At 73.8% G+C, this 57,671-nt stretch carries 44 protein-coding genes and 1 riboswitch (2 of these 45 cut by a window edge); of the genes, 20 read left to right on the top strand and 24 right to left on the bottom strand.

Going from position 1 to position 57,671, the window contains the following annotated elements; translation table 11 throughout:
• The 9 genes from LPA42_RS04545 to LPA42_RS04505 all read right to left on the bottom strand — a co-directional run.
• On the bottom strand, positions 1-453 hold the 5' portion of the coding sequence (locus LPA42_RS04545; protein WP_077937060.1) for an NTP transferase domain-containing protein. It extends 279 nt beyond the left edge of the window; 453 of the gene's 732 nt are visible here — the first part of the coding sequence; it begins with the start codon at positions 451-453; the stop codon falls past the left edge of the window.
• A complete protein-coding gene (locus tag LPA42_RS04540) occupies positions 450-2,357 on the bottom strand; it encodes a hypothetical protein (protein ID WP_077937061.1) in 1,908 nt (635 codons plus the stop codon). The genes LPA42_RS04545 and LPA42_RS04540 overlap by 4 nt, the downstream gene beginning before the upstream one ends.
• Complete coding sequence (locus tag LPA42_RS04535; protein ID WP_077937062.1) at positions 2,347-3,189, bottom strand: hypothetical protein; 843 nt, start codon at positions 3,187-3,189, stop codon at positions 2,347-2,349. The genes LPA42_RS04540 and LPA42_RS04535 overlap by 11 nt, the downstream gene beginning before the upstream one ends.
• A gap of 10 nt (positions 3,190-3,199) precedes the next feature.
• Positions 3,200-4,357, bottom strand: coding sequence for a DegT/DnrJ/EryC1/StrS aminotransferase family protein (locus tag LPA42_RS04530; protein WP_077937063.1), 1,158 nt, complete (start codon positions 4,355-4,357; stop codon positions 3,200-3,202).
• Positions 4,354-5,337: a UDP-N-acetylglucosamine 4,6-dehydratase (inverting) gene (gene pseB, locus LPA42_RS04525; RefSeq protein WP_077937064.1), complete on the bottom strand. Its 984-nt coding sequence runs from the start codon at positions 5,335-5,337 to the stop codon at positions 4,354-4,356. The genes LPA42_RS04530 and pseB overlap by 4 nt, the downstream gene beginning before the upstream one ends.
• Before the next feature lie 189 nt (positions 5,338-5,526).
• A complete protein-coding gene (pseI, locus tag LPA42_RS04520) occupies positions 5,527-6,576 on the bottom strand; it encodes a pseudaminic acid synthase (RefSeq protein ID WP_077937065.1) in 1,050 nt (349 codons plus the stop codon).
• Positions 6,573-7,115 (bottom strand): GNAT family N-acetyltransferase, encoded by a 543-nt coding sequence (locus tag LPA42_RS04515; protein WP_077937066.1) that lies wholly within the window; start codon positions 7,113-7,115, stop codon positions 6,573-6,575. The genes pseI and LPA42_RS04515 overlap by 4 nt, the downstream gene beginning before the upstream one ends.
• Positions 7,112-8,251 carry a glycosyltransferase gene (locus LPA42_RS04510; RefSeq protein ID WP_077937067.1) on the bottom strand — a complete coding sequence of 380 codons (1,140 nt, stop codon included), beginning with the start codon at positions 8,249-8,251 and terminating at the stop codon, positions 7,112-7,114. Before LPA42_RS04510 ends, LPA42_RS04515 begins: the two co-directional genes overlap by 4 nt.
• A gap of 90 nt (positions 8,252-8,341) precedes the next feature.
• Positions 8,342-9,664 (bottom strand): polysaccharide pyruvyl transferase family protein, encoded by a 1,323-nt coding sequence (locus tag LPA42_RS04505; protein WP_077937068.1) that lies wholly within the window; start codon positions 9,662-9,664, stop codon positions 8,342-8,344.
• Positions 9,665-9,862: 198 nt separating this feature from the next.
• Between LPA42_RS04505 and LPA42_RS04500 the strand changes: the two genes are divergently transcribed.
• The 4 genes from LPA42_RS04500 (at position 9,863) to LPA42_RS04485 (ending at position 14,175) form a co-directional block, all read left to right on the top strand.
• A complete protein-coding gene (locus LPA42_RS04500) occupies positions 9,863-11,017 on the top strand; it encodes an acyltransferase (RefSeq protein WP_228986337.1) in 1,155 nt (384 codons plus the stop codon).
• A 168-nt stretch (positions 11,018-11,185) separates the two neighbouring features.
• Entirely contained in the window at positions 11,186-11,605 is a 420-nt protein-coding gene (locus LPA42_RS04495) for a hypothetical protein (protein WP_228986352.1), read from the top strand.
• A 145-nt stretch (positions 11,606-11,750) separates the two neighbouring features.
• Positions 11,751-12,518 (top strand): hypothetical protein, encoded by a 768-nt coding sequence (locus LPA42_RS04490; protein WP_091282809.1) that lies wholly within the window; start codon positions 11,751-11,753, stop codon positions 12,516-12,518.
• A gap of 422 nt (positions 12,519-12,940) precedes the next feature.
• A riboswitch (cyclic di-AMP (ydaO/yuaA leader) is annotated at positions 12,941-13,083 on the top strand.
• 219 nt (positions 13,084-13,302) lie between these two features.
• Positions 13,303-14,175 carry a C39 family peptidase gene (locus LPA42_RS04485; RefSeq protein ID WP_077937075.1) on the top strand — a complete coding sequence of 291 codons (873 nt, stop codon included), beginning with the start codon at positions 13,303-13,305 and terminating at the stop codon, positions 14,173-14,175.
• Positions 14,176-14,320: 145 nt separating this feature from the next.
• Here the strand turns inward: LPA42_RS04485 and LPA42_RS04480 are convergent, their stop codons facing one another.
• The 4 genes from LPA42_RS04480 to LPA42_RS04465 all read right to left on the bottom strand — a co-directional run bounded on the left by LPA42_RS04480 (position 14,321) and on the right by LPA42_RS04465 (position 19,421).
• A complete protein-coding gene (locus LPA42_RS04480) occupies positions 14,321-16,021 on the bottom strand; it encodes a CDP-glycerol glycerophosphotransferase family protein (RefSeq protein WP_077937076.1) in 1,701 nt (566 codons plus the stop codon).
• Between the two features lie 42 nt (positions 16,022-16,063).
• Positions 16,064-17,569: a bifunctional cytidylyltransferase/SDR family oxidoreductase gene (locus tag LPA42_RS04475; RefSeq protein WP_077937077.1), complete on the bottom strand. Its 1,506-nt coding sequence runs from the start codon at positions 17,567-17,569 to the stop codon at positions 16,064-16,066.
• Between the two features lie 144 nt (positions 17,570-17,713).
• Positions 17,714-18,532 carry an ABC transporter ATP-binding protein gene (locus LPA42_RS04470; protein WP_043962767.1) on the bottom strand — a complete coding sequence of 273 codons (819 nt, stop codon included), beginning with the start codon at positions 18,530-18,532 and terminating at the stop codon, positions 17,714-17,716.
• On the bottom strand, positions 18,525-19,421 hold the full coding sequence (locus tag LPA42_RS04465; RefSeq protein WP_077937078.1) for an ABC transporter permease: 897 nt from the start codon (positions 19,419-19,421) through the stop codon (positions 18,525-18,527). Before LPA42_RS04465 ends, LPA42_RS04470 begins: the two co-directional genes overlap by 8 nt.
• Positions 19,422-19,646: 225 nt before the next feature.
• On the opposite strand from LPA42_RS04465, the gene LPA42_RS04460 reads away from it, so the two are divergent.
• Positions 19,647-20,282, top strand: a complete 636-nt coding sequence (locus tag LPA42_RS04460) for a TetR/AcrR family transcriptional regulator (RefSeq protein ID WP_077937079.1) — start codon at positions 19,647-19,649, stop codon at positions 20,280-20,282.
• 76 nt (positions 20,283-20,358) lie between these two features.
• On the opposite strand, the gene lhgO is transcribed toward LPA42_RS04460, so the two are convergent.
• On the bottom strand, positions 20,359-21,555 hold the full coding sequence (gene lhgO / locus LPA42_RS04455) for an L-2-hydroxyglutarate oxidase (RefSeq protein WP_077937080.1): 1,197 nt from the start codon (positions 21,553-21,555) through the stop codon (positions 20,359-20,361).
• 130 nt (positions 21,556-21,685) lie between these two features.
• Between lhgO and LPA42_RS04450 the strand changes: the two genes are divergently transcribed.
• The 3 genes from LPA42_RS04450 to LPA42_RS04440 are packed head-to-tail and all read left to right on the top strand — an operon-like array spanning position 21,686 to position 24,246.
• Positions 21,686-22,828, top strand: coding sequence for a DegT/DnrJ/EryC1/StrS aminotransferase family protein (locus tag LPA42_RS04450; protein WP_077937081.1), 1,143 nt, complete (start codon positions 21,686-21,688; stop codon positions 22,826-22,828).
• A gap of 27 nt (positions 22,829-22,855) precedes the next feature.
• A complete protein-coding gene (locus LPA42_RS04445; protein ID WP_077937082.1) occupies positions 22,856-23,788 on the top strand; it encodes an NAD(P)-dependent oxidoreductase in 933 nt (310 codons plus the stop codon).
• Between the two features lie 5 nt (positions 23,789-23,793).
• A complete protein-coding gene (locus tag LPA42_RS04440; RefSeq protein ID WP_077937083.1) occupies positions 23,794-24,246 on the top strand; it encodes a DapH/DapD/GlmU-related protein in 453 nt (150 codons plus the stop codon).
• Between the two features lie 27 nt (positions 24,247-24,273).
• Here the strand turns inward: LPA42_RS04440 and LPA42_RS04435 are convergent, their stop codons facing one another.
• Both LPA42_RS04435 and LPA42_RS04430 read right to left on the bottom strand, forming a co-directional pair.
• Positions 24,274-25,017 (bottom strand): SDR family NAD(P)-dependent oxidoreductase, encoded by a 744-nt coding sequence (locus LPA42_RS04435; protein ID WP_077937084.1) that lies wholly within the window; start codon positions 25,015-25,017, stop codon positions 24,274-24,276.
• Positions 25,010-25,249, bottom strand: a complete 240-nt coding sequence (locus tag LPA42_RS04430; RefSeq protein ID WP_077937085.1) for an acyl carrier protein — start codon at positions 25,247-25,249, stop codon at positions 25,010-25,012. The genes LPA42_RS04435 and LPA42_RS04430 overlap by 8 nt, the downstream gene beginning before the upstream one ends.
• 371 nt (positions 25,250-25,620) lie before the next feature.
• On the opposite strand from LPA42_RS04430, the gene LPA42_RS04425 reads away from it, so the two are divergent.
• From LPA42_RS04425 to LPA42_RS04410, 4 genes are read left to right on the top strand one after another with little or no spacing between them, the layout of a single operon-like run.
• Positions 25,621-26,850, top strand: coding sequence for a glycosyltransferase family 4 protein (locus tag LPA42_RS04425; protein ID WP_077937086.1), 1,230 nt, complete (start codon positions 25,621-25,623; stop codon positions 26,848-26,850).
• The gene (locus LPA42_RS04420) at positions 26,847-28,268 is read left to right on the top strand and encodes an AMP-binding protein (protein WP_077937087.1); all 1,422 of its coding nucleotides are present in this window, start codon (positions 26,847-26,849) and stop codon (positions 28,266-28,268) included. Before LPA42_RS04425 ends, LPA42_RS04420 begins: the two co-directional genes overlap by 4 nt.
• Positions 28,265-29,314, top strand: a complete 1,050-nt coding sequence (locus tag LPA42_RS04415; RefSeq protein WP_077937088.1) for an acyl-protein synthetase — start codon at positions 28,265-28,267, stop codon at positions 29,312-29,314. The genes LPA42_RS04420 and LPA42_RS04415 overlap by 4 nt, the downstream gene beginning before the upstream one ends.
• Positions 29,315-29,360: 46 nt before the next feature.
• Positions 29,361-30,599 carry an acyl-CoA reductase gene (locus LPA42_RS04410; RefSeq protein WP_077937089.1) on the top strand — a complete coding sequence of 413 codons (1,239 nt, stop codon included), beginning with the start codon at positions 29,361-29,363 and terminating at the stop codon, positions 30,597-30,599.
• Between the two features lie 17 nt (positions 30,600-30,616).
• Here LPA42_RS04410 and LPA42_RS04405 read toward each other — a convergent pair whose 3' ends face one another.
• Complete coding sequence (locus LPA42_RS04405; protein WP_077937090.1) at positions 30,617-31,690, bottom strand: lysylphosphatidylglycerol synthase domain-containing protein; 1,074 nt, start codon at positions 31,688-31,690, stop codon at positions 30,617-30,619.
• A gap of 204 nt (positions 31,691-31,894) precedes the next feature.
• Between LPA42_RS04405 and LPA42_RS04400 the strand changes: the two genes are divergently transcribed.
• The 4 genes from LPA42_RS04400 (at position 31,895) to LPA42_RS04385 (ending at position 38,477) form a co-directional block, all read left to right on the top strand.
• On the top strand, positions 31,895-32,995 hold the full coding sequence (locus LPA42_RS04400; protein WP_077937091.1) for a DegT/DnrJ/EryC1/StrS aminotransferase family protein: 1,101 nt from the start codon (positions 31,895-31,897) through the stop codon (positions 32,993-32,995).
• Positions 32,992-33,954, top strand: coding sequence for a Gfo/Idh/MocA family protein (locus LPA42_RS04395; RefSeq protein ID WP_077937092.1), 963 nt, complete (start codon positions 32,992-32,994; stop codon positions 33,952-33,954). Before LPA42_RS04400 ends, LPA42_RS04395 begins: the two co-directional genes overlap by 4 nt.
• A 168-nt stretch (positions 33,955-34,122) precedes the next feature.
• Complete coding sequence (locus LPA42_RS04390) at positions 34,123-36,489, top strand: DUF6077 domain-containing protein (protein ID WP_077937093.1); 2,367 nt, start codon at positions 34,123-34,125, stop codon at positions 36,487-36,489.
• A 245-nt stretch (positions 36,490-36,734) separates the two neighbouring features.
• On the top strand, positions 36,735-38,477 hold the full coding sequence (locus LPA42_RS04385) for a CDP-glycerol glycerophosphotransferase family protein (RefSeq protein ID WP_096761617.1): 1,743 nt from the start codon (positions 36,735-36,737) through the stop codon (positions 38,475-38,477).
• A 57-nt stretch (positions 38,478-38,534) separates the two neighbouring features.
• Here the strand turns inward: LPA42_RS04385 and LPA42_RS04380 are convergent, their stop codons facing one another.
• Both LPA42_RS04380 and LPA42_RS04375 read right to left on the bottom strand, forming a co-directional pair.
• Complete coding sequence (locus LPA42_RS04380) at positions 38,535-39,077, bottom strand: acyltransferase (protein WP_077937095.1); 543 nt, start codon at positions 39,075-39,077, stop codon at positions 38,535-38,537.
• 163 nt (positions 39,078-39,240) lie between these two features.
• On the bottom strand, positions 39,241-39,579 hold the full coding sequence (locus tag LPA42_RS04375; RefSeq protein WP_077937096.1) for a DUF952 domain-containing protein: 339 nt from the start codon (positions 39,577-39,579) through the stop codon (positions 39,241-39,243).
• A 163-nt stretch (positions 39,580-39,742) separates the two neighbouring features.
• Between LPA42_RS04375 and LPA42_RS04370 the strand changes: the two genes are divergently transcribed.
• Positions 39,743-40,399 carry a response regulator transcription factor gene (locus LPA42_RS04370; protein WP_043962785.1) on the top strand — a complete coding sequence of 219 codons (657 nt, stop codon included), beginning with the start codon at positions 39,743-39,745 and terminating at the stop codon, positions 40,397-40,399.
• Between the two features lie 10 nt (positions 40,400-40,409).
• Positions 40,410-41,828 carry an ATP-binding protein gene (locus LPA42_RS04365; protein ID WP_077937097.1) on the top strand — a complete coding sequence of 473 codons (1,419 nt, stop codon included), beginning with the start codon at positions 40,410-40,412 and terminating at the stop codon, positions 41,826-41,828.
• A gap of 4 nt (positions 41,829-41,832) precedes the next feature.
• Here the strand turns inward: LPA42_RS04365 and LPA42_RS04360 are convergent, their stop codons facing one another.
• The 4 genes from LPA42_RS04360 to LPA42_RS04345 all read right to left on the bottom strand — a co-directional run bounded on the left by LPA42_RS04360 (position 41,833) and on the right by LPA42_RS04345 (position 46,208).
• Positions 41,833-42,789 (bottom strand): TAXI family TRAP transporter solute-binding subunit, encoded by a 957-nt coding sequence (locus tag LPA42_RS04360; RefSeq protein WP_077937136.1) that lies wholly within the window; start codon positions 42,787-42,789, stop codon positions 41,833-41,835.
• Between the two features lie 108 nt (positions 42,790-42,897).
• On the bottom strand, positions 42,898-43,605 hold the full coding sequence (locus LPA42_RS04355) for a hypothetical protein (RefSeq protein WP_077937137.1): 708 nt from the start codon (positions 43,603-43,605) through the stop codon (positions 42,898-42,900).
• 106 nt (positions 43,606-43,711) lie between these two features.
• Positions 43,712-44,527: a peroxide stress protein YaaA gene (yaaA, locus tag LPA42_RS04350; protein ID WP_077937098.1), complete on the bottom strand. Its 816-nt coding sequence runs from the start codon at positions 44,525-44,527 to the stop codon at positions 43,712-43,714.
• 64 nt (positions 44,528-44,591) lie between these two features.
• Positions 44,592-46,208: a hypothetical protein gene (locus tag LPA42_RS04345; RefSeq protein ID WP_077937138.1), complete on the bottom strand. Its 1,617-nt coding sequence runs from the start codon at positions 46,206-46,208 to the stop codon at positions 44,592-44,594.
• Positions 46,209-46,370: 162 nt separating this feature from the next.
• Between LPA42_RS04345 and LPA42_RS04340 the strand changes: the two genes are divergently transcribed.
• Positions 46,371-47,411: an App1 family protein gene (locus LPA42_RS04340; protein WP_043964328.1), complete on the top strand. Its 1,041-nt coding sequence runs from the start codon at positions 46,371-46,373 to the stop codon at positions 47,409-47,411.
• Between the two features lie 61 nt (positions 47,412-47,472).
• On the opposite strand, the gene LPA42_RS34350 is transcribed toward LPA42_RS04340, so the two are convergent.
• Positions 47,473-51,882, bottom strand: a complete 4,410-nt coding sequence (locus tag LPA42_RS34350) for a LamG-like jellyroll fold domain-containing protein (RefSeq protein WP_077937099.1) — start codon at positions 51,880-51,882, stop codon at positions 47,473-47,475.
• A gap of 340 nt (positions 51,883-52,222) precedes the next feature.
• Here LPA42_RS34350 and LPA42_RS04325 point away from each other — a divergent pair, with 340 nt between their 5' ends.
• Positions 52,223-57,671, top strand: the 5' portion of a protein-coding gene (locus tag LPA42_RS04325; RefSeq protein WP_228986336.1) for an RHS repeat-associated core domain-containing protein. It continues 992 nt past the right edge of the window; only the first 5,449 of its 6,441 coding nucleotides appear in the window; its start codon is at positions 52,223-52,225; the stop codon falls past the right edge of the window.

Raw genomic sequence — 57,671 nt, 5'->3', positions numbered from 1 at the left:
CAGCGTACGCAGCGTGTCCGCCCGGATGATCTCCACGTCCAGCCCGCGCGGCAGCGTACGCGCGATCGACGTGCTCGCGTAGTCCAGCCCCGGCACGGCCCGGTACACGTCGGCGACCAGCCGGACGATGTCCGGGTCGAGCAGCGGGCAGTCGGCGGTGAACCGCATGACCGCGTCGCCGGGGTGCGCGTCGAGCGCGCCCACGAACCGGTCGAGCACGTCGTCGACGGGCCCCCGGTGGCAGGCCACGCCGAGCCGGGCGCACTCGGCGACCACCGCGTCGTCGGCGGCCTCGGTGCTGGTGGCGACCACCAGGTCGGCGAGCACCCCGCCGTCGGCGGCGGCCCGGACCACCCGGCCGAGCACCGAGCGCCCGGCCAGTGGCCGCAGCACCTTGCCGGGCAGCCGCGACGAGCCCATCCGGGCCTGCACGATCCCCACGATCCGCGTCACTGCTGCTCCTGTTCGTCGCGCCGGGGCGCGAGCGCGTCCTTGGCCCGCCGCTTCGCCGCGCGGGCGCCCCGCTTGGCCAGCCGGGCCGGGGTGATCGCCAGCCGGCCGACCCGGTAGCTGAGCGAGCCGCTGAGCAGGTTGATGGTCGCCTCGGCCCGGCGCAGCGCCCGCTCCCGGGAGGTGAGCAGCTCCTCTGTCCAGCGCAGCAGGGCCGTCACCCGGGTCAGCTCCGCCTTCTGCCGCAGCCACGCCTCGCGGAGCTGCTGGTGGCTGTCCAGGCCGGTCGGGGGCGCGGTGGGCTCCACCGCGCGCAGCTCGTCGGCGAGGGCGACGCGGTCGGCGTTGTCCAACCCGCGCAGCGCCGCGGTGACCGCGACCTCCGCGTCGACGGCGGCCGTCACCGTCGCCCGGTCCAGGTCGCGTCCGGCGGTGCCGGCCAGCACCACGGTCAGCCCGGCCACGTCGAGGGTGGACGACCAGGGGTGGGCGTACCCGCCGGTGGCCAGGGCGGCGGCGAACCGCCACAGGCCCCGGGCCAGCGTCACGTCCACCGGCCACGGGTCGCTGGCCCGCCAGCTCGGGTCGAGCACCGCGAACGCCGGGGCAGCACCGGTGGCGTCCCGGGCCGTGCAGGCCCCGCCGTCGGCGAGCACCACGTTGTCGAGGCTGGCCAGGGCCGTCGCGCCGGTGAGCCGGCCGATGTCGTCGGCGTGCGCGTCGAGCCAGGCCGCGTACCCGCGCAGCAGCCGGCGCAGGGCGGCCAGGTCGCGGCGCAGGCAGGCGTCGAGTAGGACGGTGCGCAGCAGCCGGCCCTCGGGCACCGCACCGGTGAGCACGGCCGGGTCCCGCCAGGCCGCCGCGCGGGTGGCGAACGGGGCGTCGGTGGCCGCCGCGACCGGGCCGGGCACCCGCCACCGCCAGCCGTCCGCCGCCGCCGTCACCTCCACCACGCCGATCCCGGGCGGCCCGGTCTGCACCCACAGCATCGGCAGCCCGCCGGGTCCGGCCTCTGCGGTCGGCGCGGGCGGGGCTGCGCCGGCCGGGTTCGGCGGGTCGCCCGCCGCGGGGACGGCCGGGGCCGCGCGGTGGGCCAGCACCAGCCAGCCCGGGGCGAGCGCAGCGCCCAGCCCCGCGTGCAGCGCGTCGACCGCCAGCCGGGCCGGGTCCTGGAGCACGGGACGGTCGCCGTGGCCCGGCGCGCACGCGCCGTGCAGCACCGCGTCCAACAACCCGCTGCCGGGGCGCGCGGCCAGCGCGCCGGCGTCGACCAGCGCGGTCGGCGCGGCCGGTTCGGGGTACGCGGCGAAGCAGCCGCCGGGGCGCAGCCCCGCCCCGGCCAGCCGCTCCCGCGCCTGCTCCAGGTTGACGGGACGGCCGGCGTCCAGCGCCCCGCCGACCGCCCAGTCGGCGTCGTCGCGGCCGGCGTACCAGGGCGCGGTGTCGACCATCCGGGTCAGCCCCACCGGGTTGTCCAGCCGCAGCAGCAGGGTCCCGCCCGGGGCGAGCACGGCGGCGAGCCGGCGCAGCAGCCCGTCCCAGCCGACCGGGGTCCCCTCCACCGACTCCACCGCGTCCAGCCCTGCCGCGGCGATCACCACGTCGAACGTCTCGTCGGCCGGCAGCCCGCCGGGGCCGCCGACGACCACCCGCACGGGCCGGTCCTCGGCCAGCGCCGACCCGTCCGGCCAGCTGCGCAGCAGGCAGGTGACGTCGGCGTGGGCCAGCCGGTCGACCAGCTCGGGGTCGTGCGGCCCGGCCAGCAGCACCCGCGCACCGGCCGGGGTGACCCGGGCGGCGAGCGCCGCGAGGGGCCCGCCGCCGGGCAGCCGCCGGCCGGTCAGGTCCGACCAGGCCAGCATCTCCCCGCCGGGCAGGGCGATGCGGGTCGAGGTGTCAGTGGTCAACGTGTTCCTCCTGGAGGGTCGCCCAACCCAGCAGCTCCCGCAGCTCGGCCGGCGTGCAGCGGTGGTCGGTGCCCAGTTCGGCGCGGGCGATCTCGACCGCCGTCGGCAGGTGCACCGACTCGCCGTGCAGGTCCGGCCACTGCCGGCGGATGCGGGCGGTGCCGCCGAACGTCGGGTCCTCGTCGGCGAGGATCATCGGGTCGCCGTAGACGGCGGGCTCGCAACCGGCCGCGATGCCGTAGAAGATGGCGCTGGTCAGCCGGTTGGACGCCACCCGGCGGTGCCGGCGCAGCTCGGTGAGCTGCTTGTCGAGGAAGAGCGGGTCCGTGTCCTTCCACCAGTGCCCCCGGTAGCCGTGGCAGATCACCCGGAACCCGGCCTGCTCGTAGAGGCGGCGGACCCGGCGCATGCCGTACTCGTGCCAGTAGAGGCACACGGTGACCGGGCCCGGCTCGGTGGCGCGGATGCGGGCGATCAGCTCCCGGTGGTCGCCGCGCACGTGCTGGCCCTCCCAGCCGTGGAACGGATACCAGATGGTGCCCTCCCGCTGCGCCTGGGGCGGGTCGTCGGCGCGCAACGCCAGCAGGTACGCGAACGGCGCGCCGGTCACCACGACGTTGCGCCGTCCCACCGACCAGGCCCGCCGCCGGGTCTGCTCCGACCACAGCAGGCTCGGCGTGCCCTCGACGTACGGGTGGCCGGGGGCGAGGCCGTCGCCGATGTTCCAGCCGTGCTGGACGTACCCGTTGATCCGGGGCGGGTGCCCGTCGCCCAGGCCGCAGTAGCGGGCCAGCACGTGCGCGTGGCCGTAGAAGTGGTTCGCGTGGTGCATCCCGGTCCCCTCAGGCGGCGGCGCGCGCCGGGGCGGCGTGCAGGGCGGCGGCCAGGGCGTCGACGACGCGGTCCTGGTCGGCGTCGGTGAGGTCGGGGAACAGCGGCAGGGAGAGCTGCTCGGCGTAGAACCCCTCGGCCACCGGGCAGGAGCCGCGCCGGTAGCCCAGCTCCGCGAACGCCGGATGCCAGTGCACGGGGACGTAGTTGACCTGCACGCCGATCCCGGCGGCCCGCATCGCGTCGTAGACGGCGCGGCGGCGGCCCTCGTGCACCCGGATCGGGTACAGGTGCCAGGCCGGCTCGGCCCAGGACCGCCGGCCGGGAACCGACACGCCGGGCAGGTCGGCCAGGGCCTCGTCGTAGCGGGCGACCAGCTCGGCGCGGCGGGCCAGGAACCGGGGCAGCCGGCGCAGCTGGCTGCGGCCCAGCGCGCAGAGCACGTCCGGCAGCCGGTAGTTGAGCCCGAACTCGTGGATCTCCTGGTGCCAGCCGCCCTCGTCCGGCCAGCGCTGCGCGGCGCGGTCCCGCACGAGGCCGTGGTTGCGGAACCGGCGGGCCCGCTCCAGCAGGGCCGGACTGACGGCGGCGACCGCGCCGCCCTCGGCGGTGGTGAGGTTCTTCGTCGGGAAGAACGAGAACGTGGTCAGGTCGGCGAGCGACCCGACCGGCCGGCCGTGGTAGGCCGCGCCGATCGAGTGGGCGGCGTCGGCGAGCAGCAGCGGGTCGCCGCCGCCGAGCACCGCGCGCAGCGCGTCGTAGTCGGCGGGGTGGCCGGCGTAGTCGACCGCCGCCACCACCTTCGTCCGGCCGGTCAGCGCCGCGCCGACCGCCGCCGGGTCCAGGGTGTACGTCTCCGGCTCGACGTCGGCGAAGACGACCCGCGCGCCGAGCGCGACGGCGGTGCTGGCGGTGGCCGCGAACGTCATCGGCGGCACGATCACCTCGTCGCCGGGGCCGACGCCGGCCGCCGCGTACGCCACGTGCAGGGCGGCCGTGCCGTTGGACACGGCCGCGCAGCCGACCCCGCCGGTCCAGCCGGCCAGGTCCGCCTCGAACGCGTCGACCTGCGGGCCGGTGGTGAGCCAGTCGCTGCGCAGCACGGCGACCACGGCGGCGACGTCGTCGTCGGTGACGGACTGCCGCCCGTACGGGAGCATCGCCATCACGCGGCGATGCCGAGCATGCCGCGCAGCTGCTCCACGCCGAGCCACTCGTCGTTGCTGTCCGACTGGTAGGCGAACCCGTCCGGCACCGGCTCGCAGTGCGCGGGCGGCTGGTAGCCCCAGGTGGCGATGGTCGGCTGCACGATGAACCGGTCGGGGGTACGCAGGGTCCGCCGGCTGTCGTCCGGGGCGATCATCTCCTCGTGCAGCTTCTCGCCGGGCCGGATGCCGATCTCGTGGGTGGTGGCGTCCGGGGCGACGGCCTCCACCAGGTCGAGGATGCGCATGCTCGGGATGCGCGGCACGAACAGCTCGCCGCCCTGCATCTGGTCGAACGAGTCCATGACGAACTGCACGGCCTGGTCCAGGGTGATCCAGAACCGGGTCATCCGCTTGTCGGTGACGGGCAGGCTCTTGCCCTCGGCGGCGAGCCGGCGGAACAGCGGCACCACCGAGCCCCGGCTGCCCACCACGTTGCCGTAGCGCACCACGGCGAACCGGGTCGGGTGGTGGGCGGCGTAGTGGTTCGCCGAGACGAACAGCTTGTCGCCGACCAGCTTCGTCGCCCCGTACAGGTTGATCGGGCTGGACGCCTTGTCGGTGGAGAGCGCGATGACCTTCTTCACCCCGGCCTCGATGGCCGCGTCGACGACGTGCTGCGAGCCGGTGATGTTGGTGGCGATGAACTCCGACGGGTTGTACTCGGCGGTGTCCACCTGCTTGAGCGCGGCGGCGTGCACGACGTGGTCGACGCCGTGCATGGCCCGGGTGAGCCGGTGGCGGTCCCGGATGTCGCCGATGAACCAGCGCAGCCGGGGGTCGTCGCCGAGCTGCTGGCGCAGCTCGTACTGCTTGAGCTCGTCGCGGGAGAACACCACCACCCGGGCCGGGTCGGCCTCGGCCAGGACGTGCCGCAGGAAGGTGCGGCCGAAGGACCCGGTGCCCCCGGTGATCAGAATGGAGGACCCATTCAACTCGCTCAACTGGTGCTCCCAAGGTCGGTTGATCTCCCGGCCGGGGACGGTGCCGGCCGGCGGACGGTTCGTGACGCTAAGCCGGCAGAGTTAACGGCCCCACGCCGGACGGTGAACGGGCGCGACGCGGGCGGTGAATGCGTCATGCCCGTCCCGCGTCGACAGCGGGCCGCCAGGTGAACGGGACGTGTCCGCCGGTCAGACCAGGTCCCAGCCCAGCGCGGTGCCCCGGGGCACGTCGCGGCGGAACGTGCGGCCGAGCACCCGGTCCAGGTCGGCCGGGGGCAGCCCGCCGGCCGGGCGGATCGAGCGCACGTTGTCCCGGGTCACCGGCTCGCCCGCGCGGACGTCGGCCACCACGTACAGCGACCGGCGGAACCGCAGCCCCTCCCGCTCGGTGGGGGTCGGGCCGATCGTGGTGACGCCCAGCGCCGCCCAGGCCCGCTCGGACTCGACGCGCAGGTCCGCCAGCTCCGTCGGCTCCAGCGAGAAGTCCGAGTCCACCCCGCCGTCGGCGCGGCGCAGCGTCACGTGCTTCTCGATCAGGCAGGCGCCCAGCGCCACCGCCGCCACCGGCACCCCGATGCCGGGGGTGTGGTCGGAGATCCCGACCGGCACGCCGAACGTGTCGGCCAGCACCGGCAGCCGGCGCAGGTTGCTGTCCTGCGGCGGGGCCGGGTAGGACGCGGTGCAGGCCAGCAGCACGATGCCGCCCGCCCCGCCCTCGCGGGCGGCGGTCACCGCGGCGTCGATCTCGCCGACCGTGGCCATGCCGGTGGAGATCACCATCGGCTTGCCGGTGGCGGCCACGAGCCGGATCAGCGGCAGGTCCACCAGCTCCGACGAGGCGATCTTGTACGCCGGGACGTCCAGCTCCTCCAGCAGCTCCACCGCCGTGGCGTCGAACGGCGACGAGAAGACCGTCAGGCCGTGCCGGCGGGCCCGCTCGAAGATCGGCCCGTGCCACTCGTACGGGGTGTGCGCCCGCTCGAAGAGCTGGTAGAGCCGCTCGCCGCCCCACAGCTCGTGGCCGCCGGAGATGCGGAACTCCGGCGTGTCCACGTCGATGGTCAGCGTGTCCGGGGTGTACGTCTGGAGCTTGAGCGCGTGCGCGCCGCTGGCCGCCACCGCGTCCACGATGGCCAGGGCCCGGTCGAGGCTGCCGTTGTGGTTGCCGGACATCTCGGCGACCACGAAGGGCCGCTCGCCGGTGCCCACCGCGTGCGGGCCGATCTTGACTGTCGTCATGTTCCCCTGCTCAGTTGCGTCCACACCACCTGGTGCGGCGTGCCGTCGACGTCCCGCTCGTAGCGCCGGACGATCGTGAAACCGAAGCGCCGGTGCAGCGCCAGCACCGGCCGGTTGGTGGCCAGCGTCTCGCCGCCGAGGGTGCGCGCGCCGAGGGTGTCGAACGCGTACGCGATCGCCGCCTGCTCCAGCGACAGCCAGGCCGGCATGAGCGCCCGCCGCGCGTCCAGCCCCTCGACGTCGAGATAGAAGCCCCAGGTCAGCGCCCTGTCCGGGCTGGTCACGCCGGAGAAGGTCACCACGCCGCAGGGCTGCCCGAGGTGCTCGTGCACCAGCACCCGCCGGTCCGGGTCGACGCGTACGCCCGCCCACCAGGCGGCGTGCTCGGCCGCGCCGATCTCGTGCCGGGTGAGGCTGACCTCGCGGACCTGCGGGTGGTTGCGCCAGCGCAGGATCGTCGCCAGGTCGCCGTCGCGGGCGGGCCGCAGCGCCCCGCCGGCCCGGGTGGCGGTCGTCCCGCTCGTCCCCGTCCCGGTCATCCGCGTCCCGCCATGGCGCTGCCCTGTTCCGCCCCCGCCGGCGTGCCCTCGGCGGCCAGCGGCCCGCTCCCGCCGGACGCCGCGTCGGGGGCCGCCGCCCCGGCGGGCGACGCCGGCCGCAGCGAGCCGGCCAGCCGGTGCGCCCGCCGCAACGTCTTGTACGCGAGGTAGCTGTCCCGGGCGACGAGGCGGTGCTTCAGCCCGGCCACGCCGCCCGGCCGGGCGTACCCGCCCGAGGGCAGGTAGCGGCGGTAGTGCTCGGCGACCCGGCGGAAGAACCCCCGCCGCAGCCTCGGGTGCACCCGGCCGTCGTTGCCCACCACCACCAGATAGTGGTTGATCATCAGGCCGAACAGGTCCGTGCGGATCCAGTCCTCGGTGACGTGCTCGGCCACCCACTGCTGGAGGCGCTCGTACTGGACGAACGCGTCGAAGTGCCGGCCGCTGCGCGTCGAGGTGATCGCGCCGAGCCGGCCCTGCCGGTAGTGGTAGCAGACGTGGTCCAGCACCCCGATCCGGTCCGCGGCGATGAGCAGCGGGTGGCTGAACGGGATGTCCTCGTACCAGCCGGGGTGGAAGCGCAGCTCCAACTCGTCGAGGAACGCCCGGCGGACCACCTTGTTCCAGGCGGTGTGCTGCACCCGCAGCAGCTCGGGCCGGTCGGCCAGCCGGACGCACCCGTCGACCCCGCGCAGCAGGTGGCTGCTCGCGTCGACCTCCAGCCGGCCGCCCTCGTGCACCCGCAGGTGGTCCACCAGCAGCACGTCCGGCTCGTCGCGGCGCAGCCGCGCCAGCACCACCGGCAGGGCGCCCGGGGGCAGCCAGTCGTCGCTGTCGACGAACCACACGTACCGGCCGGTCGCCTCCGCCAGCCCCGCGTTGCGGGCCAGCCCCAGCCCGACGTTGCGGGTCAGGGACACCACCCGCACCTGGGGCCGCCCGGCCGCGTACGAGCGCAGCATCTCCCCGCACCGGTCCGGGGAGGCGTCGTCGACGGCGACCAGCTCGACCTCGGCGGCCTCGGCGGCGGACAGGCCGCCGAGGATCGACTCCAGGCACTGGTACAGGTACGCCTCGACGCCGTGCACCGGGACGACGATGCTCAGCAGCGGGCTCCGCGTCGGCTCATTGACCACGCCCGACACCTTCGACCGCCCGGATGGACGGCCCCGGAACCTGACGTATCCGCCGGGGGTGGGCTCGCTGAACAGACCCCCTACGGAGGGTTAACGGTTGAGCATCCGCTTCATCCGGCCGCCGGCCGCCCGCATCCGGGCCCGCAGCCGGTGCGACTCGAACCCCGCGACGGTCTCCTTCAGCTCCTGGTTGCGGTCGTGCAGCCACTGGATGCGGGCGATCAGCTCGGCCGGGTCGGTGGCCGACTGCGCGCGTACCGCCGGGGGGAACGTCGTCTCGGCGACCTGCCGGTCGAACCGGGCGGCGCTGTCGCCGTCGGCGAAGGAGACCCCGAGGTCGTGCTTGGCCAGGAACGCCGTCATCGTCGCGTACCGGGCCTTGTGCCCGTTGTTGAGCGCGCTGTAGTCGGCCTCGTCGTAGAGCTCTATGGCGTCCACGTCCGGCGGGACGTCCTTCATCAGCCGGTGCGGGATGTCGAAGTACCGGGCCAGCTCCAGCGTCCGCGAGTCGTGCGCGAAGAGGTAGCCCGGCGTCCCCGCCACCAGCGCCGTGATGGTGCCGTGGATGCGGGTGCCGAAGTTGAAGTCGAACCGCGACAGGTAGTCCATCCACGTCCACGGGTCGACGAACATCCGCACCTTGTCCTCGGTGAACAGCGGGTGGGAGGTGTGGATCGGGATGGCCGCCTTCTTGCCCCGGTCCTCCGGGGCGTCGCCGAAGAGCAGGGTGCCCAGCGTCTTCAGGTCCTGCGGCAGGTAGCGCAGGTTCGGGTACCGCCGGTGGTGCGAGGCGATGACCTTCGCCATCGACTTCACGTACGGGGAGACGGTCAGCGCCACCCGGTCCTCGACGGTGAGCGTGGTCTTGCGCTTGTCGACCCGCAGGCTGTCGCCGTGCAGGAACATCGACGGGCAGCCGATCACGTCGACGGCGGAGAAGCCCAGGGTCCGCAGGTACCCCTCGGTGATCTCGCCCCGCACCCCGATGCTGTGCGACCGGTCCAGCACGGCCGAGACGAACGCCTTCACCGCGTCGTCGATCGGCCGCAGGTACTCCCGGTCGCCGTCGACGTTGGTCTGCGCGCCGACCCCGAACACCACCACCGGGATCTTCAGCCGCTCGATCAGCCGGGTCATGGCGACCAGGCGGTGGGCGTAGCTGCGCCGGAACGCGTTCGCCAGCGGCACCACGAACACGTCGTACCGCTCGTTGATCTCGTCGGCCTCGCGCGGGTTGACCCGGAACTCCGAGGAGGTGACCTCCGCCGTCGACGTCCGCAGCAGCTTGTGCGCCGCGTGGCTGAACACGAGGTTGCCAGCGTTCTCGCCGATCCAGTTGCGCTCAAACGTCTCCTCCGGCGACTTGACGTCGAACGGCCCCTTCTTGGCCCGCAGCAGGATCCGCTGGTGCATCCGTGTTGTCCCCTCGTCGTGGCCGAGACCGCGATATTAGGCCATCGCGCCCGTGCCGCCGCCAGGCGCGTCACGTGCCGGCCGACGGCGGGCGGCGCGCCCGGCCGCACCGGGTAGGGTGCCGGCGGGGCGGCACCGCGCGGCCCGCCGCCACCCGGGCGGCGGCCTCGACCCGGGGCGTCCGCGAGGAGGAGAGCGGTGCTGGTGACCCCCGCGGCCGGTCGGGCCGCCGGCCTCCCCGGCACCCCGACCGTCGTACGCCCCGACGCGCCGGCCCGTTCGGCCAGCCGGCTGCCCTCGCTGACCGGGCTGCGCTGGGTCGCCGCCCTGCTCGTCTTCGGCTACCACGTCGGCACCATGCGGATCGTCGGCCAGCCCGAGGCCAAGGCCGTCGTCGACTGGCTGTTCACGCTGGGCCTGTCCGGCGTCGAGTTCTTCTTCATCCTCAGCGGCTTCGTGCTGGTCTGGTCGGCCCGCGACGGGGACCGCCGACGCGACTTCCTGCGCCGCCGGCTCGCCAAGATCTACCCGAACCACCTGCTGATGTGGGCGGTGGTGCTGGTGACCGGGGTGTGGGTCTTCGCCGACCCGGTCAACGTCCGCGCCGCTGTGGAGAACCTGTTCCTGGTCCAGGCGTGGGACCCGACGCCCGGCTACTTCTACAGCGTCAACTCGGTGAGCTGGTCGCTCTCCTGCGAGCTGTTCTTCTACGTCTGCCTGCCGTTCGCGCTGCCGCTGGTGCGCCGGGCCCCGGTCGGGGCGCTGTGGGCGGTGGTGGCGGCCGTGCCGCTGCTGATCGTGGCGCTCTGGCCGGGGCAGCGCCTGGTGCCGCAGGAGAGCACCTGGTGGTTCACCCAGATCTTCCCGGTCGTGCGGTCCCTGGAGTTCTGGATGGGGGTGGCCGCCGCCGAGCTGCTGCGCCGGGGGCGCTGGCGCGGCCCGGGGCTCACCGCCGCCAGCGTCATGTTCGTCGTCACCTGGGTGGTCGCCGCCCAGTGGATCCGCGCCGAGCTGTGGGCGGCGCTGCTCGCGGCGGCGTACCTGCTGGTCATCGTGGCCGCCGCCGACGCGGACGTGCGCGGCGCGCGGACGCCGTGGCGGTCCCGGCCGATGGTCTGGCTCGGCGAGGTCTCCTTCGCCTTCTACCTGGTGCACGTCTTCGTCATGATCACCGTCCTGCGGCTGGCCGACCGGCTCGGCACGGGGCTGCCCGGCTGGTGGGGCCCGCTGGCGGCGCTCGGCTTCCTGCTGGTCAACCTCGGCCTGGCCGCGCTGTTGCACCGGTGGGTGGAGATGCCGCTGACCCGCCGGCTCGGGCCGCCGCGCCGACCCCGCGCCCCGGCCGCCGCCTGACCCGCCGCCCGCTCCGCCGCCGACCCGGCCCCTGACCCCGCCGCCGGTGGCGGGTGGCCGGCGGGCGCGTGGCCAGTGGTGCATCGCCCGTGGTGCGCCACGCCGCGTTCAGCAGGTGACACGCTCGCCGGCGGTGCGTGGCGCGGCCGGTGGCGGTAGCGTGGACGGGTGCTTCCCGTCGCGCTGACCTGTCCCCTGTGGTGGGTCGCGCGCTGGACGGCGCGGACGCTGGCGACCCTCGCCGTCGTGGTCGCGTTCTCCCTCGGTGCCGCGTCGCTGCCGCCGGGCACGATGCTCCCCGCCGGCGTCGACCCCGGCCAGGCCGGCTCCGGCCCTGCCGTCGCCGCCGCCTCCGTTGCGGGGTCCGCCGCCGTCGCGGAGGCCCGCACCGTCGCGGCATCCGCCGCCACCGGGTCCATCGCCGCCGGCTCCACCGCCGCAGCGGGTGCCGCCGGCCCGTGGCCGCCCGCCGACGCACCGCCGCCCGCCGAGGCCGGGCCCCCGCAGGTCGCCGCGCCGGCCCCGCAGCGGGTGCCGACCGGGCTCGTCCCCGCCGCCGTCGGCCCCCGCGCGCCGCCGGCCGCCTGAGCCACGCGGCGGGCCGCGCCCGCCACCACCGTCGCCGACGACCCTCACCCACCGCCGCCCCAGCCGCCGGGCCCGTACGCCGCAGGCGTCCCGCCCGGCGGCGGCCCGGATCCCTTTCCGCCTCCCTGCCCGCGAGGTGCCGACCATGGACATCGTTCTCTACCAGTTCCTGACCGAGGTGCCGCTGGCCGCCGCCATCTGGTCCGTGCTGCTCGTGCTGGCGCTCACCGTGCTCGCCGTGCTGGTCGCCCGCCCCGAGCGGGACCGCCCTGCCGCCGTCGAGCCCCCGGCCCGGCCCGCCGCCCCGCCCGCCCCGGCCGCCGCCGACCTGCGCCGGTACGCCGAGGAGGTGGCGGTGGCCGCCGCCGGGGCGGCGCAGAACGCCCGCCGCCGACGGGCCGCCTGGACGGCCGCCCAGGACGCCGCCGAGCGGGCCTGGCAGGCGTACGACGAGGCGGAGACCGCCGCCCGACGCTTCCGCGACGCGGGCGCGCTGCCGACGCCGCACACCCCGCGTACCCCCGCCGAGTACGCGGCCCGGGAGCGCTGGCTGCACCACGCCGCCACGGCGGCCCACCTGCGGGGCGAGTTGTCCATCGGGCAGCTCTGCGACGTCTTCGCCCGCCGGGGCGGCTGGGACCCCCGGCTGCACCCGGTGGAGCAGGAGGTCGTCCTGGCCCGGGCCGTCCGGGACGGCAGGCTGGCCCGCTACCGTGCCGCCGCCGCGCGCGAGCGGGCCGCGTGGGGCGATGCCGAACTGGCGGCCGAGGCCGCCCGGGCGCTGGCCGCCGAGGCGTACGCCGCCGCCGAGCGCGCCCGGCCCGCCCACGCGCCGACGACCAGCGCAACGGCCTCCGGCAGGGTCCTCGGGATCACCGGCTGGCGCCCACCCCGCCCCGCCCCGGCCCGGTAACCGCGGACACCGCGGTGGTGGTGATCGCGGCGACCACGGTGATCGCGGTGATCGCGGTGATCAAGAGGTTTGAGTCATCGCGGAGATCAACCCTGACGCTTTTTCTCTTGATCACCGAGGCGGGACGCGGCGGGGGCGGGTTGGGTGGGTGTGAGGCGGGTCATGGTGGGGTGGGATCGGGCAGGCGGGGCTATTCGGTTTGATCCGGGGCGGTATTCGCCGAGATTCGGGCCGCGTCGTCCCGTTGCGGGTTCGTTGGCGTCGGATGGGTCGGCAGTACCATTGAGTCACGTCAGTCTCCGAATGCCCCGTAAATAGGTCGGCCAGGGGACGTTTAAGCAGGTAGCGTGGGGTTGGCAGGGCTTTCGTCGGCCAGTAGTGTCGGCCCGTCCGGTGCGGTACCCGATCGCAAGAGGCGACGCCGCGCCGACCCGCTCAATCGTGACGATCACGAACCGGGGACCCATTGCACGTCCGGGGTGAATCCGCGGGCCACGGCCTGCGGTAGGGCGATCTTCCCGCCCGAATCCGTCAGCTAACCCGGTAGGCGGTGTCGGAAGGAGTTCCATCCTCGTGCAGTTTGACCCCACCCCCCGGGTTGTTCCTCCACCACGGAGCCCGGTGCCCGTGTCCGCCGCCGCCGAGCCGGCGCACTGACCGTCGCACCCCTGCGTACGCCCGCCTGAGCGGGCGCCCCAGAAAGCGGACCCCACCCGGCCGCGGACACGTCCGCGCTGCCGTGCGCCGACGCGCGCCCGGGTGCCTCCGCTTCCGCCCCCGTCCCGTGGAGGAACACGTGAACGATCAGCTCAAGCGGCACCTGCGGCGACTCGCCACAGAACGCCCGTACCAGGTCGTCGCCGGCTCCGCCGCGGCGCTGCTGCTGGCCTCCGGCACCGGCGCGCTGCTCGCCGCCGTCGACGACGACGCCCCCGCCCCGCAGCGGACCACCAACGCCGCCGTGGCCGAGGTGGCACCCCGCCTCGACGGCGCGGCCAGCCGCGCCCAGGCCCGGATCGCCGCGCCGCTCGCCTCCCCGAGCAGCGCCGCGCCGTCGCCGAGCGCCACCTCGGCCGCCCCGAACCCCGACCTGACGGCCTCGGCGACGCCGAAGAAGACCACGGCGAAGCCCGCGGCGCCGAAGCCGCCGTCGTCGAAGGTCCTCGACTACGACTACGAGGCCCAGACCACCTACTACTACTGCGGCCCGGCTGCGGTGCGCAACGCGCTCTCCGCCACCGGCGTCGACGGCACCCAGGACGACCTGGCCGCCCGCCTCGGCACCACCGAGATGGGCACCAACTCGGCCTACGACACCACCCGCGTGCTCAACGAGATGGTCAAGGGCGAGCCGTACCGGACCCGGCTGATCCCCGGCGGTGCCGCCACCTCGGCGGAGACGGAGCGGCTCCGGGCCGACGTGGTGAAGGCGGTCAGCGCCGGTCGCGGCGTCGTGGTCAACATCGCCGGCGACGCCACCGACGTCGACGGCGGCTGGCACTCGTTCCCCGGCGGCCACTACATCGCCGTCGTCGGCTACCGCGACTCCGGGCGGACCGTGCGCATCGCCGACTCGGCGGACCCGGCCGTCCCGGCGTACTGGATCAGCACCGCCGCGCTGGCCCACTGGGCGGCGACGCGGGGCTACTCGGCCTGACATCACCCTCCCCCCACCGGCCCCGGCTCTCCTGCGCAGAGAGCCGGGGCTGGTGCCGTCTCCGGGCAGGCGGGGGCGGCCTCGATTCTTGGACAGTTGCGGTTCAGGGCGAACAGCACCTGTCCAAGAATCGGAGGCGGGACGATCAGGCGGTGGGGGAGTGGCTCATCGCGTCGGCGGCGCGCGGGGCCGGGGGGTTCCAGCCCGGCTCCAGCTCCCGGCGGGCCGCCGAAAGGAACGCCTCGGCGTACGACTCGGCCGGGAAGTCGCCCAGGTAGTGGGCCCGGGTGCCCCAGCGGGCCGCCGCCTTCGGGTCGGTGTCCAGCAGCAGACCGAGCACCTCGTCGAGGTTGCCCGCGTCGCGCCGCAGCACGTAACCCGAGCCGGCCAGCGGGAACCGCTCGACGAACCGGTCGCCGTCGCCGACCATGTCCGTCACCGCGTACGGCTTGCCGGAGTAGAGGTAGTCGGAGATGACGCCGGAGACGTCCGAGACGAGCGCGTCGGAGCGGTTGACGCAGTCGACCAGGGACAGCTCCCTGCTGGCCGCCGCCCCGAAGACGTGCTGCCGCCCGGTGCGGGCCCGGTCCGCCGCCAGCAGCTCCGTGAGCCGGGCGAGCTGCCGCGCCGACGCCGGGTTCTGCCCCGTGTACGGGTGGGCGCGCAGGATCACCGTCGCGCCCCGGGCCAGCAGCCCCCGCACGATCGTCTCGCCCACCGGCAGCGAACAGTAGTTGGCGTCGGCGTGGTGCCCCGTCCAGGTCGGGGTGTACAGCACCGTCGGGTTCGCCAGGCCGGTGGCCGGCACGCGGCGTACCTCGATCGACTCGACCTGCGGGCGGCCGACCACGACGAACTTCTCCGCCGGGATGTCCACCCCGGCCCGGGCGTACCGGTCGATCGCCGCCCGCCCGGCCACGAAGTTGCGGTCGAACAGCGCCGTGACCGGGTTGGCGCTCGGGGCCTTGTCGCTGTCGCCGTGGTGGATCTGCACGTGGGTGAGCTGCGAGAACCGGATGCAGTGGCTGTTCTTCGCCCCGTGGTTGACGTAGAACGCCACCTTCAGGCTCGGCACCAGCGCCTCGTCCATCGCCTTCAGCGTCGGGCAGTAGACGACCGGGGCGCTGGTGGCCGCGGCGATCGGGGCGAGGAACTCCGGCTCGCGCACCATCACGAAGAACGGCCGGCCGATCCGCTCCAGGTACGGCAGCCACATGGTGACCTGGTATTCCGACCCGGGCGGGGCGGAGAAGTGCAGCAGGAACTCCGGCCGGTGCGCCCGCAGCGCCCGGGCCACCGCCGAGCCGCCCGCCCCGGGCCGGAACCGCCGTTTCGCCAGGTCGGCCGCGACCGCCCCGGCCCCCGCGCCGACGGCGAGGGCCACCAGCAGGGCGACCCAGGCCGGCAGCACCAGGGCGGCGGCCAGCGCCACCACGGCGAGCAGCACCAGCAGGGCGTCGCCCAGCCGGGCCGCGACCAGCGGGGTCCACGACCGCACGGGCAGGTTCGCCGCCCGGATCTCCAGGTCGCCGGCCTGCCGCAGCGGCCCCACCAGCAGCACCAGCCCCAGCAGCACCAGGGCCGTCGCCGCCAGCGCCGGGTCGAAGCCGGCGTCGAGCCGCCGCGCGTACCCGACGAGGATGCCGGCGGCGAGCAGCACCGCCTCGGCGGTGCTGTCGGCGGCGGGGCGGACCCGGCGCTCCCAGCCGGCGGCGACGAGGGCCGCCACCGCGAGCGCCAGGCCCCAGCCCGTCGCCCCGGTCAGGGCGAGGGTGAGGAACGCCAGCACCGCCAGGCCGGTGGCCGCCACCCGGGCGGCCAGCTTCCTGACCAGGTCACCACGCATGTCGCTTCGCTTCCTTCGCCCGTCGCGGTGGCCGTCGACCTGTCAGCCGGCCGGGGCCGGGGCCGGGGCGGACGCCCGGCTGGCCTGGGCGGGCACGCCCGCGGCGGGCAGCTCGCCCGGCGCCCGGCGCACGTCGATGACCTGCCCGGTCAGCTCGGAGATCAGCACGTCCAGCGACGACTGGGCGACGGTCTCGGCGGCCAGCAGGGTGTGCTCGGGCTCCTCGCCGAACGCCTTGGTGCGCATCGGCGTGGCGGTGCGCTCCGGGTTGATGCAGTTGACCCGTACGCCGAACTCGGCCCACTCGTCGGACAGCGCCTGGGTGAGGTTGACCAGGGCGGCCTTGGTGGCCGAGTAGAGCGCGTAGCGGGCCCGGCCCCGGGTGTACGAGCTGGAGGTGTAGAGCAGCAGCTGGCCCTTGGTCTGCTGCAGGTACGGCAGCGACTGCCGGGCGATGGTGACCGGGCCGACGAAGTTGACGTGCAGGACGCGGTCCATCGTCTCCTGGTCCATCTCGGCCAGCTCGCCCTTCTCCAGGATGCCGGCGGTGACGACCACGTGGTCGATCCGGCCGGTGGCCTCGAAGGCGGTCTTCAGCGCGGCCTCGACGTCCTCGGCGCGCTCGACGTGGGTGCCGGTGGTGGAGCGGCTGAACGGGAAGACCTGCGCGCCGTGGCGGCGGGCCAGCTCGGTCAGCTCGTGGCCGATGCCGTAGCTGCCCCCGAACACGACGATCGTGCGGCCGGTCAGCTCCTCGGTGTAGCCCCGGTCGGTCAGCCGGGGGGCCTGCGCGGCGGCGAGTTGGAACAGCTTGTCCGCCAGGTGCACGTCGACCGGGTGGGTGACCTTGATGTTCTCGTCCGAGCCGTCGATCACCTTGATCGGGGTGCCCGGCAGGTAGCGCAGCACGACGCCGCAGTCGTCGGTGGCGGCGAAGTCGGGGTCGCCGGCGGCGACCCGGTACGCCTCGCGGATCGTGCCGGACCGGAACGCCTGCGGGGTCTGCCCCCGGCGCAGCGTGGAGCGCACCGGGATGTCGGTGATGCAGTCGTTGTCGTCGACCTGGATGATCGTGTCGGCCGACGGGATCGCCACGTCGACCGCCGAGTACGTCCAGAGCGCGTTGACGCACTCCCGCACGATCCGGCCACTGAGCAGCGGGCGCACCGCGTCGTGGAAGAGGATGTTGACGTCGCCCTCGCCGACCGCGTCCAGCGCGATGCGGGTGGTGGCGTTGCGCGTGTCACCGCCGGCGATGACCTTGCTGACCTTGCGGAAGCCGGCCTTGTCGACGATCTGCTGGGCGTCGGGGACGTGCCCGTCGGCCATCAGCACGATGATCTCGTCGATCTCGGGGGCCGCCTCGAAGACCGCCAGGGTGTGCTCGATGATCGGCTTGCCGGCGATCTTCAGCAGCTGCTTGGGGATGCCGAGGCCGAGCCGGGTCCCGGTCCCGCCCGCCAGCACCACCGCCACCGTCCGCGAGGGCCGCCACGGCGCCGGGGTCTCCGGTGTGGCGTCCGGGCCAGTGGTGTGGTCCTGCGTCATTGCCGATCCTCACTCTCACGGTTTGCGAACAGGGGGTGACGGCCGCACGGCGGCCGGGTGAACCATAACGCAACCACCGCGCCGCCCCCCAGGGACGACGCGGTGGGGAAGACACCCGCACGACACCGTACGGACGCCGCAACCTTACTTCTTGTTGGAGAAGTCCTCGTACGCGCGCAGCACCTCGTCGGTCGGGCCGTCCATCCGCAGCACGCCCGATTCCAGCCAGATCGTCCGTTCGCAGGTGTCCCGCACCGAGGAGAGCTGGTGGCTGACCAGGAACACCGTTCCCGCGCCCTCCCGCAGCTCCCGCACCCGCTGCTCGCTGCGCTTGCGGAAGCCCTTGTCGCCGGTGGCCAGGGCCTCGTCGATCAGCAGCACGTCGTGCTTCTTCGCCGCCGCGATGGAGAAGCGCAGCCGGGCGGCCATGCCGGAGGAGTACGTCCGCATCGGCAGCGAGGCGAAGTCGCCGCGCTCGTTGATCCCGGAGAACTCGATGATCTCCGGGGCGAGCCGGGCCACGTCGGCCGGCTGCATGCCCATGGCGAGGCAGCCGAGGGTGACGTTGCGCTCACCGGGCAGGTCGTTGAGCAGGGCGGCGTTGACGCCGAGCAGCGACGGCTGCCCCTGCGTGTAGACGGCGCCCCGGTTGACCGGCAGCAGCCCGGCGATGGCCCGCAGCAGGGTGGACTTGCCGGAGCCGTTGCTGCCGATCAGCCCGATCGCCTCGCCCCGGTACGCGGTGAAGCTGACCCCCTTGACCGCGTGCACCTCCCGGATGTTCGGCGCGGACGTGCGGGACATGATCCGCTTCAGCGCGGCCACCGGGCTGGTGCCGCCGGCGGCGCCCTTGTGCACCCGGTAGATCACGTGCGCGTCGTCGACCACCACGGTCGGGATGCGCTCGACGATCCTCGGCAGTGTCACGGTGACGTCGTTGGACGCCTCGATGTGCTCAGCCACGGCCGTACTCCTGTTCGCCCCGCCAGAAGTAGATGAAACCACCCACGCCCATCACGACCGCCCAGGCCACCGCGTACGTCCACGCCTGGACCATGGAGGAGTTGAGCAGCGGCGCCCCCTCCAGCAGCGCGTGCCGGGCCAGCTCGATGTAGACCAGCATCGGGTTCGCCTCGACGATCCGGGTCGCCCAGCTCGGCAGGCTCTCCTCGAACAGCGCGACGTTGTAGAGCACGCCGGAGCCGTACATCCAGGTGCGCACCAGGAACGGCATCACCTGCTTGAGGTCGGCGACCTTCGAGCCCATCCGGGCCACGGCCATGGTGAGCCCGGCGTTGAACAGCGCCTGGAGCAGCACGACTGGCACGAGCAGCAGCCACTCGACGGTGAGCGGCTCGCCGGTGACCAGCACGATGCCCATCAGCACCACCAGCGAGGCCATCAGCTGCTGGAACTGGGTGAGCATGACGGCCAGCGGCAGGCAGGCCCGGGGGAAGTGCAGCGCCCGGATCAGCCCCAGGTTGCTGGTGATCGACTGGGTGCCGTTCTGCACCGCGGTCTGGGTGAAGTTGAAGATGAACAACCCGGCGGTCAGGTACGCGATGAAGTTCGGGATGCTGTTCTGTTTCAGCACCAGGCCGAAGATCAGGTAGTAGACCGCCGCGTTCGTCAGCGGGGTGAGCACCTGCCAGAGCTGCCCGAGCCGGGCGTTGCTGAACGAGGCGACCAGCTTGGCGTTCGAGTACGCGGCGATGAAGTGCCGGTACGCCCACAGGCGGCGGGTGTACTCCGCCAGGGACGGCCGCTCGCCGGCGACCCGCAGCCCGTACCGGGCGGCCAGTTGCGCCTGGGTCAGGCCTGCGTCGGGGTCGGCCAGCGCGGTGTTGGCCATGGGATGGGCGCTCCGATCTTGTCGTGCCAGCGGGGTGCGTCTGTTGTACCAACGGGGGGGGTGCGACGACGGGTTCGCCGGTGGCCGGTGCGTGGGAGCGCCGCCTCGTCGCTGCGTGGAAGGTAGTCCATAACCACGTCGGGACGCAACCGTAGCGTCGTTGCGGTACATTGTCCCACGTGACAGCCGAGGAGGGTCTGCCGTGACGCGCGAGAAGAGTCTGCCGTGACCACCGAGAAGAGGCGCGCGCCGGCCGGCGCGGCGGTGCTGCGGGGCGAGATCACCACGGCCATCCGCCGCGCGCTGATGCAGGAGCTGGCCGCCGTCGGCTACGGCCGGCTCTCCATCGAGGCCGTCGCCCGCCGGGCCGGGGTCAGCAAGACCGCGATCTACCGGCGCTGGAGTTCCAAGCTGGAGCTGGTCGTCGAGGTCGTCGGCGCCGCCGCCGGCAGCAAGCTGCCGAGCCTGGACACCGGCAGCCTGCGCGGCGACCTCGGCCTGCTGCTGCGGGTGGTCGCGCACGCCCTGAGCCACCCCCTGGCCGCGCAGATCGTGCCCGACCTGCTGGCCGAGGCCGCCCGCAACCCCGAGATCGACGCCACCCTCCAGGCGGCGCTGCGGGCCCAGCAGCAGGAGGTCGGCGGGTCGCTCGTCGCCCGCGCCGTCGCCCGGGGCGAACTGCCCGCCGACACCGAGCCCGGCGCCGCCGTGGACCTGATCGTCGGACCGCTGTACTGGCGGCTGGCGATCACCCGCACGATGCCGACCGAGGCGTACCTCGACGCGCTGGTGGAGGCCGTCGCCACCGGCCTCGGCGCGGCCGGCGCCGTGCCGAGGCAGCGCGACGCCGCCCCCGCCTGACGAGCCCGCCCACCCGAAGCTGACCGTGCGCCCGAAGCAGGCCGTCCCGCCGACCTGAGCCGTCCCGCCCGCCGCCTCAGCGGGCGGTGTCCACCGGCAGCCGGGACACGATGTGCCGGGCGATCTCCAGCGAACTGGTCGCGGCGGGGGAGGGTGCGTTCAGCACGTGCACCTGCCGGTCCGCCTCGACGATCAGGAAGTCGTCGACCAGGCCACCGTCGGGCAGGATCGCCTGCGCGCGCACCCCCGCGCCGGCCCGGACGATGTCGGCCGGCGTCAGCTCCGGCACCAGCCGGGCCAGGCTCGCCGCGAACCTCGCCTTCGACAGCGACCGGGCCACCTCGGTCAGCCCGTACCGGAAGTGCCGCCGGCCCAGCGCCCACAGCCCCCGGTACGTCAGCTCGTCCCACACGTCGCGCGGGCTGAACCGCCCCCACGAGTAGCCCTCCCGCGCGGTGGCCAGCACCGCGTTCGGGCCGGCGTGCACGCTGCCGTCGATCATCTTCGTCAGGTGCACCCCGAGGAACGGGAACTGCGGGTCCGGCACCGGGTAGATCAGCCCCCGTACCAGGCCGCGCCGCTGCGGGGTCAGCTCGTAGTATTCGCCCCGGAACGGCACGATCCGCACCGGCGTCGGCACCCCCGCCAGCCGGGCGACCCGGTCGGCGTGCAGCCCCGCGCAGTTGATCAGCACGTCCGCGACCACCTCGCCGGCCGTGGTGGTGACCACCACGCCCCCCGGCCGGTCGGCCACCCCCGTCACCTCGGCGCGGGTGCGCAGGTCCCCCCCGGCGGCGGCGAGCAGCTCCGCCAGCTTCCGGCAGACCGCGCCGTAGTCGACGATGCCCGTCGAAGCCACGTGCAGCGCGGCGACGGCCGCCACGTGCGGCTCGTGCTCGGCGGCCTCGGCCGCCCCGACCAGCCGCACCGGCAGGCCGTTGGCCTCGGCCCGCTCGTGCAACGCCCGCAGCCGGGGCAGTTCCGCCGCGTCGGTGGCGACGATCAGCTTGCCGCAGACCTCGTACGGCAGCCCGTGGTCGGCGCAGAACTCGACCATCGACGCGCTGCCGGCCCGGCACAGGGTGGCCTTGAGGCTGCCCGGCTTGTAGTAGACCCCGGCGTGGATCACGCCGGAGTTGTGCCCGGTCTGGTGCGCCGCCCAGCCGGCCTCCTTCTCCAGCACCGTGACGGAGTCGCCCGGCCGGTCGGTCACCAGCCGGTGGGCGACCGCCAGGCCGACGATGCCGCCGCCGACGACCACGAACCTCGTCATCACGCTCTCCCCTGCCCGGTCGTCGCCTCCGCCAGGCGACCACCGATGGTAACCAGCGCCCGGCGTGCCCGATTCGTCGCTGCCGGCCGGGGGTGCCTACACTCACCGGGTCCGTCTTCTAGGGAGCCTCATGTCAGACGACGTCATCGCGCTCGGCCAGCCCACCGTCGGTGAAGCGGAGCTCGCGGCGATCGCCGAGGTCTTCGCCTCCGGCTGGCTGGCCGGCGCCGGGCCCACCTGCCGCCGCTTCGAGGAGCGCTTCGCCGCCGCCACCGGCACCCGACACGCCCTGACCACCGCCAACTGCGGCTCGGCCCTGCACCTCGCGCTGCTCACCCTCGGGGTGCGACCCGGCGACGAGGTCGTCGTCGGCGACTACACCTTCCCGGCCACCGGCCACGCCGTGATGTGGGCCGGCGCGAAGCCCGTCTTCGCCGACGTGCGGCCCGACATCTGGACCGTGGACCCGGCCGCCGTCGAGGCCGCCATCACCCCCCGCACCGTCGGCATCATCGCCGTCGACGCCTTCGGCCAGCCGGCCGACTACGACGAGCTGCGGGCCATCGCCGACCGGCACGGGCTGTTCCTGGTCGAGGACGCCGCGTGCGCGGCGGGCGCCACCTACAAGGGCCGCCCCGCCGGCAGCCTGGCCGACGTCGCCACCTTCAGCTTCCACGGCCGCAAGGGCATCACCGCCGGCGAGGGCGGGGCCTACGTCACCGACCGCGACGACCTCGCCGCGCACGCCCGCAAGCTGCACACGTACGGGGTGGAGGGCGCGCTGACCCGGGCCGAGCTGTCCGACCTGCCGATTCCGGCCTTCACCGAGCTGGGCTACAACTACCGGCTCTCCGACGTGGCGGCGGCGATCATGCTCGCCCAGCTCGACCGGCTGCCGGACCTGCTCGCCGCCAAGCGGCGCACCGCCGCCCGCTACGGCGAGCTGCTCAAGGACCACGAGCTGATCGTCACCCCCCACGAGGCGCCGGACCGCGAGCACCCCTGGCAGTCGTACGTGGTGACCCTCGATCCCTCGATCGACCGCGGCGCGGTCGCCCTGGGGCTGCGCCGACGCGGCGTGCAGTGCACCTTCGGCACGTACGCCTCGCACGTGCAGCCGCTCTACGGCCAGTCGGCGCCGTGCCCGGTCTCGGCGGACCTGTTCGCCCGGCACCTGGCCATCCCGATGCACGCCAACCTCACCGACTCTCAGGTCGAGACCGTCGTCGCCACTCTGGTCGACGTCGTCGCCAGCGCCGCCACCGGCCGCTGATCTCCTTCAGGAAGGACATCGCACGACATGTCGAAGCAGACCGTCTTCATCACCGGGGGTGCGGGCTTCATCGGCCTGCACGTGGTGCCGCTCCTGCTGGACAAGGGCTACCGGGTCCGCATCTTCGACAACATGTTCCGCGGCGACCGGGAGCAGGTCGCCAAGCTGGCGGCCACCGGTGACGTCGAACTCGTCGACCAGGACGTGCGCTACGGCGGCGCGGTGCACGCGGCCATGAAGGGCTGCGACCTCGTCGTCCACCTCGCGGCGGTCTCCATCAACAAGAGCCAGGCCGACCCGTACGAGTCGATCGACATCAACATGGTCGGCAACCACAACGTCTTCGCGGCCGCCGCCGACCACGGCGTGAAGCGGCTCGTGTTCGCCTCCTCCGCCTCCGTGTACGGCGACCCGAAGAAGCTGCCGATGCACGAGGACGACCGGCTCGACCCGCTCACCCCGTACTGCATCTCCAAGCGGGCCGGCGAGGACCTGCTCGCCTTCTACCAGCGCAGCAAGGGCCTCAACTGGATCGCCCTGCGCTTCTTCAACGTGTACGGCCCCGGCCAGAAGCCGACCGCGTACTACACCTCCGTGATCAACCACTTCGTCAAGCGGTTGAAGACCGGCCAGCCGCCGATCATCGACGGCCGGGGCGAGCAGTCGATGGACTTCATCCACGTCCACGACATCGCCCGCTCGGTGGTCGCCGCGCTGGAGGCCGAGCAGGGCAACGTGCCGGTCAACATCGGCACCGGCATCGACACCTCGGTGGCCACGCTCGCCGAGATCCTCATCAAGGCCGTCGGGGTGGACGTGGAACCGCAGTTCAACCCGCGCGAGGTGCTGGTCAGCCGCCGCGCGGCGGACATCACCCGGGCCCGCGAGGTGCTGGGCTGGGAGCCGACCATCGCGGTCGAGGACGGGATGACCGACCTGATCAAGGTCGAGGTGGCCTGACGCGCGTGCCTGCCGCAGAACTGCCACCGAACCGGTGGCACGCACACGCCTGGATCGTTGGCGACCCGGTCATCGGCGAGGGAACCTGGATCGGCGCCTTCACCGTCGTGGACGGCTCCGGTGGGTTGACCATCGGGGCCGGCTGCGACATCTCCAGCGGGGCGCAGATCTACACCCACTCGTCGGCCAGGCGCTGCGTCTCGGGTCGGGCCTACGCCATGGTCGACCGTGCCCCGGTCACCATCGGCGACCGGGTGTTCATCGGGGCGAACGCCACCGTGATGATGGGCGTGACCATCGGCGAATCGGCCGTGGTCGCGGCTGGTGCCGTGGTCACCCGGGACGTGCCCGCCCGGACGGTGGTCGCCGGAGTTCCCGCCCGTCCGGTTGCCCGGGTCGAGTTCGCCGCCGACGGCACGCCCGACTTCGTGGCCATCGACGGCGCATCGGCCGGCTGACGACGGCCTGTGCACTGGCCGATCGGGTCAGAGCACCAGGCCGCCGTCGATGCCGATGACCTGTCCGGTGACGAACGCGGCATCGTCGCAGAGCAGGAACCGGATTACCCGGGCGACGTCCTCCGGGCTACCCAGTCGGCGCAGTGCGGTGTCGGCCACCCGCTGCTCGATCAGCTCAGCCGGCAGGTCGCGAATCAGGTCGGTCTCGATGAGCCCGGGCGCGACCGCGTTGACCCGGATGCCGCGCGGCCCGAGTTCCTTCGCCGCCGACCTGGCGATCGCGGTCACCGCCGCCTTCGACGCCGCGTACGCGGTCTGTCCGGCGCTGCCGCGTTCGCCCAGGATGGACGCGAGCAGGACGATCGAGCCGCCCTTCTTGCGCATCATCACCCGGGCTGCGGCCTGCACGGTGGAGATCGTGCCGGCCACGTTGGTGTCCAGCATCCGGGCGACCAGGTCCGGTCTGATCATGCCGATCGGTGCGTTCTCCAGCACGCCCGCGTTGGCCACCAGTGCGTCGATCCGGCCGTGCCCGGACGCGATCGTCCTGAACACCGCGCCGACCTGCCCGGGGTCGGTGACGTCGAGGGCAAGACCCTCGGCGGCGCCGACCTCCTTTGCCGCACGCTGCGCCACGTCGCCGTCGCGGCCGGTGACGATCACCGAGGCTCCGGCGGCGACAAGCGCCTCGGCCGTTGCCCGGCCGATCCCTCGGGTGGCACCCGTCACCACTGCCACCCGCCCGTCGAGGGCGCGCGCCGACTCAGGCACGAACGCCCATCCCGGACAGCATGTCCAGGGCAACCTTGAAACTGCTCATCTCGATGACCTGTTCGGTGTCGAGCTGGACGTCGAACTCTTCCTCGATCGCTGCGACGAGGGTCATGTGGCCCAGCGAGTCCCACTGTTCGATCTCGCGGTACTTGAGGTTCTCCACGTCCACCTCCCCGCCCAGTTCCAGAGCCTCGACGAAGACGGCGCGGAGCCGGTCGGACAGCGGCACGGGTTGCTCCTTCTCAGCAGCGGTTGATTCTGGCCCAGGCGTGGTCCGGCGGCTCGCCACCGCCTGGACCGGTCTGGTTACGGTCGGCCAGCCTACTGGAGGGATCAGCCGATCAGCGGCTGCCAGACGTGCTGCCCACAGGCGTTCGCCCAACGTTCGTTCGCACGTCATCGACGGTGCCGGCGGAGTCGTCCAATCTCGTTGCGGGGACAGTTCGGCCACGCCGGGGCGCCGGGTCGGTCCACGGTGACCCGCCCAGGGTTGCGGTAGCGTGGCGCGGTGCGCCGGAACCGTCCCGACCGATACCCACACGTGTCCAGGTCTTCCTCCGGTCACGCCGTCCCCCACCGGAGCTGACAGGAGTCACCACCGTGCGGATCGCTGTTGTCAACAACTTCTTCCCGCCCCGGCCGGGTGGCAGTTCCCACCTGTCCGCCTCACTCGCCGCGCGGTACGTGGCTGCCGGTCACGAGGTGCTGGTGCTGACAGCGGCGTACCAGGACGCGCCCGCCGAGGAGGAGCGCGACGGATACCGGGTGGTCCGGCTGCCCGCGATGCCGATGCCGCAGCTCGGCCTGTCGATCGACTTCGACATGGCCTTCGCGCTGGCGCGCCCGGCCAACCTGCGCCGGGTGCGCAGGCTGCTCGACGGCTTCCGACCGGACGTGATCCACCAGCACGGTCAGTTCTTCGACCTGACCTGGATCTCCGGCTGGTACGCCCGGCGGAACAAGATTCCCGTGCTGCTGTCGGTGCACACCCGGTTGGAGAGCCCCGACCCCAAGTACACGGCGTTGTTCAAGGGCCTCGACCGGTTCCTGGTGAAGCCGATCCTGCGCAGCTACCGCCCGCGCTACGTCATCATGGACGAGCTCTGCGGCGCGTACTGCGAGCAGCGCTACCTCGCCACCCGCGACGAGTTCGAGTACATTCCCGTCGCGGTGGAGCCGAGCCGGTTCGAGGCGCCCCCGACGCGCGACGTCCGGGCCGAGTTCGGCATCGGCGACCAGCCGCTGATCGTCTCGCTCGGGCACGTCATCCCGCTGCGTCACCGGTTGCCCCTGATCGAGGCGCTGCCGACGATCCTCGACAAGCACCCGCAGACCAAGGTGATGATCGTCGGCCGGATCTACTACGACGCCTTCGTGAAGCGGGCGGCCGAGCTGGGAGTGACCGACGCGATCGTCACCACGGGTGTGGTGCCACCGGCGGACGTGCCGTCCTTCTTCGCCGCCGCCGACATCGTCACCCACGACCTGCAGGGCAGCGGCTTCGGCACGGCCAGCCTGGAGGCGATGGCGGCCGGTCGGGCGACCATCGGCACCATCACCGAGACCAACTTCCCGGCCGTCGAGCTGCGCAACTGGGAGAACTTCGTGCTCGCCCGGCCGAACGACGGGCCGGACCTGGCCGAGGTGGTCATCCGGCTGCTCGACGATCCGCAGGAGCGGGAGTGGATCGCGAAGGCCCAGCGGGAGCTCGTGCACGCCAACTTCACCCTCGACGTGGTGGCCCGGCGGCACCTCGAGGCGTTCGCCCGGATGACCGGCTCTCCGCTGCCCCGACTCGACCCACCCAGGCCGGAGGAAAGGCCCGTATGAACCTGGTCGCCCCGAGCGCCCGGCTGATCGACGCCGCCACGGGTGCCGTCCTCGGCGGCGCGGGCCTCGCCGCCGAGGTGGGTCGGCACGCCGCCGCGTACGCCGGGTTCCCGCCCGGGGTGGTCTTCGCCCGCAGCGGCACGTCGGTGCCGGCGGTGCTGCGGTACGCGGGCGCGCTGCGCGCGCAGCGCCCGGTGGCGCTGCTCGACCCGGCGCTGGACCCGGCGGTGCTGGCCGACTTCGTCCGGCGTTTCTCCCCGGCCGTGGTGGTGGGCCTCGCCGAGGGCGGCGCGGGCGCGGACCCCGGCGAGCGGCCCGGGGACTACCGCGCGGTCGACGACGAGGTGCTCGGCCCGGTGTGGGTCCGCGAGCGGGCCTGCGCCGACCAGCCGCACCCGGACCTCGCGGTGCTGCTGGCCACGTCCGGCTCGACGGGGGACCCGAAGTTCGTCCGGCTCTCCCGCGCCGCCGTGGAGTCCAACGCGGCGGCCATCGCGCGGGTGCTGGCCATCGGCCCGGACGAGGTCGCCCCGACCAGCCTGCCGCTCTACTACAGCTTCGGCATGTCCGTGCTCAACAGCCACCTCGCCGTCGGCGCGACCGTCCTGGTGGTCGACGGCGGCGTGCTGGCCCGCGAGTTCTGGCAGGCCGTGTCGGCGTACGGCGCGACGTCGCTGGCCGGGGTGCCGCACAACTACGAGATGCTGCACCGGATCCGGTGGAGCCCCGCGAAGTATCCGACGCTGCGCACCCTCACCCAGGCCGGCGGCAAGCTGCGCGACGAGACGATCCTCGCCTTCCACGCCAGGATCGCCGAGACGGGCGGCCGGTTCCACGTCATGTGGGGCTGCACCGAGGCGGCGCCCCGGATGAGCACCCTGCCGGCCGACGCGCTGCCCGACCGGGTCGGCTCGGTCGGCCCGGCCCTGCCCGGCGGCTCGTTCACGGTGCTCGGCCCCGACGGCGCGGAGACCGACCGTCCCGGCGTGGTCGGCGAGCTGGTCTACCGCGGCCCCAACGTCATGATGGGGTACGCGGAGAGCGCCGCCGACCTGACCCGCGGCGACGAGCAGGGCGGGGTGCTGCGCACAGGTGACCTGGGCTGCCTCGACGCCGACGGGTTCGTCTGGCTGCGCGGCCGGCTCAAGCGGTTCGGCAAGGTCTTCGGCATCCGGGTCAACCTGCACGACATCGAGGAGCTGGCCCGCGACCAGGGGCCCGTCGTCGCCGTGTCCGGCCCGGACCGGGTCGTCGTCTTCGTCGAGGGCGGCACCGACGACGGCGCGCGGGCACTGGCGGGGCGGCTGGCGGAGCGGCTGCGGCTGCACCGGTCGGGCTTCGACGTGCGTACGGTCGAGCGGTTGCCGCAGCTGCCCAACGGCAAGATCGATTACCGCTCCCTGGAGGCGCTGGTATGACCCTGTTCGCCCTCGACCAGGCGGCCCGCGAGGCCCGGCTCCTGCCGGAGCTGGTCGAGCTGACCGAGCACCACCGGGCCCGCAGCCCCGAGTACGCCCGCCTGCTCGCGTCCCTCGGCCACCTGCCCGGCCACCGCTACGACCGGGTCGCCGACCTGCCCTGGCTGCCGGTGCGGCTGTTCAAGCACCACGTCCTCAAGAGCATCGGCGACGACGAGGTCTTCAAGGTCCTCACCTCCTCCGGCACCACCGGCGATGTCAGCCGGATCTACCTGGACAAGGAGGCGGCGGGCGTGCAGCAGAAGATGCTGTCGGCCACGCTGAGCGCGGTGATCGGCACGAAGCGGCTGCCGATGCTGCTGGTCGACACGAAGGCCCTGTTCAAGAACCGCACGTCGTTCTCCGCCCGGGGCGCCGGGGTGCTCGGCCTGATGAACTTCGGCCGCGACCACACCTTCGTCCTCGACGAGCAGGAGCGGCCCGACCCCGACGCGGTGCGCGACTTCCTGGGCCGCCACGGCGACCAGCCGTTCCTCATCTTCGGCTTCACGTTCATGACCTGGCTCTACCTCTACGAGCTGGCCCGCGAGCACCGGTTCGACCTGAGCAACGGCACCCTGATCCACAGCGGCGGCTGGAAGAAGCTGGTCGACCGCGCGGTCGACAACGCGGAGTTCCGCCGCCGCTTCACCGCCGACACGGGCCTGCGGCGCATCCACAACTTCTACGGGATGGTCGAGCAGATCGGCACGACGTTCCTGGAGGGGCCGGACGGCGGCGGCCTCTACTGCCCCGAGTTCGCCGACGTCATCGTCCGCGACCCGCACACCTGGGCGGAGGTGCCCGTGGGCACCCCCGGGGTGGTACAGGTGGTCAGCACGATGCCCCGGTCGTACCCGGGGCACCTGCTGCTCACCGAGGACCGGGGCGTCGTGCACGGCGTCGACGACGGGGCCTGGCCGGGCAAGCGGTTCTCCATCCTGGGCCGGCTGCCCCGCGCCGAGGCGCGCGGGTGCAGCGACACGTTCGCGGAGGCGGCGGCATGAGCGGGCACGGAGGCGGCGGCATGGGCGGGCGCAGCGGGGGGCGGGCATGAGCGGCAAGGTCGTCGAGCGGTTCCCGGCCGGCGGTGCGACCGCCGTCGACGACCTGGTCGGCGCGTTGCGCGCGGTGCCGGCCGGCGGCCCGCTGACCGTCGGCGACGACCGGATCGTCGAGTTCCTGGTGGCGTTCGCCCGGCGGCTGCTGCGCCCGGCGATGGCCCGCCGGCACCCGGAGCTGGCCTCCCTCGGCTTCTTCCTGCGCCGGGGCGAGATCGCCAAGACCCTGGCCCGGGTCGCGGACGAGCCCGGCCAGCTCCGCTTCCCGCGGGGGCTGGTCTTCCACGTGCCGCCGGCCAACGTGGACACCATCTTCGTCTACTCGTGGGCGCTGTCCGCGCTCGCCGGCAACGCCAACGTGGTACGGATCTCGTCCCGGTCGGCGGGTGCCGCCGACGCGGTGCTCGACGCGCTCGACGACACCCTCGCCGACGCCGACGACGTGGTCCGGCAGACCCAGCGGATGGTCACGTACGGGCGGGACGACGCGGTGACCGCCGCGCTGTCGGCCGCGGCGGACCTGCGGGTGATCTGGGGCGGCGACCGGTCGGTCGGCGAGATCCGCCGGCACCCGCTCGCCCCGCACGCCCGGGACCTGACCTTCCCGGACCGGTCGTCGTTCACGGTGATCGGGGCGGCCGGCTGGCTCGCCGCCGCCGAGTCCGAGCGCGACGCCGCCGCCCTCGGCCTCTACAACGACTCGTACTGGTTCGACCAGGCCGCCTGCGCCTCGCCCCGCACCGTCTACTGGGTCGGCGACCCGGCCAGCACCGACGCCGCCCGCGTGGACCTGCTGGCCCGGCTGCGTACGGTGCTCGACGCCAAGCGGCCCGAGGTGGACGCCGCGATGGCGGTGGAGAAGCGGGTCGCCACCTACGGCCTGGCCGTGGAGGGGGTGGCGACGGCCATCCGCTTCGACGGCAACGACCTGGCGACGGTGGAGCTGGCCGGGCCGGGCGACATCCCGCGCCGCTGGCTCGGCGTCGGCACGTTCCCGCAGGCCCGCCTCGACAGCCTCGCCGACCTCGCGCCGGTGGTGGTGCGCCGTGACCAGACCGTCACCCACTTCGGCTTCGCCGCCGACGAACTGGTCGCCTTCGCCCGCGCGCTGGGCGGGCGCGGGGTGGACCGGATCGTCCCGGTCGGCGACGCGCTGAGCTTCGCCGCGACCTGGGACGGGTACGACCTGATGCGCGAGTTCACCCGGATCACCAGCGTCGTCACCCGCTGACCCTGCCGCCGGGCGTCCTACCCGGCGGAGGTGGTGGCCGCCTCGGCCGGGGCCGCCCGGCGGAGCTGGCGCACCCCGGACAGGGCGGCCAGGCCGGCGGCGAGCACGTCGGCGATGGTGAAGATGAGCCGGGACGCCAGCGCGATGCCCATCGCGGCGCCGACGCCGCCGTTGCCCTCCAGGAACGGGGCCAGCGCGGCGACCAGCACGGCCTCCCGTACGCCCAGCCCGGAGGGGGAGAGGAAGGCGAACATGCCGACGGTCATCGCGATGGCGAACGACCCGACGCTGCGCAGCAGCCCCTCCATGCCGGGGGTGGCCTGGGCGTTGGCCAGCAGCCACAGGTGCACGCCGAACAGGGCGTAGCCCAGCGCGCTCCAGCCCACCACCCGCGACACACCCGGCCAGGTGAGGCGGTGCTCCAGCGGCGGGCGGCGCAGCACCCGCAGGGCGAGCTGCACCAGCGCGGTGAGCACCCGCGGCACCGCGCAGACCAGCGCGACCGGGAACAGCGCCGCCACGATCCACAGCGCGACCCGCACCGAGTCGGCGTAGGTGGAGTCGCCCCCGCCGGCCGCGTCGCGCAGCGCCGGCAGGCTCAGCAGGCCGAGGCCCAGCGCGGCCGTCACGCCGAGGCCCAGGGAGACCAGGGTGGCCAGGAAGGCGCGGGCCCGGGGCAGGCCGGCCCGCCGGCTCAGCTCGACCTGGAGCACGTACGCCCACACGCTGCCGGGGATGTACTTGCCGAGCTGGCCCACCAGGCAGATGCGCAGGGCGGCGGGCACGGACACCCGGTGCTCCAGGTCACGCACGGCGGCCCGCCAGGCCATCGTGTTGGCCACCATGCCGGCGAGCGCCGCGAGGACGGACAGCACCACCGACTGCCAGGCCAGGCCCAGCCACGTCGACCGGACCTGCGGCCACTGGTCGACGACGCTCCAGACCATCCCGGCGGCGATGGCGACGACGACGGCGACGCGGACGCCCAGCGACAGCCACCGCTTCAGCGGGCCGGCCGGGGCAGCGGGAACGTCGGTCGACTCCGGGGCATCGGAGGTGACGACATCCTTCCGCGTGACGGTCTGAACCATGCGTTACGTGCCTCCGCGTCGCGTTTCGTCCGTAGCGGAAAGTGAGGACGGACCGAGCAGGGCACTACACTAGCCCAGGCCGCGCGCCCCCACTCGTCCGGCGCGCCCGCGCGGAATTCCTACCGCGACGCCGGCCACCGCCCGTCGTGTCGACGTCCGCCGCTGTTACCGTGCTCGCTGCCACCGACCCCGAGGAGACGTGCTGTGATCCCCATTTCCGTCGTGAAACTCGACGAGAAGGCCGAACAGCTGGCGGTGGAGGTGATCCGCTCCGGCGTGCTGGCGCAGGGCCCGATGGTGGCCCGGCTGGAACGCGAGTTCGCCGACCTGGTCGGGGTGGAGCACGCGGTGGCGGTCAACAACGGCACGACGGCGCTGGTCGCCGCCCTGGAGGTGCTCGACCTGCGGCCCGGCGACGAGGTCGTCACGAGCCCGTTCACGTTCGTCGCCACCCTCAACGCGATCCTCGAGGCCGGCGCCACCGCGCGGTTCGCCGACATCCGCGAGGACGACTTCTGCCTGGACCCGGCGGCCCTCGCCGCCGCGATCGGCCCGCGCACCCGGGTCGTCATGCCGGTGCACCTGTACGGCCAGCCGGCCGACATGGGCGCGATCGTGCCTCTGGTCGAGCGGCACGGCCTGGGCCTGGTCGAGGACACCGCGCAGTCACTCGGTGCGACGGTCGGCGGGCGGGGGGCCGGCAGCTTCGGCCTGGGCACCTTCTCCCTGTACGCCACGAAGAACCTCACCACCGGCGAGGGCGGCATGATCACCACCGACGACGCCGTCCTCGCCGACCGGCTCCGGGTGCTGCGCAACCAGGGCATGCGCCAGCGCTACCAGTACGAGGTGGCCGGCCACAACTACCGGCTCACCGACCTGCAGGCCGCCCTCGGCATCCCGCAGCTGGCGGGCTACGCCGACACCGTCGCGCGGCGCAGGGCCAACGCGGCCCGGCTGCACGCCGGCCTGGCGGACGTGCCGGGGCTGCGCCTGCCGGCCGAGCTGCCGGGCCGGACGCACGTCTGGCACCAGTACACCGTGCTGGTCACCGACGCCGCGCCGGTCAGCCGCGACGAGGTGGCCGCCCGGCTGGGCGAGCAGGGAGTGGGCTGCGGCATCTACTACCCGAAGGCGGTCTACGACTACGACTGCTACCGGGAGCACCCCCGGGTGGTCGCCGACCCCGCCCCGGTCACCGGGCGGGTGGCGCGGCAGTGCCTGTCCCTGCCGGTGCACCACCACCTCGCCGACGGCGACGTCGACCGGGTCGTCGAGGCCGTCCGCAAGGCGGCGGGCGCGTGACGGCCCCGGTGCGCTTCGCCCTCGTCGGCACGGGCGTGATGGGGGCCCTGCACGCGCGGGTCATCGCCCAGTCCGACCGGGCCCGGCTGGTGCGGGTCGTCGAGCCCCGCGAGGCCGTCGGCCGGGAGGTCGCCGACCGGTACGGCGCGCGGTGGACGCCCGACGGGTCGAACCTGTCCGGCGTCGACGCGGTGGTGATCGCCGCCCCCACCGAGTTCCACCACGCGCTCGCCGGTGAGGTGCTCGCCGCCGACTTGCCGCTGCTGATCGAGAAGCCGGTCTGCGGCAGCCTCGACGAGACCGAGGACATCGTGGCCACCGCCGAGAAGCGGGGGGTCCCGCTGCTGTGCGGGCTGCTGGAGCGGTTCAACCCGGCGGTGCTCACCGCGCTCGCCCTCGTCGACAACCCGGTGCACCTCACGGTCACCCGGCACTCACCGTACGCGCCGCGGATCCGCACCGGCGTGGCCTGGGACCTGCTGATCCACGACGTCGACCTGGCGATCCGGGCGTTCGGCGGCCAGGAGCCGACCGACGTACGCGGGGTGCTGGGCCACTTCCACCCGTCCTCGCTGCCCGGCGCGGAGGACGTCGCCGAGGCCCTGCTGACCTTCGGCGGCGCGGCGCTGGCCAACGTCTCGGCGAGCCGGATCGGCCAGCGGAAGGTGCGGACGCTGGTCGTCAGCGAGGTGGACCGGCTGATCGAGGCGGACCTGATCCGGCGGGACGTCACCATCTACCGGCACGTGTCGCTGGACGCGGCGACGCCCGACGGCCGGGGCTACCGGCAGCAGAGCATCATGGAGGTGCCGGAGCTGGTCTCCGGCCGGGAGCCGCTGGCCGCCCAGCTCGACCACTTCCTGGACCTCCTCGCCGGCACCGCCGACGCCGACGCGGAGCGGCGGTCGATCCTCCCGGCGCACCGGGCCGTCGGCCGGCTCTTCGCCGACCACGGCTGAGCCCGCGGGCCCGGGCGGCGGCCTCGTGTCGCCGGCCGGGCCGGCGATCGCGTTCGGGTAGGCTTGCCCACCGTGCGCCCGGCCGGCCGCCGCCGCCCGCCGAGGGCGAGCCCCGGCGGTCCGCCTTCGACTCGACAGAAATCCTCGACAGAAATCAAGGAATCCCCTGTGCCGAACGTCGCAGACGACGCCCTGGCAGTGGAGGACCAGCGCGCGCCGGAGGACCTGCCCCGCGCCCCGGACGACCAGCCCGAGACGCCGCAGGACCCGCCCGGCACGCGCGAGGCCCAGCCGGAGACGCCCGACGACCGCCCCGCGACACCGCAGGACGAGCCCGGCACACCGCAGGACGAGCCCGCGACACCGCAGGACCCGCCCGGCACACTGCGCGACGAGCCGGGCACACCGCAGGACGAGCCCGGCGCGCCGCGCGCCGAACCGGCCGCGAGCGCCGAGCCCGCCGACCCGGCCGAGCGGCCGCCCGCGCCGGAGCGCACCCCCGACGCCCCGACCGCCCCCGCGCGGCTGTCCTTCCCCCGGCGGTTCGGGGCCGCCTTCGGTGCCCTCCCGCGCCGGATCACCGACGCCGCCGTGCTGGCGTTCGCGTTGTTCACGGTGATCTACCACGCGGGTTTCCTGGCCGAGCTGCGACCGTCGGTGATGTTCCTGAGCTGGCTGTGGTGCTGTGGCGTCCTCGCCGTCCTCGCCGTGGTGCTCGGGGTGGTCCGTGCCGTACGGCGTCGCCGCGTCGCGCCGGTGCCGCCGGCCGCACCCGCCGACCCCGCGCCGGCCGGGAGGGCACGCTGGTGGTGGCTCGCCGTCGGCGTGGTCACCGCCGCGCTCGGCGTCGCCGCCGCCGTCATCGCCGGCATGGGCGGGCTCGCGTCGTGGTGGGTGCCGACCGGCCTCGGGCTCGCCGCCTCCGTCGGCGCGGCGCTGCTGGCCCGCCGGGCCTGGCTGGCCCGCACCGGTCCGCCGGAGCCGACCGCCACGGGCTGGCAGGCGCTCTTCGTGCTGCTCGTCTCGGCCGGCGTCGCGGTCTCCTCGCTCTACATGGCCCGCAACAGCAAGGACGACGTCTTCTACCTCGGCAAGTCGGTGTGGGTGGCCGAGCGGGACATCGTCCCGGTGCGGGACTTCCTGTTCACCGAGAACGTGGCCGCCCCGCTGAGCACCCAGCCGCCGACCGCCTCGATCGAGGTCTTCGCCGGTGCGCTCGCCCGGTTCCTGGGCCTGCACGCCGCCGACGCCACCTGGTTCGTGCTGCTGCCGGCCCTGGCCGTGCTCGCGGTGCTGGCCCTGTGGCGGCTGGTGCACCGCTGGGCGCCCCGCCGTCCGGTGCTGGCGTTCGTCGTGGCCATCACCTATCTCTACCTGGTGGTCGGCTCGGACGCCGCGCTCGGCACCTTCCACCTGCCCCGGCTCTACGAGGGCAAGGGCATGTTCGTCTCGGCGGTCGTCCCGCTCATGTGGGTCTACCTGACCGACTGGTTCGAGTCCCGGTCGAGGTGGAAGCTGTTCCTGATCGCCGCGCTGTCCGTGGTGGCGACCGGGCTGTCCACGACGTCCGCGATCATTCTGCCGCTGCTGGTCGGCGCGGCCGGCCTGGCGATGCTCCTGGTGGGCCGCTGGGGGACCGCGCTGGCCGCGGGCGTCGCCGCGCTGGCCTACCCGATCGGCGGGGTGCTGGTGTCCCGGCTGGTGCTCGGGCCGGTCGCCACCGCCGGGGGCGAGACCCAGTTCTTCGACGCCGAGGGCACCTACCGCCGCACCCTGCTGGTGGGCGTGCTCGGCGTGATCGGCGGCCTCGCCCTGTGGCTGGCGCCCCTGCTCGTCCGGGGGCGCGCGCCCCGGCTGCTCGCCGCCGGCGCGGCGCTGACCATGAGCGTGCTGTTCGTGCCGGGCGTGCTGGAGGCGCTCGCCGAGGCCAGCGGCGTGTCCGCGGTGCTGTGGCGGGTGCCCTGGATCCTCGCCCTGCCCGGCCTGATCGGGATCCTCTGCACCGTCCGGCTGCCCCGGCTGCCGTGGGTGTCCCGGCTGGTCGGCCTCATCGTCGCCAGCTCGCTGATCTTCTGCTTCGCGACGTTCGGCGTGCCGATGTGGAGCAGGGACAGCTTCATGGAGGTGGCGCCGCGCCCGTTGTGGAAGCTGCCGCAGCAACGCCTGGATATCGTCCAGTGGATCGAGGGGCTGCCCCGCGAGCCGGGCCTGCTGCTCGCCCCGTCGACGCTGATGCGGGTCGCCCCCATCGTCAGCAGCCGGCTGCGGGTCGTGATGCCCCGCGATGGCTACCTCGTCGAGTACGACCAGAACTCCGACTTCGTCCGCGACCGGCAGCGCCTGGCCGCGTTCGCCGACGGCACGGCGATCGCCCCCGACACGGAGGTGAAGGCGTCCATCGAGCGGCTGGACGTGACTACCATCTGCGTCTACTGGGTCAACCTGGAGGCCAAGGCCGCCCTCAAGCGGCTCGGCTACGAGATGTACGCCCGGCGCTTCGCCCCCGGCTCGGTCCGCTGCTTCCGGCAGCCCTGAACGGCCGGTCCCCGACCCGCCCGACGGCGCGGTCGGGGGCCGATCGGGTAGCAACGGGACGAAGCCCGTAATACCCGAATATGGCTCGCCGTTCGTCTCGCGTTAAGGTCTGGGGGCGAGTGGGACCAGGACGACACACGGGGGTCCCCGCCGCTAGCCGCACTGAACGAGGAGGCCGGTCCCGCACGGGGCCCGGCCCCGTCGCCGATCTCGTTGGGGGAGAGTAACCGTTGTTCGGCAAGTTGATGGGACCGGCGGGCGTGGCCGCTCGCGGGGCCGTGCTGCTGCTCTTCTACCTGATCGCGCTCACCGCGGGAGCCCTCGGCGCGGTCTGGGTGTTCGCGGTGAGCGGGATCGCCGCGATCGCCGGTGAGTTCGCCCTCGCCCGGTGGTCGGCGCCCACCATGACGCTGCTGGAGAAGGTCGGCCTCGGCCGCGGCTACCGGCAGCTCACCCGCGACCTCTCGGCCGTGCTGCTCGTGGTCTCGGCGATCCGGCCCAGCTCGGTCGAGCTGACCGCGATCCTGCTGCTGCCCGCCGTGACCTGGGTGATCGCGGTCTTCGCCGGGGCGCTGAACCGCATGATCGACCGGCGCAACCCGGTCTCCGCGCTGGTACGCAACATCGACCTCGGCCCGATGCGCTCGGCGCCGCGCCCGCCCGAGTGGGCGGCCGGGGTCGCCGGTGAGCGGCTCGCCATGTGCAACCTCCTGCTGGTCCCGGCGGCCGTGCTCTCGGCGCTGTGGGACGACGCCGCGCCGGTGCTGGCCGGCGCTGCCGCCGCCGTGCTCGCCGCGGCCGTGGCCGGTGGCATCGTCGCGCTGACCTGGCTGCGGGGCCGGGGCACCGGCAAGAGCCCGGTGCTGCCGGCGGTGCAGAAGTGGCTGGACTCCTACCGGCCCGAGGTCGCCCTCTACTTCGCCGGCCCCGCGAAGGACGTCTACCAGGCCAACATGTGGCTGGCCCCGACCGAGGCCCTCGAACGGCGGGCCGTGGTGCTGATGCGCAGCCGCGAGGCGTTCAACGAGCTGGCCGACACCCGGCTGCCGGTGATCTGCGTGCCGGCCGGGGTGGACTTTATGAACCTGGAGCTGGGCAGCGTCCGCGCCGCCATGTACGCGGCGAACGTCGGCGCGAACATCCACATGCTCCGGGAGCCGGGCATGAAGCACGTCTTCGTCGGGCACGGCGACAGCGACAAGCAGGCCAGCGTCAACCCGTACAGCAAGGTGTACGACGAGGTGTGGGTCGCCGGCCTGGCGGGCCGGGAGCGGTACGCGCGGGCCGGCGTCGGCGTGCTGGACGCCGACATCGTCGAGATCGGACGGCCGCAGCTCGCGGGCGTGCACACGTTCGGCTCGGAGTCGCCCGACCGGCCCTTCACCGTGCTCTACGCGCCGACGTGGGAGGGCTGGCTCGACGACGACCCGTACCACACGTCGCTGGTGCTGATGGGGGAGCGGATCGTCCGGGGCCTGCTCGCCGCCCGCCCGTCGCTGCGGCTGATCTACAAGCCGCACCCGCTGACCGGCACCCGGTCCAAGGAGGCGAAGGCCGTCCACGAGCGGGTGGTGGAGCTGATCGGCGCGGCCGGCGGCGACGTCGACGCCAGCTCCCTCGACGGCCCCCGCCACCGGGTCGTCACCGGCCGGGTCCCGGCGCTGTTCGACTGCTTCAACCAGACGGACCTGCTGATCAGCGACATCTCCAGCGTGGTCTCCGACTTCGTGCAGAGCCAGCGCCCGTACGTGGTGGCGAACCCGAGCGGCCTGCCCGAGGACGACTTCCGCCGCAACTTCCCCACCTCCCGGGGCGCGTACCTGCTGTCGCGCGACTGCGGCGAGCTGGAGAAGATCGTCGCGCTCACCCGGGCCGGCGACGACCCGATGACCGAGGCCCGCCGGGACCTGAAGGTCTACCTGCTCGGCCCGGACGAGCCGAACTCGATGGAGCGGTTCCGGCAGGAGATCGGCCGCCTCTGCGGCTGATCGGCGACGCCAGGCGAAAGGGGGCGGCACCTGCCGCCCCCTTTCGCCGTACCACCGTCAGTCGGGGCGGCGCGGGCTGGTCACGTCGAGGGAGACGACCTCACCCTTCTCGTCCACCCAGCCCTTCGGCCGCGCCGGGTTGCCGGCGACCAGCTGGTACGGCGCCACGTCCCGGGTGACCACCGAACCGGCGGCGACCATCGCGTACTCGCCGATCTCGACCCCGCACACGAGGGTGGCGTTCGCGCCGATCGACGCGCCCCGGCGGACCAGCGTCGGCGTGATGGTCCAGTCCGGGTTCTGCGCCCGGGGGCGCAGGTCGTTGGTGAAGACGGCGCACGGGCCGACGAAGACCTCGTCCTCGATGGTCACGCCCTGGTACACCGACACGTTGTTCTGGATCTTCACGAGGTCGCCGACGGTGACGCCGGCGTCGACGTACACGTTGCGACCGATCACGCAGCCGGCGCCGACCCGGGCGCTGGACCGGATGTGGGCCAGGTGCCAGACCTTGGTGCCGTCGCCCACGCGGGCGCCGTCCTCCACGTCGGCGCTGGGGTGGACGAAGGTCGCGGCAGGCTGTTCGGTGGTGTCAGTCATCCTTCAACTCGCATCGCTCGGGGCGCCGGGCGCCGGCGGTGGACGCGGCGGAACGACGGCGGGTGTTTCGCCGCCGTCCGCGCGGGATCGGGGGCTGCCGCGCCCGGCGGTGGGCTCGGAGGGCCCGGCCGGGGCGTCGGCCGGGAGTGAGCATAGCGAGCGGTCAGCCCAGCAGGCGCGCGACCGCGTCGGCGGCCGGCACGTCGGCCGGCAGGGCGTGCGCCTCGACCACGGCGGCGACCGGCAGCGCCGCGTACAGGTGGGGGAAGAGCTCGCCGCCCCGCGACGGCTCCCAGAGCAGCGCCGCGCCGAGCGCCGCCGGATCGACGGCGAGCAGGGTGAGCCCGGTGGCGCCGGCGAAGTGCCGCCGGGCGGTCTCGACCAGTTGGCCGGCGGCGGAGAGGTGGATGAACCCGTCCTGGCGGTCCACCGCCGAGCCAGCGAAGTGCCCGGCGGCGCGGGCGGCGTCCCACTCCGTACCGGTCAGCAGTTTGTAGATCACCCCCGCAGCCTACGGCCGGGCCACCCCCGGCGGGCCGGGACCGGCGGGCCGCCGGGGGTGGCCACGCGGGCCGGGCACACGGGGACTGACCGGGCGGCCCTCCCGCCCGGCCGGCACGTCTGCGACCATTCCACGGTCGAGAACGAGGAACCGGGGAGGCGGGTTGCGCATCCTGCTGGTCGAGGACGACCGTCGGGTGGCCGCCGCCCTGTCGTCCGCCCTGACCCGCCGCGGCTACGAGGTGGAGCACGCGGCCACCGTCGCGGCGGCGCTGCGCGCCGCGCCCTGCGACCTGGTGCTGCTCGACCTGACCCTGCCCGACGGCGACGGCACCGACCTGTGCCGCGCGCTGCGTCGGCGCAGCGCCCAGCTCGGCATCATCGCCGTCACCGCCCGGGGCGAGGAACGCGACCGCGTCCTGGGCCTGCGGCTGGGCGCCGACGACTACGTGGTGAAGCCCTTCTCGATGGTCGAGCTGCAGGCGCGGATCGAGGCGGTGCTGCGTCGGGCCGCGCACGCCGCCCCGGAGCGGGACGTGATCGAGGCGGGGCCCGTGCGCATCGACGTCGCCGCCCGGACCGTCACGGTCGCGGGCCGGGAGGTCACCCTCACCCGCAAGGAGTTCGACATCCTGGTGTCGCTGGCCCGGCAGCTCGGGGTGGCGGTGTCCCGCGACCGGATCCTGCTGGACGTGTGGGGCACCACCTGGGCCGACCGGCACACCGTGGAGGTGCACGTCGGGTCGCTGCGCGGCAAGCTGGGCGACCCCCGGCTGGTGGAGACCGTACGCGGGGTCGGCTACCGGCTGCGCGGGGAGTGAGGGGAGCCCCGTGCGTCGTCGGCTGGTCATCAGCTACCTGCTGCTGATGGTGCTGGTGCTCGTCGCGCTGGAGACCCCGCTCGCGGCGACCCTGGCCACCCGGGAGACCGACCTGGTGCGCGCCGACCGGCTCGCCGACGCCACCCGGTTCGCCTCGCTCGCCGGGCCGGCGCTGCGCGGCGGCGTCCCCGGGCCGCTCGGCGGCGAGCTGAGCAGCTACGACGAGCTGTACGGCATCGGCGCGGCGGTGGTCGACCGGGACCGCCGCACGGTGGTGGCGTCGCGCAGCTGGCGGTCGGGTGCCGGGACCGAGTCGGCGCTGGACAACGCGCTGGCCGGGCAGCAGTTCAGCGCCCCGGGCTCGGTGTGGCCGTGGGCGGACGGGCCCGTCGTGGTGGCGGTGCCGATCAACGACGGCGGCGAGGTGCTCGGCGCCGTCGTCATCACCACCCCGGCCGGCGCGCTGCGCCGTACCGTCACCGCGTGGTGGCTGCTGCTCGCGGCGACCGGCATCGTCGCCGTGCTGGCCTGCGTGCTCACCGCGTTCGGGCTGGCCGGGTGGGTGCTGCGCCCGGTCACCGAGCTGGACGCCGTCACCCACGAGATCGCCGAGGGGGACCGGGGGGCCCGGGTCCAGCACCGGCTGGGCCCGCCGGAGCTGCGCCGCCTGGCGGCGAGCTTCAACAACATGGCCGACGTGGTGTCCGACGTGATGGACCGGCAGCGGGCGTTCGTCGCCCACGCCAGCCATCAGCTGCGCAACCCGCTGACCGCCCTGCGACTGCGGGTCGAGGAGCTGGGGCCGAGCCTGACCGACCCGCAGGGGCGGGCCGAGCACCGGCTCGCGCTGGAGGAGACCGACCGGCTGGCGCTGCTGCTCGACGCCCTGCTCACCCTGGCGCGCGCCGAGCGCGAGGAGAACCAGCGGGTCATCGTCGACGCGGCGGCCGTGGCCGCGTCGCGGGTCGCCGCGTGGCAGCCGCTGGCCCGGCACCGGTCGGTCACCCTCCGGCTGGCCACGGCCGACGGCCCGGCGTACGCCCGGACCGTGCCGACCGCGGTCGACCAGGCGCTCGACGCCCTGATCGACAACGCGGTGAAGTTCAGCGGCACGGGCGGCGAGGTGACGGTGAGCGTCGGGCGCGCCGACGACGGGGTGGCCCTGGAGGTCCGGGACACCGGACCGGGCATGACCCTCGACCAGCTCGACCGGGCCACCGAGCGGTTCTGGCGGGCCCCGGAGGTGCAGAACGTCGACGGGGCGGGGCTCGGGCTGACCATCGTGGCGGTCCTCGTCGACGCCTCCGACGGCCGGCTCACCATGCGGCCGGGGCAGCCGCGCGGGCTGGTGGCCGGCCTGTGGTTCCCGGCCCCCGACGCGGTCGACGCGGCACCCGCCCACGCCCCGGTCGCGGACGACGCCGGCTGACCGGTCAGGGCTTGGCCGACCGGTACCAGGCGGCGGCCCCCGGATGCAGCGGCAGCGGGGCGGTGGCGATCGCCGACCGGGGGCTCATCCGGCCGGCCGCCGGGTGGGCCGCCGCCAGCTCCGCGCGGCGCTCCATCAGCAGCCGGGTCACCTCGCGCACCAGCGGCTCCGGCAGGTCCGCCCGGACCACCAGGTAGTTCGGGTTCGCCACGGTCGTGACCGGCTCCACCCCGTACACCGAGCGGGGGATGTCGCGGGACACGTAGACCTCGCGGTAGCTGCGCCGCAGCGGCTCGGTCCACTCGCCCAGGTCGACGATCCGTACGGCGCTGCCGGCGGCGAGTTCCTCGACGCCGCGCACCGGCAGCCCGCCGGAGAAGAAGAACGCGTCGATGCGGCCGGCGCGCAGCGCGGCGACGGAGTCGTCGAGGCCGAGCCGTTCCCGGCGCACGGCGGTGCCGCCGAGGTGGGCGACCTCCAGCAACCGGGTGGCGGTGATCTCCGTGCCGGAGCCGGGCGCGCCGACGGAGACCCGCCGGCCCCGCAGGTCGGCCACCGTGCGGACCGGGCTGCCGGCCGTGGTGACCAGGTGCAGCAGGTCGTCGTAGACCCGCGCCACCGCCAGGACCCTCGGGTGCTCCTCCCGCTCGGTGGGCAGCACGTCGGCCTGGGTGAAGCCCAGCTCGGCCTGGCCCGCGCCCACCAGGCGCATGTTCTCCGCCGAGGCGGCGGTCACCACCACGCTCGCCCGCACCCCGGGCAGCTCCCGGTTGAGGATGCCGGCCAGCGACCGGCCGAACGCGTGGTAGACGGCCGTGGGGCTGCCGGTGGCGATGCGGATCGACACCGGTTCGCCCGGCGAGTCCTGGCAGCCGGCGAGCCCGGGTGCCGCCGCGACCAGCACCAGCAGCAGCGCCGCCACGCCGGCGGCGCGCGGGGGCACAGTCCAGCTACGGCTCACCCGGTGCACTCTGCGCGGTGCACCGCCGCCCGCGCAAGCCCACGGGCCGCACCCGCCGCTGGGCGGGCCCGTCCCCGCCCGCGCGGGGCGGCCGGTGCGCGGGGCCGGTCAGCCGACGGCGGCCACCCCCGGCCCGGTCGCCGGGTCCAGGGTGACGCTGTGCAGGATGCGGTCCCGGTCCGGGCCGTCGGCCACACTCACCACGAAGCAGCCCGCGCCGGGCCGCAGCAGAGCGGGCACCTCCAGCAGGGCGGCCCCCCGGACCAGCACGGCGGCCAGCTCCCGGTCGGTCAGCCGGATCCCGAGGATGTGCCGGCGCACGTGCCGGCCGCCGGCCAGCAGCGACGCCCGCCACGCCGCGGCGGCCAGCCGGGGCCGCCACGTGCGGCGCGGCGCCGACGCCCCCGACGCGGGCCCGCCGAGCAGCTCCCGGCGACCCTGCCGCCAGCCGGTCTCCACCAGCGCCGCGTACACCGCCCGGTGCTCGCGGGCCACCTGGAGGCGGTGCAGCTCGTAACGGCGGCGCAGGCCACCGGTGGTCACCTCGTGCCGCACCGGGATCTCCAGCCGGGCCAGGAGCTGGCGCATCCGGTGCGCCGCGTCCTCCCGGTTGAACTCGGCGGCGGGGCCGGTGTGCGGGTGGGCGGGGGCCGCCGGCCGCCGTCCGGCCCGGACGGGTGCGGCCGGGGCGGCCGGCGCGGACACGCAGCGCAACAGGCAGGCCACCTCGAACGCGTCGGCGAGGGTCACCCAGTCCAGCGGGGCCGGGGTCGCCGGAAGACGAGGCCGGTCGAGCAGCGTGGGTTCGAGGGGCACCACAGTCTCCTTGTCGGCGTCGGATACCCCATACCGTGGCCCGCCGGACGGCCCGGTGGTACCCGTGGCCGCCAGGCTTGAGGAAATCTTGCGACAGTTCAGAGCGTCACAACTGCGTCACCACCACGTCGACCGCCCGGGGCCGCCCGGCCGCCACGGGCTGCTCCAGCACCGTGTACTTCGCCTCCCGCAGGGCGGCCACCAGCCCGTCGGCGGTGCGCGGCCGGGCCCCGGCGGTGAGCAGGTCGCGCACCAGCCGCCCCTTCGTCGCCTTGTTGAAGTGGCTCACCACGCTGCGGACCGGCCCGGAGGGGGTGTCCCGCTCGTGCAGCACCCGCACGGTCACCGTCCGCTCCGCCAGCTCGCCGCGCGGGGTCCACGTCGCCGCGTACGCGCCGGAGCGCAGGTCCAGCACCGGGCCGCGCCCGGCCGCCGCCTCCAGCGCCGGACCCAGCTCCCGCCGCCAGTACGCCGACAGCGCCCCCACGCCGGGCAGCCGCGCCCCGATCGGGCACCGGTACGGCGGGATGCGGTCGGTGAGCCGCACCGCGCCCCACAGCCCGGAGCTGATCAGCACCGACCGGCGGGCCGCCCGCTGCGCCGCCGCCGGCAACGTGGCCAGGTCGAGGGCCTCGTAGAGCACGCCCGTGTAGAGCCGGCCCGCCTCGGCGGTGGCCGCCCGCTCCAGCCGCGCGTTGCGGCGCAGCTCGCCGGCCAGCCCCGGGGTCAGCCCCAGCGCCTCCAGGGCCGCCGTCTCGTCCGGGGCCCCCGGCCCGGCCGGGCCCGCGCAGAGCCCCACCAGCGCCGCCAGCACCCGCGCCCGGGCGTCGGTCAGCTCGGGCAGGGACAGCCGGGTCAGGTCCAGCCGCCGGCCGGTCCCGGCGTCGGCCTTGCCCTCCGAGGGCGGCAGCAGGATGAGCATCGCCTCACGACTCCTCGCGCACCCGGCGACGGGCGCGCCGGTCGGGCCAGCGTACGCACCCCGCTCAGCGCCACGGCCGCACGGCCGTCTCCGGGTGGTACACGCGATACCGGCCGACCTCGGCGCGCAGCGCCGCCCCGGCGCGCGGGCCGAGCAGCTCCCGCAGCCGCCGGTCGGCCGGGCCGCCGGCCACCAGCACGTAACCGGGCCGGTCGGCCAGCGCCACCTGCCGCCAGTACGGCCGGTACCGGTTCTGCCCCGGCATGAGCCGCCCGTCGAGCACCCCGCAGAGCACCTCCTCCGCCGTCTCGAAGACCAGCCGGTTGCAGGTCCAGTACTCGCCGTACACCGCTTGCAGCCCCGCCCGGCGCACCACGTCGGCCAGCTGCCGGGCCTGCCGCTCCTCGACGCGCAGCGGCCCGAGACCCGCCACGAACAGGCCGGTGGCGGCCAACGCCGTGGCGACCAGCCCCGCCAGCGCGGCCGTCGCCGACGCCCCGGCGAGCCGCCCGGCCGCGCCCGCCGGGCCCCGCCACACGTGCCGGGCCGCCACCCACAACGGCCACAGCACCACCGGCAGCGACAGCTGCAGCACCGACAGGTAGCGGGCGTTGTTCAGCGGGTCGGTGGCGGCCAGCGGGCTGCGCACGTACGCCGCGAGGGTCGACGCCGCGCCCGCGACCAGGGCGAGCTGCGCGGCCGGCCCGACCCGGTCGCCGGCCGGCCGGGCGGCGGCCCGCCGGTACGCGACCAGCGCGAGCACCGCGGCGGCGACCAGCAGCACGGGGTAGGCCACCCCGAACCACTGCTGCCAGCGGGCGCAGCCGCCGGCCGGGCACAGCCCGGTGGCCAGCGGCACCCCCTCCAGCAGCCCGCCGCGCAGCCGCTCGGCCAGCGGCGGCGCCGCGCCGGCCTCCCCGCTGATCCGCCGCACCACCGACAGCGAGTCCTGCCCCGGCGGCGCGCGCAGGCTGTCGACGATCAGCGGCACCGCCCCGACGGCGAACCCGGCGGCCAGCGCCGCCCCGCACCAACCGAGCAGCTCCCGGCGCAGCACCCAGGCCAGCAGCAGGACGGCCGCCGCCAGGTACGGCACGATCAGCCAGTCCGACCAGACGGCCAGCCCGGCCAGCAGCCCCGCCACCCCGGCCGCCAGCGGCCGGGACCGCACCCGCCCGTCGGCCAGCCCCACCGCCACCAGCAGGATCGCCAGCACCGCCGGCTTCACCTCGGGCCGCCCGCCGACCGCCTGCAACTGGTCGCGCAGCACCCGCTCCGGGCCGAGCGCGAGCAGGCCGACGACCAGCACGGCGAACCAGGGCGCGCAGATCCGCCGGGTCAGCCGGTAGGCCAGGAACACGAACAGCGCCCACAGCGCCAGCACCGGCAGCCGCAGCACCGGCCAGCTCGGCCCGGCGACGGCGACCAGCGGCGCCGCCAGGTACGCCTCCGCCATGCCCATGTAGCGCTGCCCGTACAGGAACACGGGGTGCTCGCGGCCGGCGGCGATGTGCAGCGCGGCCAGGCCGAAGGTGGCCTCGTCGCTGTTCGACACGGGCACCGTGAGCAGCGTGAGGACCAGCCGGTAGCCGAACCCGGCCAGCCCGAGCAGCAGCGCCGCCAGCGCCGGCCGGTCGAGCGCCGGACGCCACCGCCCACGGTCCCGCACAGCTGTCGACACGACCAACGCCCCCGTCGTCGCCCCGACCGGAGTGTGTCACGCGCCCGGGACGCGCCGGGCCGGATCGCCGCAGACCGGGGGCGGGCCGAGGTCGCCCGTGCGGCCGTCGCGGAGCCGGCGGCTCGCGTGGCCGACGTCGCCGCGGTGTGGCAGGGTTGCCGTGTGCCACCGACACCCGCCGGCGAACTGGCCGTACCGAACCTGCACCGGGCCGCGCGGTTCGAGGACGCCGTGCACAACCTGGTCGAGCGTCGGCTGCGGCGCACCGGGTGGCAGACCAACATCATCGCGTACGCCGGCTACGGCGCCCCCGGCTGGGCGCGGGTGCTGTGCCGGGTGCTGCTCGGCCGCCCCGACACCCGGTCCCGGCAGCGGCTGGAGAAGGTGCGCGGCTGGCGCAGCTTCACCACCCTGCCCGCCAAGCACGTGACGGTCACCATCGAGGCCGGCGGGGTGACGCACGAGGCGAAGGCCGACCGCAGCGGCTTCGTCGACACCGTCGTCGAGGCCGACCTGACCCCCGGCTGGGCGTCGGTGCGCCTCAGCGTCGCCGACGCCGAGCCGGTGGAGGCACTGATCCGCGTCCTCGACCCGAACGTCCGGTTCGGCATCCTCTCCGACATCGACGACACGGTCATGGTGACCGCCCTGCCGCGTCCGCTGCTCGCCGCGTGGAACACCTTCGTCCTCGACGAGCACGCCCGCGCCGCCGTGCCCGGCATGGCGGTGCTCTACGAGCGACTCGTCACCGCCCACCCCGGCGCGCCCGTGTTCTACCTGTCCACGGGCGCGTGGAACGTCGCGCCGACGCTGACCCGGTTCCTGTCCCGGCACCTCTACCCGGCCGGGCCGCTGCTGCTCACCGACTGGGGGCCGACGGCCGACCGGTGGTTCCGCAGCGGCCGGGAACACAAGCGCGCCACCCTGGCCCGGCTGTCGCGGGAGTTCCCCGACGTGCGCTGGCTGCTCATCGGCGACGACGGCCAGCACGACCCGGAGATCTACCGCGAGTTCGCCGCCGGGCACCCCGACAACGTGGCCGGCGTGGCGATCCGCCGGCTGTCACCCACCCAGTCGGTGCTCGCCGGCAGCCTGCCCACCCCGTCGGGCAGTTCCTCCTCGGGCCCCGTGGGGCAGAAGTGGCTCTCCGCGCCGGACGGCGCGGGCCTGTGGAAGCTGCTGCGCGACGCCGGCCTGGTCTGACCCGCCCCCGCTCGGCACCGGCCGGCCGGGCCCGTCAGCCCGGCCGGCCGGTCGCCCTACGTCACCAGCCGGTGGTGATCTGGCTGCGGGCGCTCAACAGGCCCGCCGACGCGCCGGGATACAGCCACAGGATCCCCGTCGAGTTCTCCCGGGCGACGACGTCGGGTTTGCCGTCGCGGTTGAAGTCGGTCAGGCCGAACGAGGTGTAACCGCCCCAGCCCACGCCGACCTGGGTGATGCTGACCGCCGGGAAGTCGTACAACCGCAGGATGCCGGTGCTCGCCACCCGGGCGTAGACGTCCGGCGTGGCATCGCCGACGACGTTGGCGATGCCGTACGGGGCGTAGTCGGTCGACCAGCCGTCGCCGATGTCCACCCGGGCGCTCGTGCCGCCGGCGAGGTCGCCGGGATACACCCACAGGTCGTTGGTGGAGCCCGCCGTGATCACGTCCTGGAAGCCGTCGCGGTTCCAGTCGGCCACCCCGTACGGGCGGTAGTTGCACCACTGGTTGCCCAGGAACGTCGGCGTGGCGCTCAGGTCGTCGGCCGTGCCGAGGAAGACCTGCAGCTCGCAGGAGGTGTTGTCGCGGACCACGATGTCCTGGTTGCCGTCGTGGTCCCAGTCGGCGATGCCGAAGACGGTGAACTGGTTCCACCCGGTCGACATCAGCCGCGGGGTGCCCACCTGCGCGTTCTGCTTGCGGTACCGCCACAGGTTGCCGCCGGTGTCGGCCGCGTAGATGTCCGTCTCCGTGGTCCCGGTGCCGGGCGGCGTCCAGGTGGTCGCGCCGAACGGGGTGCGTGCCCCGGTCGCCGGCACGGTGTTGGTGGCCCCCACCTGGGTCGGGGTGAGCGCCCGCTTCCACACCTGGAGGTTGCTGATCATCCCGGCGTAGTAGGCGGTGGGCTGGCCCTGGTAGAGGTAGCGGCCGACGACGAACTTGCCACCGCTGGGCCACGTCGGCGTCGCGGTGAACTGGGCGCTGCCCTTGAGCACCCCGTTGACGTACAGCGAGATCGTCCGGGTCTTGGCGTTGAAGGTCGCCACCAGGTGCGTCCAGACGCCGAGCGCCGTCCCGGCCGGCGTCACCACCTGGGTGTACGACCAGCCGCTGTCGGCGTTGCCCATGCCGAAGCGCCACGTGTTGTCGCTCGTGTTGTTCCACAGCAGGAAGCGCGACGCGTTGGCGCCGTCCTCGCTGGCGATGACCCCGCCCGCCGCGGTCGGCTTGGCCCAGACCGAGATGCTGAACGACTTCGTGGTGTCGATCAGCGGGCTGTTGACCGTCAGCGCCCCGTCGCCCGTGGGGTTCACCGTGGTGCCGGTCTCGTCGGTGTTCATGATGAGGGCCGGGCTGAACAGGTCGTCGCTGCGCCAGTAGGCGTCGCCGCCGGAGGCGGTCAGCGTGCTGCCGCCGGTGACGTCCGTCGCGGTCGTGACCGCCCCGTCGCCGAGGTCGTCGAACTTCCAGGTGTGGTCCGAGGTGATCAGGGTCTGCTTCGGCTGCGCCGTGACGGTGGCGCTGCCGGCCTGGAGGCCGGTCACCAGCCAGGCGGTCGTGGCGGCGTCGGCGGCCACGGTCCACAGGTCCACGGTGCCGTCGCCGTTGATGTCGCCCGCGCGCAGGCTCAGGTTCGTGCCGGTGTTCCAGCCGGACGCCGCGAGGGTGCGGGCGGTGTAGGTGAGCTGCCCGGTGTCCTGGCTGAACGCGAGGCCGGCCCACAGGTGCAGCGCGCCGGTGGTCCGGTTCCACAGGAACATGGCGGTGCCGTCCGACGCCTCGGCGGTGGCGATGCGCCAGTTGTTCCAGTCCGTGCCACCGGTCGGGGTCGACGCGGTGGTGTGCTGGGTGCCGAGGTAGCCGCCGGGGATGCCGAAGTTGGGATAGTAGGTGAGGAAGTAGCCGTTGGCGGCGTCCCCGCTGGTCCCGATCAGGTCGGGGTAGCCGGAGCCGGCCTGCCGGCTGTCGCCGGCGTTGGCGAGCTGGATCGGCGGGTTGCCGTTCGGGTCGTTCAGCAACGAGCCCTCGATGCCGAACTGGTTCTCGACCCGCTCGGGGCGCAGCACCGAGCCGTCGCCGTTGCCGGCGATCAGCTCCGCGCGGACGGGGTCGGCGGCCGGGTAGTAGACCAGGACGTCCTGGAAGCTGCCGCCCAGGAAGCGACCGCTGACGACCTGGGTGCCGTCGAAGTCGGACGGTGAGTTGCTCCCGGAGACCCCGTTGCCCCGGGCGCCGATGTTGCTGATGCTCGGGTTGACGCCGGCCGCGCCGTTGTTCTCCGCCAGCCAGATCCCCGCCGCGAGGTTGTTGGCGGAGCCCACGTTCAGCAGGTCGGCCCGGCCGTCGCCGGTGAGGTCACCGTCGGCCGCCGGCGTGGCCGGGGGGATGGCGTTGAAGGTCAGGGTGTCGGTCTCGCCGAAGTTCTGGCCCGCCGCCGTGACGCTGGTGACGGAGAGTGTGTTCGTCAGCCGGGTGGGTCGGACGGGAATCGTCGCGTTGCCGCTGGCGTCGGCGGTGATGGTCACCGGCGGCGCGGCGTTCAGCTGGTAGGTGTAGCCGGTCGGCAGCGTGCCGCCCACGGGCGGCGCGACGGTGAAGGTGGCCTGGACGCCGACGGTGGTCTGGGCGGGCGGCGAGATCCGCGGCGGTCCGGCGCGGGTCGCGTCGAAGGTGAACCGGCAGGTGGCCGACCAGTTGCTGGGGGTGCGGAAGTCGGTGGCCTGGACCTGCCAGGCGAAGGTGGTCGGCACGCCGTTGCTGGTCCCGGTGACGCCGGCGGCGGCGGCGAGGGTCGCGCGGGGCACGACGTACACGGCGGTGCTGCCGGACGAGTACGTCAGCAGGTTCGGGTTGGTGTTGACCAGCAGCGTCCCGGGCGCGCTGGCCTTCCACAGTCTGAAGGTCACGCCGAGGGTGCCGCGGTTGGTGTCGGAGACCGGGGCGTAGAGCGAGACCGAGGTGTCGCCGACGACGGTGGGGCTGGCGGCGGCGCAGGACGTGGTGGGTGAGGTGGTCATCCCCGTCGGGGTGTTGGGCTTGTGGTTGTAGCGGATGGTGAGGGTGGGGCTGGTTTCGAGGAACTCCTTCCAGCTCTGGGTGTCGCTGGCCTCGTTGGCGGCGATCATCCACAGGGTGCGGGTGGGCTTCTTGGCGGTGACGTCGGCTTCGATCTGGTTGGTGACGTCGAAGGAGACGGCGGCGGCGTCGCAGCCGCTGTAGCCGTAGGCGAAGCTCTTGGAGGCCACGACGCTGCCCTTGGTGACGCCCTCCCAGTGGTTCCAGGTGGCGTTGCCGGAGGTCAGGGTGGTCGCGGGGGCGTAGATGTTGACGGTCTTGGCGGTGCAGTTCCACGACTTGGTGTTGGTGATCTTGAAGATGGCGTCGTAGATCTCGGCCCCGGCGAGGGTGCTGTACGGGACCGGGAAGTTGACCAGGGTCTGGGAGCGTTGGCTGCCGGAGTTGCCGACCTGCATGCGGCCGATGAGGTCGGGGGTGTCCTTCCAGAAGTTGGTGGACTGGTGCTGGTAGGAGATGGTGGCCCAGCCGGACATCTTGGGCCCGACGGGTGTCCAGTTGAACGTGGGGTCGACGTAGACGGGGTAGACGGTCGTCGGGTCGTCGAACAGCTTCCGGTCCGGGGACAGGCGCAGCGTGCCGGGGGCCATCCGTACGCCGATGGGGGCGCTCCTCGCGGTCCGGCCCGGCGCGGCGGCACTCGATGCGGCGGTGGGCCGCTCGTTGCGGCCGGTGGCGGAGTCCCACATGGTCGGGGCGGGTGCGGTGAGGACGGCCTGTCCGGCGCGGTCGCGGCCGGTGATGTTGCCGGTGGTGTCGGCGGTGAGGGTGACGCCTCGGGTGATGGTGGTCAGGTCGAGGGTGGCCAGCTTCGGGTGCCGGGCGGCCTGGCGGTTCTTGACGACGAAGACGTGGGAGAAGCCGCCCTCGCCGGTGACCCGGACGGTGAGGTCGATGCCGGGCAGCACCTCGGGGTAGGTGGCGGTGGGCCCGGACAACGTGGGCGCGGGCAGCGCCATCGGCGCGGTGAGCGACAGCGCGCGGTCGCCGCTCGTCAGTTCGGCGAGCGGGCCGGTGCCGCCGGGGGAGAGCCGGACCTGGTTCGTGGTCACGGTCGGGGTGATGCTGCCGTCGGGGTGGCGGACCAGGGTCGGGTCGAGGCTGCGCCACTTCCCGTCGACGCGGGTGCGGGTCGGCACGGCGGTCTGGGTCAGCTCGACGGTGCCGTCGGGGCGGGCGGTCACGGTGGAGGTGGAGCTGCCGGCGGCGGTCGCCTCGACGGGCCGGCCCGTGCGTCGCGCCTCGGCCATGGCCCGGTCCACGCCGAGCGGGCCAGCGGCCGGCCTCTCGACGGGTGCCACAGGGGCTGCGGCGGCGGCCGGCGGGGCGGCCAGGGCGATGGCCGCGCCCGCCGCGACGACACTCGTCGCGACGACCGACCCGATCGCCTTCACCCCGGTTGTCCTGATAGAAGGGCTGTTCAAGGGCATGGAGTGGTTTCTCCCCCGTGCGTGTGTCCGGCGGACGCGGAATCGCGTCCGGTGGGCGGGCACAGTGAATCAGCCCGCGCGACCACGGGGAACGCCGAACATCACACCGGGTTGTCCCTTTCGGACTCCCTGTGGCGCATTTGATCCGCGCGCCACCCTCCTATCGTTACCTTGCCGTGACCTCCGGCCTGAGTGGACGTGAAACATTGTTCGCGCCACGTGGGTGCTCGTTCGGGCACGCTGCGTGGCTTTCTGTCTTCTGTGGAGTGGAGCGCGCATGGTCGGGCACGGGGGAACACGCCTGTTGACTGGACCGAGACGGTTGGTCGCGGTGGTCGTGTCGACGGCGCTGGTGGCGGGGTTGTGGTCGGGCACGCCGGCCGCCGCGAAGCCGAAGGGCGAGGGCGCGGCGAAGCCGCCCGCGACGTCACCGGGCCCGTCGGTGAAGGGCGTCAAGCCGATGCCGACGCGGTTCGTCACGCCGCGCGACGACGCGAAGTCGACCCACCGCCCCGCACGGACGGTGTGGCCGGCCGCCGCGTCGGCGCAGGTCGAGTTGGGGACACCGCAGGCGTTGTCGGCGGGGTCGCCGAAGGCGCGGGCGGCGGGCACGCCGGTGTGGGCGCAGCCGGTGGCTGTCAAAAGCGGACAATCCTCCGGGCCGAAGCGGCTCGCGGTGACGGTGGCCGGCCGCAAGGCCGCCGAGGCGGCCGGCGTCGACGGCGTGCTGCTGTCGGTGACGCCGGACCGGTCGTCGGGCGCGGCGCGGGTCGGCGTGGACTACGCGGGCTTCGCGGAGGCGTTCGGCGGCAACTACGGGTCGCGGCTGCGGCTGGTCCGGCTGCCCGAGTGCGCGCTGACCACGCCGAAGGCGGCGGCGTGCCGCACGGCGCAGCCCCTGGCGTCCACCAACGACCCGGCGGCGCGGACCGTCTCGGCCGAGGTGCCGATGACCGCCTCGGCGTCCGGCGCGCGCGTGGTGCTGGCGGCGGTGGCCGCAGCCGGCGAGGAGGGCGGCAACGGCGGCACCTACGCGGCCACCGACCTCAAGCCGTCCGGCTCGTGGACCGGCGGCGGGAACACGGGCTCGTTCACGTACTCGTATCCGGTGACGGTGCCGCCGGCGGCGTCGGACCTGGTGCCCACGGTGGCCCTCTCCTACGACTCGGGCAGCGTCGACGGGCAGACCGCGTCGACGAACGCCCAGTCGTCGTGGGTGGGTGACGGATGGTCGACGCCCCGCTCGTACGTGGAGCAGACCTTTGCCTCCTGCATGGACGATCCGGGCGGCAGCGCCTCGCCGGTCAAGACCTACGACCGCTGCTACGACGGGCCGATCCTGACCCTGTCGCTGAACGGGTCGTCGACGTCGCTGGTGTGGGACGCGGGCAACAGCGAGTGGAAGCCGGAGTCGGACAACGGCGAGGTGATCACCCACGTCGTGAACTCGAACAACGGCACCGGCACCTACAACACCGACTACTGGCGGGTGACGCTGCGCGACGGCACGGTGTACGAGTTCGGCCGTAACCGCCTGCCGGGCTGGACGTCGGGCAAGGCCGAGACGAAGTCGGTCGACCACACGCCGGTGTATTCGCCGCACTCGGGGAACCCGTGCTACAACTCGGCCGGGTTCTCCTCGTCGGTGTGCACGATGGCCTACCGGTGGAACCTCGACTACGTCAAGGACGTCCACGGCAACGCGATGGCCTACTACTACCAGCAGGCCACCAACTTCTACGGCCGCAACAAGGGCGCCACCGACGTGTCGTACGTGCGGGACAGCAACCTGGCGCGCATCGACTACGGCTTCACCGGCGACAACGCCTACGGCACCGTGCCGAACCGGGTGGTGTTCACCACCGGCGACCGCTGCCTGTCGGGGACGTGCCAGCCGCTGAACTCGGCCAACAAGGCGAACTGGCCGGACGTGCCGTTCGACCTGATCTGCAACTCCGGCACCGACTGTGACGACTGGAGCCCGTCGTTCTTCTCGACGGTCCGCCTGACGTCCATCGAGGCGCAGCAGTACAACACGGCCACGTCGGCGTACGAGGCGGTCGACTCGTACGCCCTGTCGCACACCATGCCGGCCACCGGCGACGGCACCTCCCCGACGCTGTGGTTGACGTCGATCGCCCGCACCGGCCACGACACGAGCGCGGGCGGCTCGACGGCGGTGATCACCCTGCCGTCGGTGTCGTTCACCGGGGTCAAGCTGGCCAACCGGGTCGACACCACCGGCGGGCTGCCGAACTTCTACCGGCAGCGCATCAACACGATCACCACCGAGACCGGCTCGGTGATCTCCCCGAGCTACGAGCTGCCGGCGCCGTGCACCGCGCCGGTGACGACCGCCCCGGCCACCAACACCAAGTCGTGCTACCCGGTCTACTGGACCCCCGACGGGTACGTGAACCCGAAGCTGGACTGGTTCCACAAGTACGCGGTCACCCGCGTCACCTCCACCGACCCGACCGGCGGGGCACCGGCGCTGTCGACCAGCTACAGCTACCTCGGAGGGGCGGCCTGGCGCTACGACGAGAACGAGGTCGTCAAGGCCAAGTACCGCACCTACGGGCAGTTCCGTGGCTACGCCAAGGTGCGCACCTTCAGCGGAGACGGCGTCAACGACCGCCGCACGCAGTCCGAGGTCGCCTACCACCGCGGCATGAGCAAGAACAACTCCACCACCGTGGTCAACCTGACCGACTCGGCCGGCGGCGTCCACGAGGACATCGACGAACTCGCCGGCAGGGAGCTGGAGACGATCCAGTATCTCGGTGAGGGCGGCCGGGTCGACTCCTCCACCATCACCTCCTACTGGATGTCCGGGGCCACCGCCACCCGCTCGCGCACCGGCCTGTCGGCCCTGACCGCACAGTGGGTCGCGCCGATCAAGACGTACGCGCGGCAGGCGGTGACCAGCGGCGCGTCGCTGACCTGGCGCTACACGGCCAGCGACAACAGCTACGACGCCAACACCGCCAGCGCCACCTTCGGCGAGCTGAAGCACACCTACACCTACACGGTGCCGGTCAACACCGCGTACGACCAGTGCACCAGCTACACGTACGCCCCGGTCAACGCGGGCGCGAACCTGGCCGGGCTGGTCAGCCAGACCGAGACGGTGTCGGTCGCGTGCGGCGGCTTCACCCAGGGCAGCCCCGCCTCCGCACCGGGCAGCGTCAACACGCTGACCGCCCCGGCGACGGTGAATCGGCCGGCGCAGGTGGTCAAGGTCGAGCGGAACTTCTACGACGACCCGACGTTCGCCACCACGTTCCCGCAGGCCGCCGCCCCGACCAAGGGCGACGTCACTCTGACCCAGGTCGCCAGGGACCACACCGGCGGCGCCTACGTCTGGCAGACGAGCGCGAAGACCACCTACGACACGTACGGCCGCGTCGTCGACGAGTACGACGCCAAGAACAACAAGACCAGCACCGGCTACACCATGAACGCCGTCAACCTGGTCACCGGGACGTCGACGACCAATGCGCTGCTCCAGACGTCGTCGGCCACGATCAACCCGAAGCGCGGCGGCATGCTCACCAGCACCGACGCCAACAGCGTGGTGACCCGGCAGCAGTACGACGCCCTCGGCCGCGCCACCGCCGTCTGGCTGTACAACCGGGCGACCAGCAGCAACGCCAACCAGAAGTTCACCTACACGGTGTCCAAGACCGGCGTGACGGCGGTGACCAGCCAGAAGCTCAACAACTCCAACGGCTACCAGACCTCGATCACCCTCTACGACGCCCTGCTGCGCAGCCGGCAGACGCAGACGGTCACCCCGCAGGGCGGCCGGATGATCACCGACACGTTCTACGACACCCGGGGCTGGACCAGGGCGTCCTACAACGGCTGGTGGGACGACGCGACCACGCCCGCGGTCACCACGCCGGTGTCGGCGGCGACCCTCGGCAAGCAGGTGCCCCACCAGACCTTCACCACCTACGACGGCCTCGGCCGCGCCATCGTCACCACGGCGGCGAAGAACGGCGTCACCGTCTCCACCACCACGACGATCCACGCCGGAGACCGCACCACGGTCGTGCCGCCTACGGGTGGCGTGGTCAAGGCCACCGTCACCGACCCGCTGGGCCGGGAGAAGGAGCTGCACGAATACCAGGCACGCCCGACAGTGACCACCCCGGCGGACACCTTCACCGGCGACTTCACCGTCACCGGCGGCACCGCCACGACCAGCACGTACGGCTACGACAGCCGCGGCAACCAGGCGACGCTCACCGACGCCGACAACAACGTGTGGACCTCGACCTACAACCTGCTCGGCCAGGTCGTGGCGAAGTCCGACCCCGACGCCGGCAACAGCAGCATGGTCTACGACGCCAACGGCAACCTCGTCCAGTCCACCGACGGCCGCGCCAAGACCCTGTCGTTCACCTACGACGCCCTCGACCGCAAGACCGGCGAGTACGCTGCCACCGTGGCCAGCCAGTCGTCGGCGAATCAGCGAGCCGCCTGGGTGTACGACAACAGCAACGCCGTCGCCGGGGTCACCAACGCCGCCGGCAAGCTCACCACCACCATCGCCTACCGCGACGGCCAGCCCTTCACGACCCAGCAGAAGGCGTTCAACGTCTTCGGCAGCAGCCTCGGGCAGACCGTCACCATTCCCGCCACCGAGGGCACCCTCGGCGGCTCGTACGTCTTCGGGCACTCGTACACCTCGGTGCTGGGCCTGCCGCTGACCGACACGTACCCGGCCAAGGGCAGCCTGCCCGCCGAGACCGTCCTGCACGGCTACTCCGGCGTGCTGGACCTGCCCACCACCCTCGCGGGCCTCGCCGCCTACACCACCGGCGTCACCTACGACGCCTGGGGCCGGGTCAACCAGCAGAGTGTCGGCACCGCCACCAGCGCCGCCTACGTCACCAACACCTACGACACCCACACCAGCCGGCTGACCAACCAGCTCGTCACCCGCTCCACGGCCACCCCGGCCACCGTCGACGAGCAGGAGTACAGGTACGACCTGGTCGGCAACATCACCCGCAAGACCAGCAAGCGCCTCGGGGTCACCACCCCGGCCGAGACCCAGTGCTACGGCTACGACGGCCTCGCCCGCCTCACCGACGCGTGGACCGCCACCGACGCCTGCGCCACCACGCCGACCAACGCCGACAAGACCATGGTCGGCAACACCGTCGGCGCCGGCAGTGCCTACTGGACCACCTGGACCATCGACCCGATCGGCAACCGCACCCAGCAGGTCGAGCACAACCTGACCGGCGGCACCGACACGACCACCACCTACACCTACGACGGCAACGGGCAGAACAAGCCCCACACCCTGACCTCCACCGCCACCAGCGGCGGGGCGACCGGGAGCACCTCCTACACGTACGACGCCGCCGGCAACACCACCGGCCGCAACGCCGCCCAGGGCAACCAGACCCTCGCCTGGGACGATGCCGGCAAGCTGACCAGCGTCACCGGCGGCACCAGCGGCAACAACACCTTCACCTACGACGCCGACGGCAACCTGTTGCTCCAGAGGGAACCCGGCAAGACCACCCTCTACCTGCCGGGGCAGCAGCTCACCCTCAACACCGCCACCAACGCCGTCGACGGCAACCGCTACCACGACCTGCCGGGCGGCGGCAGTTGCATCCGCTCCGGCAGCGGCACGGCCTACACCTTCGCCGTCGCCGACCACCAGGGCACCCCCACCCTGTACCTCGACAACACCGCGCAGAACCCCACCTGGCGGCAGTACACGCCGT

This window comes from Micromonospora sp. DH13 (assembly GCF_020873825.1).
Classification (GTDB): Bacteria; Actinomycetota; Actinomycetes; order Mycobacteriales; family Micromonosporaceae; genus Micromonospora; species Micromonospora haikouensis.
Note: the sequence above shows the minus strand (reverse complement) of the source record. Positions and strands in the feature narration are given on the sequence as shown.

Coding starts and splice junctions, on each gene's coding strand:
- LPA42_RS04535 (WP_077937062.1), bottom strand. CDS start 3,189: ATGCACCACGCGAACCACTTCTACGGCCACGCGCACGTGCTGGCCCGC.
- pseI (WP_077937065.1), bottom strand. CDS start 6,576: ATGACGACAGTCAAGATCGGCCCGCACGCGGTGGGCACCGGCGAGCGG.
- LPA42_RS04515 (WP_077937066.1), bottom strand. CDS start 7,115: ATGACCGGGACGGGGACGAGCGGGACGACCGCCACCCGGGCCGGCGGG.
- LPA42_RS04505 (WP_077937068.1), bottom strand. CDS start 9,664: ATGCACCAGCGGATCCTGCTGCGGGCCAAGAAGGGGCCGTTCGACGTC.
- LPA42_RS04490 (WP_091282809.1), top strand. CDS start 11,751: ATGGACATCGTTCTCTACCAGTTCCTGACCGAGGTGCCGCTGGCCGCC.
- LPA42_RS04480 (WP_077937076.1), bottom strand. CDS start 16,021: ATGCGTGGTGACCTGGTCAGGAAGCTGGCCGCCCGGGTGGCGGCCACC.
- LPA42_RS04475 (WP_077937077.1), bottom strand. CDS start 17,569: ATGACGCAGGACCACACCACTGGCCCGGACGCCACACCGGAGACCCCG.
- LPA42_RS04465 (WP_077937078.1), bottom strand. CDS start 19,421: ATGGCCAACACCGCGCTGGCCGACCCCGACGCAGGCCTGACCCAGGCG.
- lhgO (WP_077937080.1), bottom strand. CDS start 21,555: ATGACGAGGTTCGTGGTCGTCGGCGGCGGCATCGTCGGCCTGGCGGTC.
- LPA42_RS04450 (WP_077937081.1), top strand. CDS start 21,686: ATGTCAGACGACGTCATCGCGCTCGGCCAGCCCACCGTCGGTGAAGCG.
- LPA42_RS04445 (WP_077937082.1), top strand. CDS start 22,856: ATGTCGAAGCAGACCGTCTTCATCACCGGGGGTGCGGGCTTCATCGGC.
- LPA42_RS04420 (WP_077937087.1), top strand. CDS start 26,847: ATGAACCTGGTCGCCCCGAGCGCCCGGCTGATCGACGCCGCCACGGGT.
- LPA42_RS04415 (WP_077937088.1), top strand. CDS start 28,265: ATGACCCTGTTCGCCCTCGACCAGGCGGCCCGCGAGGCCCGGCTCCTG.
- LPA42_RS04410 (WP_077937089.1), top strand. CDS start 29,361: ATGAGCGGCAAGGTCGTCGAGCGGTTCCCGGCCGGCGGTGCGACCGCC.
- LPA42_RS04405 (WP_077937090.1), bottom strand. CDS start 31,690: ATGGTTCAGACCGTCACGCGGAAGGATGTCGTCACCTCCGATGCCCCG.
- LPA42_RS04385 (WP_096761617.1), top strand. CDS start 36,735: ATGGGACCGGCGGGCGTGGCCGCTCGCGGGGCCGTGCTGCTGCTCTTC.
- LPA42_RS04380 (WP_077937095.1), bottom strand. CDS start 39,077: ATGACTGACACCACCGAACAGCCTGCCGCGACCTTCGTCCACCCCAGC.
- yaaA (WP_077937098.1), bottom strand. CDS start 44,527: ATGCTCATCCTGCTGCCGCCCTCGGAGGGCAAGGCCGACGCCGGGACC.